Source organism: Methylobacterium sp. J-070, assembly GCF_022829385.1.
Taxonomy (GTDB): domain Bacteria; phylum Pseudomonadota; class Alphaproteobacteria; order Rhizobiales; family Beijerinckiaceae; genus Methylobacterium.
The window spans coordinates 108,685-160,066 of record NZ_JAKSXX010000201.1 but is presented as its reverse complement, the minus strand read 5'-3'; the positions used below and the strand labels follow the sequence as shown (position 1 = coordinate 160,066).

Below are 51,382 nucleotides of genomic sequence, written 5' to 3'. Positions count from 1 at the left end.
CGACGGCGCTCCTCGGCCGCCTCGCGCCGGCGGGCCGCGGCGGCGCGCTCGGCCTTCTGCTCGGCGACCGCGGCAGCCGCCTCCTCGGCCCGGCGACGCTCCGCAGCCGCGGCGGCCGCGGCCTTGCGGCGCTCGGTCTCGGCCACCCGAGCGTCCTCGGTGGCGGACTTGTCCTGCGCGCTCCGCTCAGCCTCCGCCTTCGCTTGGGAGATCTCCGCCGCCCGGCGGCGATCCTCGGCTTCCCGCTGACGCGCCACCGATTCGGCGGCCTTCGCGCGCTCACGCGCCTCGGCGTCGCGGGCGGCCGCCTCCGCGGCGGCGGCCCGCGCCTGCTCGGCGGCTTCGCGCTGCTTGTCCTGGCTCGCCTGGAGTCGCAACCGCTCCTCGGCCTCGTGGGCGGCCCTGGCGGCGGCGGCGGCACGGTTGGCCTCCTCGGCCTCCCGCCTGCGCGCGGCGATCTCCGCCTCCATCCGCACGCGCTCGGCGGCGAGCGCGGCCGCCCGTTCCTCCGCGTCGCGCTTGCGGCGGGCGACCTCGGCCATGCGGGCGGCCTCTTCCTCCTCGCGCCGGCGCGCCAGGGCCTCGGCGGCGCGGGCCCGCGCCTCGGCCTCCTGCTGCTTGGCGGCGGCCAGAGCCTCCGCCTTCAGGCGCGCGGTCTCGGCGGCCTTGGCCTTCTCGGCCTCGTCGCGCTGGCGTGCGGCCTCCCGGTCGAGGCGCTTGCGCTCGTCCTCCGCGGCTCGCTTCTGGCGCGCGTCCTCGTCGCGCTGCCGCGCCGCCTCGCGCTCCTGACGCAGGCGCTCGTCCTTCTCGTTGGCGAGGCGCTCCAGCGTCCCGAGGCGCTCCTGCGCCTCCGGGATCAGCGGGGACGTCTTGTAGGTCTCGATGAACTTGGCGATCGCCGCCGCGTCCGTGGAGGTCTTGAGCCGGCTCCAGGCGCGGGCCTCGGCGGCCGTGGGCCGCGGCATCGGAACGGCCGGCGGCGCGTCGACGGGGGGCGAGACCTGCGGCCGGACCTCGCCGTCGAGGTCCGGCTCGCTGCGCAGGGCGACGCGGGAGACGCCCGCCATCCCCGGCGCGGCCGGGGGCGCGGCGAGCTTGGCGAGCTGCATGCGGGCGAGATCGGCGTAGAGCCCGGACTTGTGGGTGTTGAGATAGATCTCCCACGCCGCCTTCGAGCCGACCCGCTCGACGATCTCGTAATCTGACTTGGCGAGCACCGCCTCGTCCCGGGTGTTGGCCATGAGCGTGGCGTTCGGTGCCACCGTCGCCACCTCGGTCCGCGCGGGAACCAGCGCGACGGTGCCGCCGCCCAGCGAGCCGTAGACGAACGGTTCCTGCTGGCGATTGGTGGCCTTGAGCACGTCGTCGCGGACGCGGCCGAAGGCGAGGCGGACATCGAGGCCCGGGACGGTCAGGTTGGCCAGCAGCGCCGTCGTGAACGGCGAATGGGTGCCCTCGCCGTCATTGGCCACGGCCTGCGCCTTCGCCGCGTAGGCGATCAGCGTGTCGGTCTGCTGCGGCTCGACCTTTCCGAGGCCGGCGCTGATCGCCCGGGTGGCGACCCGGCGCTTGATCTTGCTGGCGAACGGGTTGTCGCGGCAGGCGTCGAGGATGACGAGCCGCAGGCGCTTGGCCCCCTCCAGGGCGTTGAGGATGCGATCCAGCGGGATCGCCTCGTCATCGGCGTCGCGCTCGTTCACCAGCTTGGCGTCCGTGGGGATCAGGTAATTCGCGTCGCGGATCTCGATGCCGTGGCCGGCATAGTAGACGACGGCGATCTCCGAGTCGGTGACCGCATCCTCGAACTCGCGGATTGCGCGCTTGAATTCCAGGTTGCTCGTGTCGTTGCGCGCCGCCACCACGTCGAACCCGGCGCGGCGGAACAGGTCGGCCATCGCGTTGGCGTCGCCCACCGCGTTGGGCAGCTTCGGCACGTTCTCGTATCCGCCGACGCCGACGACGAGCGCGACGCGGCGCCCTTCGGCGTGGGCCGCCTCGGCGAACAGCGTCAGCAGGACGCTGACGAGGAAGGCGACGGCGGACCGTCTCACGGTTTCATCCTCGAGCGCGACCGGCACGGCCGGGCGGCGCGGCCGATCGGCCGAAGCCGGAAAGCTATGCTCGATTTCAATGTTCCGTGCAAGGATTCGAGCGTGCCTAAACGCACTGAGTACAGTCGAGATCCGGTATGGTCTGCCGATATCGGTCCACCGCTTCGGCGAAGACAATCACCGTTCTCACCGGTCCGATCGATCGGCGGACGGTCATGTCCACCGTAGGGCAACGCGGTTCATCGGGAGCCGTTGATGCCGTCGCCGTCAGTTCGAAGCCTGTGTATTCTGCCGCAACGACCGCGCGGTCGAGTAACGCGGTGCCCGATCAGGGTATTGCGGAGAATAACGGGCGCCGCGCGTTCGACGCGCGTGGGGCGACGCGAAGCCGTTGCCGGCGGGGTGCCGCCGCAAAGCGCGTCGGGGGCGGCCGGAACGGGGGCGGAGGGATCGGCAGGGGCATCGTCCGGCGCCGCGCATCCGACCTGGATCGTTGCCCCTCCCCGGGGCACAGACACGGCGCGCGAAGCGCACCGGTGTCGAAGGGCCCTGCGAACGCCCTCGGCTCGCCCGGGCCTCCGGTCACGCTCCGATCGTCAGAGAACCTCGACGCGCGTCCCCACCGGCACGCGCTCGTAGAGGTCGACAACGTCGTCGTTCATCATGCGGATGCAGCCGGAGGATACCGATTGGCCAATCGTGTTCGGCTCGTTGGTACCGTGGATGCGGTAGAGCGACGAGCCGAGGTAGAGGGCGCGCGCGCCGAGCGGGTTCTCCGGACCGCCGGCCATGTGGCGCGGCAGGTCGGGACGCCGGGCGATCATCTCGGCGGGCGGGGTCCAGTCCGGCCACTCGGCCTTGCGGCTGACCGTCTTCAGTCCGCTCCAGGCGAAGCCCGGGCGGCCGACGCCGATCCCGTAGCGGAGCGCGCGCTGGCCGGGCTGCACGAGGTAGAGGTGCTTGCCCGCCGTGTCGATCACGATGGTCCCGGGCCTCTGCGCGCCAGAGAATGCCACCTCCTGGCGCTGATATTCCGGCGCGACCGCCCGGGCGATCCGGGCCGGATCGGCCTGGGACGCACCGTAGCCGGCCGCCGGCGGCACCCCGTAGACCTGCCGCTGCGGCTGGACGGCCGGCATGGGCTCGGGCTCGGCGGGCAGCAGTTCGCCGGAATAGGCGGCCACCCGCAGCGGCGCTTCGGCCCGTTGCGGCGCCGTGGCGCGCTGGGCGGCGACGCCGCGCTGCGGCCAGCCCCGGGTGCCGTTCCCGGCACCGCCGGTGACGAGATACTCGATCAGGCCGCCGCCGTAGCCGCCCTCCGCGTAGCGCGCCTGCTGCGCCTGCGCGGGTGCGCTCCAGACGGCCGCCGCTACGGCTGCCGACAGACCCAGACGGACCGATCCCCGCATCGCACACTCCCGAACCGGACCCGCTGCGCCCGTGGCCGGAACGATCGCGCCGCAAATCCGCGAATCAGGTGTACGAACGTGGTGAATCGGGGCGGGGCTGCCCCTTCCCCGCCGCCCGGCTGGTCCCAGCGTGAATCAGCGGTAAAGCGGGGTGGTCCGTGTGCGACGCAAAAAAGAATCCGCGTCCCCAGGCAGGCTTCCCGCCGGGTCGCAAGCTTGGCAGTCACAGTCCGTCAACCGATGTGTTAGAGAGTCGCGACGACGGAACACGAACGCCTACGCCCGGATGATGACCCAGAAGCGCTATCGCATCGAAGACAGCCTCGGGCTTCCCGGGGCGCCCCAGCCCGCACCGGGCGTGCCTGCCTCGAGTGAGCGGTTGGAGGAGATCTTCAACGCCATCCAGGACCTGCGGCGCATCACGCAGATGAGCGCCAGCGAGACGATCGAAGCGTGCCGGCGGGATCTGCACGACGCGCTCTCGATGCGGTCCGAGCTCGACCTCATGAAGGAAGCGATCACACGGACGAAGTCGGAGCTGGCGACGCTCCACCGGACCGAGAACACCGGCAAGGGCATGCGCCGCGCCGCCGACGAGCTCGACGCTGTCGTCGACTCCACCGAGCGCGCCACGACCCAGCTCCTCGGGGCCGTGGAGGAGATCGAGGCTCACGCCGGCATGCTCAACGCCGCGATGCTGCCGCCGGGCATGAAGCAGCACGTCGACGTCATCCTCGAACGCGTGATCACCGCCTACGAGGCCTGCAACTTCCAGGACCTGACCGGCCAGCGGATCAACAAGATCGTCGGCGTGATGAAGTTCATCGAGGAGCACCTCGACCGGCTCATCGCGACGTGGTCGGAGCTCGACAGCTTCAAGGAGCTGATCACGCTCATGCCGGTCTCGACGGCCCTGGACGACGAGAGCAGCCTGCTCAACGGTCCGAAGCTCGACGACGATCCCGGACACGTCGACCAGAGCGACATCGACTCGCTGTTCGACTGACGGGACCGGGACGGCGCGTTTTTTTGTCGGCTGCCCCGTCCCCTCCGGCGCCGGGAACGCTTAGATCTGCGGTATGAGCCGCAGAGCCCTCTCAGACCTGCCCCCCGACACCTTCGACGACGGCCGCGACGCCGAGCGGGACGATGCCGAACCCGGCCTCCCCGCCGACGAGGCGCCGGAGATCGATTTCGATTTCGAGCCCGGCGACGTCCGGGCCGGCACGGAGGTCATCCGCCGCTTCTGGTCGACGCTGCCGTCCTCGCCCGGCGTCTACCGGATGTTCGATCATCGCGGAGACGTCCTCTACGTCGGCAAGGCCAAGAACCTGAAAGCCCGCGTCGGCTCCTACGCGAGGGGTCAGGCGCACTCGAACCGCATCGCCCGGATGATCTCGCAGACGGCGGCGATGGAGTTCGTCACCACCGCCACCGAGACCGAGGCGCTGCTCCTCGAAGCCAACCTGATCAAGCAGCTGAAGCCTCGCTTCAACGTGCTGATGCGGGACGACAAGTCGTTCCCCTACATCCTGGTGACCGACGACGGGCCCGCCCCGCAGATCGTGAAGCACCGCGGCGCGCGGCGGCGGAAGGGCAACTATTACGGACCCTTCGCAAGCGTCTGGGCGGTGAACCGGACGGTGAACGCCCTGCAGCGCGCCTTCCTGCTGCGCACCTGCACCGACAGCTACTACGAGAACCGGACCCGGCCCTGCCTGCTCTATCAGATCAAGCGCTGCTCCGGCCCCTGCACGGGGGAGATCGCCGAGGCCGACTACGCCGCGATGGCGGATGCGGCCCGGGCGTTCCTGGCGGGCAAGTCCAACGCCGTGAAGGACCGGATGCGCATGGAGATGCAGGCGGCCTCCGAGGCGATGGAGTTCGAGCGCGCCGCGCGCTACCGCGACCGGATCGCCGCGCTCTCGGCGATCCAGGGGGTTCAGGGCGTCAACACCCAGGGCGTCGAGGAGGCCGACGTGTTCGCCCTCGACGAGCAGGCCGGCCAGTTCTGCATCGAGGTGTTCTTCTTCCGGAACTTCCAGAACTGGGGCAACCGGGCCTATTTCCCGAAGGCCGACCGGAGCATGACGCCGGACGAGGTGCTCGGCTCGTTCATCGGGCAGTTCTACGACGACAAGCCCGCGCCGCGGACGATCCTGACCAGCCATCCGGTCGAGGATGCTGAGCTGGTGGCCGCCGCCCTGTCGAGCCGGGTCGACCACCGGGTCGAGATCCATCGTCCGAGCCGTGGCGAGCGCAGGAACCTCGTCGACTACGCCCAGCGCAACGCCAAGGAGGCCCTGGCCCGGCGGCTCGCCGACACCGCCTCGCAGGGCAAGCTGCTGAACGCCCTCGGACAGGCCTTCGGCCTCGATCGTGCCCCCCGGCGGATCGAGGTCTACGACAACTCGCATATCTCGGGGACGAACGCGGTCGGCGGCATGATCGTGGCCGGCCCCACCGGCTTCATGAAAGCGCATTACCGGACGTTCAACATCAAGTCGGAGGAGCTGACCCCCGGCGACGATTACGGGATGATGCGCGAGGTGCTGCAGCGGCGGTTCAAGCGCCTCGTCAAGGAGGCGCCGCGCACCGAGAAGGAGGCCGAAGCCACCGCCGCGGAGGGCGGCACGCGGGAACCCGGGTCGGCTCCGGGCGAGGAGAGCGAGGCTTTCCCGGCCTGGCCGGACCTCGTCCTCATCGACGGCGGCAAGGGCCAGCTCGATGCCGCCCGGGTGGCCCTCGACGCGGTCGGCGTCTCCGGCGTGCCGCTGGTCGGCGTCGCCAAGGGGCGCGACCGGGATGCGGGTCGCGAGACGTTCTTCGTGCCGGGTCGGCCGGCCTTCAAGCTACCGCCCCGCGACCCGACGCTCTACTTCGTGCAGCGGCTCCGCGACGAGGCACACCGCTTCGCCATCGGAAGCCACCGGGCCAAGCGCAAGCGTGAGATGGTGAAGAATCCCTTGGACGAGATCGCCGGCATCGGGCCCAGCCGCAAGCGCGCGCTGCTGCACCATTTCGGAACCGTGAAGGCGATCGAGCGCGCCGCCTTCGAGGATCTGGCCCGGACGCCCGGGGTCAACGCCGCCACGGCGCGGGCCGTCTACGACTTCTTCCATGCCGGCGCCTGAGAATCCGGCCGCCATGGCCGAGCCGGGCGGCGAGGCGTTGACGCCCGCGCCGCGCTCTGATTTCACCACCGCGATGAACGCCGTCCTTCCCCGACGACGGTCCCCGGCCTGGACGCTCGCGAATTGCCTGACCTACGGGCGGCTCGTCGCCGTGCCGGTGATGGTCGCGCTGCTGTTCTGGCCCGAATCCCACACCGCCCGGTGGACGGCGCTGGGCGTGTTCGTGGCGGCCGCGATCACCGACTACCTGGACGGGTACGTTGCCCGCACCTACCACCAGAGCTCCGCGCTCGGGCGCATGCTCGATCCGATCGCCGACAAGCTCCTCGTCTCCGCCTGCCTGCTGATGCTGACGGCGGACCACACGATCATCGGTTCCAACATCTGGGCGGCGATCGTGATCCTGTGCCGGGAGGTGCTGGTGTCCGGCCTGCGCGAGTACCTGGCCGAGTTGAAAGTCGGTGTGCCGGTGAGCAAGATCGCCAAGTGGAAGACCACGGTGCAGCTCCTGTCCCTGGGCTTCCTGGTGGCCGGCCCGGCGGGCGAGACGGTCCTGCCGGGGACGGAGGCGATCGGCCTCACGCTGCTGTGGCTCGCCGCCGCGCTCACGCTCTGGACCGGCTGGGACTACATGCGGGCGGGGATCAAGCACGTCATCGACGACCCGCGCTGACGGGCGGTGTCCGGGGACACGGGATCCAGGCGTCAGATCGGGTACGGTGGTGCGATGAAGCTCGTCTATTTCGCCTGGGTCCGCGAGCGGATCGGCCGCTCCGAGGAGGAGCTGGCCCTCCCACCGGAACTCGCCACCGTCGCCGACCTCGTCGGCTGGCTGCGCGGGCGCGGCGAGGAATACGCCTACGCGTTCGAGGACCCGGGCGTGGTGCGGGCCGCGATCGACCGGACCCACGCCAAGCCGGACGCCGCGATCGCGGGCGCCCGCGAGATCGCCTTCTTCCCGCCAATGACGGGCGGCTGAGCCGCGGGACAGCCGCGCACGTAGTCGGCCACGCTTGAAACGGGTCGGCTTCCGGCGTCTTTGGCATCGTCGCTCCGGCTGAACCTGATGCCGAACGGCGCGCGGACCGAGCCAAGTTCGTTTACGGGTTCGGGCCGCCTTTACGACCGGTCTTTCGGCGGAACGCTCAAGCTCGGATCACGTTACTCGGTACCGAAATCGGTACTGGAGCCGTAGAATGCGCAAGTCGTTGCTCGCCACCGCCGCCCTGCTGAGCCTCTGTGCTGCCGCGCAGGCGCAGACCACCGTCATCGAGCGGGACCGGCCCGCGGTCGTCGTCGATCGCCCCGCCACCGAGTCGAAGTCCGTGACCGTCCACGACCACGGCGACGGCTGCGTCACCAAGACGGTGCGCAAAGAGAACGAGATGGGCGATTCCAAGACCGTGAAGAAGGAGTCGTGCGACTGAGGCACGACCCGGCGCCGGAACGGGTTTCCCGTCCGGGCTTTGGTATCCGGCGGGCCGCCCGGTGACGAGCCGGCGGCCCGAACCGTGAAGGAGACGTCGATGCCGAGCGATGCGCAGATCGCCGAAATCCTCTCCCAGGTCACCACCGCCACGGTGACGACGATCCTCCTCAAAAAGGGCCTTCGCAATGTCTGGCTCCGGGGCACCCGACCGCTGAGCCCGGGGCAGCCGCGGATCGTCGGCCGCGCCTTCACGCTCCGGTTCGTGCCGGCGCGCGAGGACCTCGCGACCCCCGAATCCTGGTCCTCCCCGACCTTGACCCGCGCGGCCATCGAGGCGATGCCGGCCGGGTGCGTCGCGGTGGTCGACGCGATGGGCGTGACCGATGCCGGCATCTTCGGCGACATCCTGTGCGCGCGCATGGCCCAGCGCGGCGTGGCCGCCCTGGTGACCGACGGCGTGGTGCGCGACGTCGCGGGGGTGATCGGAACCGGCCTGCCGGTCTGGTGCCAGGGCGCGGCCGCCCCGCCCTCCGTCGCCGGCCTGACCTTCGTGGCGTGGCAGCAGCCCATCGCCTGCGGCGGCGTCGCGGTGTTTCCCGACGACGTCGTCGTGATCGACGCGGACGGCGCCGTTCTGATTCCCGCGGCCCTGGTGGAAACGGTCCTGGACCTCGCCCCCGAGCAGGAGCGCTTCGAGGGCTGGGTCATGGATGAGGTCGGCAAGGGTGCGGCGCTGCCCGGCCTCTACCCGCCGAACGCCGACACCAAGGCGCGCTACGAGGCTGGCAAGGGCTGACCCGCGACGCGTTCGGCCGTTCGACCGCCGAACCGAACCGTCGGATGCCGCGGGATCGCCGCTGGGAGGCGCGCCCCGATCGCCGCGGATGCGCGCGTCCGGGGACCTCCGCGTCCCAGGCCTTCGGAGACGCGACCGCGCGACCCCGGTCACGCGGGCTACGGCCTCGGATCTGGTCTCTCACCGCCGGCCGCCTGCGGGGTGAACATCTCCCTGTCCGCGCGCGTGACTTCGAACGCCGGGCCGGCACGGCAGGTCGTTCGCGAAACGTTAACGTTTCGGGCACGAAATCGGGGCGTCTTCTAGAACGGAACACGCCATGCCCCTGCGCCTGGAACTCAAGCCCTTCGAGCGGCTGATCATCAACGGCGCGCTGCTGCGCAACGGCGATCGGCGTTCGACCTTCCTGATCGAGACCCAGTGCAAGTTCCTGCGCGAGAGCGAGATCATCACGGAGAGCGAGGCCGACACCGCCTGCAAGCAGCTCCATCTGACGCTGACGGTGATCTATCTCGCCGATGACCCGTCACAGGGCATCGACCTGTTCTTCCGCCAAGCCACGGACCTGATCCGGCGGGTACCCGCGGCCGCGCCGCAGATCGCCGCCATCGCCGCGGCCGTCGAGGCCGGCGAGTTCTACCGGGCGCTCAAGCTGAACCGGAAACTCGTCGAGTGGGAGAATGCGGCCTCGACGGCGCAAGAGGATCGGGCGCCCCAGATCGTCGCGTGAGCGGCGCCCGGGCTCAGCCCGGGTTGCCCTGAAGCCCGGCCGCGACGTGGTTGTTGATCGACACCAGGGTGGCGATCTTCTCTGGCGTCGGCGCGATCATCGTGTCGACGCAGCTGCGCAGGATGAACGCCCCCAGGCGGCCGACGCCCTGCTTGACCTCGGTGGGGAGCGGGTTCTCGTCCGCGGTCGCCTCGGAGCTCAGCAGCGTCCACACACGCTGGTTGTACGAAAGAGCCTCGTTGAGGCGCCCGGTCTCCCCGGCGGCGATCCCCTGGCTTGCGCTGATCAGGCGCTGCGCCGCCTTGATCAGGAGCGCCGATTCCGCTTCGCGCGGCGTCAGGGCGCTGTGGGCGGTTTTGGCATAGGCGTTGGCGGCATTGTTCATCGGTGACCCACCTCCGGCATCCGGCCCGGCTACAACGCAGGCTTGCGTGTAGCTGTCGCAGAGCAGGAGTTAAAACGGCGTGAGCGTCAGATCCGCCATGATGCCGCCGGGTTGGACAACGACCACGCGTTCAGGCTCGTAGGAACCGGCCTCCGGAACGCCGCACCAATGCTGAATTTCTTTCTCGGAACAGTTGCCGGCGGCCTCATCGCCTGCGTGCTGACGATCTCGGCGGCGCGCCAGCCGGAGATCCAGGCGCGGCTGGGCCTGAAGCCGGCCCCGGCACCGACGACCCTGGCTGCGGTCACCAAGCCGGCGGAGCCGGATTGCGGGCGGCGTACGGAGCCCGCGCCCCGAATCGGCACGCAGGACATGCTGTTCAACCGCCAGAGATTCTGGTCGGTTTCTCCCTGACTACATTGCGCCGAGGAGCACGAGCAGCATCGTCGTGGCGACCGTCGTGCTGACGAAGCCGCACAGAGCGGCCGCGAAGGACGGGCCCGTGCGATCGACGGTAGCCGGCGGGATCTCGGGGGCGAGCGTGGCAGGGGACATTGGCGCAAAACCTTCTCGGCGACGTGAGTCGCGCATGGCAGGATGATGTTGCTGAAGGGGGCCGCCCGAGGTGCGGGCGCGCACCTGTTCAGTCGCAGCGATTGATTTTCTTGGCGATCCGCAGGCCCCGCAGCTCGCTGCGGAGGTCGATCGCCACCACGCCCTCGCCACAACGCTCGAAGGCGTCACGGGCGTCGTCGTAGCGGTCGCCCACCTCGTCGAGCGTGTCGCAGACGCGGTCGTGGTCGCCCACCCGCGCCTCTTGGCGGGCCTGGAAGCGGAGGGCACTGGCTTCGTCGATCTTGCGCTGGGCCTCCAGACAGGCCGGCAAGGCCAGCGCCGACGAGGTCAAGACGAGGCCGGCCAGCATGCTGGCCAGGCCGCGGATCAGAGTGGCCGAACTGGCACTCACGGGAACACTCACTGACGCGTTACGGGGGCAGGCCCGGGACAGGACTGCCGGGTTTCTCGGGCTGGCAGATCTCCACCCCGTCTCTCTCCGCTGAAACGGTGAAGCTGTGGTGAAGGTTCCGGGCGAACTCAGCTCTTCCGGCGCAGGCGGGAGGTGAGGATTGCCGAGAGGGCCACGGGTGCCGGACCCATCGGATCGACGCCGACATCGTACTGCTTGGGCAGCGGCTTGAGCTTGCCGTGGCTGTGACCGTGCAGGTTGAGCGCACCCCGGCTCATCCCGTTCCAGGTGCGGAACGCGTAGTGGCAGAGCACCACCATCCGCCCATCGACATCGAGTTCCGCGTAGTGGCGGACCGAGGCCCAGCCGGGCGCCCCCAATGTGTCCGGCCCGTCGTTGTTGCCGGCGATCAGATGCTTCTCGCCGTTGAGCCCGTCGAGGATCTGGCGGATCCGCGCGCCGGTCGGCCCGAGGGCGAAGTCGCCGAGGTGCCAGACGGTGTCGCCCGGTCCCACCGTGGCGTTCCAGGCCGCGATCAGGCCCGCGTCGTGCGCGGCGAGATCCGGATACGGCCTATGGTCGAAGCGCAGGGCCCGCGGATCGCCGAAATGCGTGTCGCCCGTGAAGAAGATGCTCACCCGTCGGCTCCGCTGAGATCCGCCAACCCGGTCCGCCGATCCGTGCGGACAGCCGCCGAAGCCCGTCGCGGGCGGTCGGGTTCCCGCGAAGCCGTGAACGCCGGCCCCGTTGACGGCCCGGCCCGCGGGGATGAAGCCTGCCTGTCACGGGCGGCGTAGCGGGAGCAAGGGACCATGGCGGGGACGGTGGGCTTCGCGTTCCTGGCCGGCATCCTGTCGGTGCTCTCGCCCTGCGTGCTGCCGCTCGTGCCGATCGTGCTCGGAACGGCGGCCTCGGAGCATCGGTTCGGGCCCCTCGCGCTGGCCGCCGGCCTGGCGATCGCGTTCACCGCGATCGGCCTGTTCGTGGCGACCGTCGGCTTCGCCATCGGGCTCGACGGCGACGTGTTCCGGCGGGCCGGGGCGGTCCTGCTGCTGCTGCTGGGCCTCCTGCTGATGCTGCCGCGGCTGCAGGCCCAGGTCGCGACCGCCGCCGGGCCGGTGGGCGCCTGGGCGGAGGAGCGGTTCGGCGGGTTCGGATCGGGGGGGCTTTCGGGCCAGTTCGGCGTCGGCGTGCTCCTCGGGGCGGCCTGGAGCCCCTGCGTCGGGCCGACGCTCGGGGCCGCCTCGCTGATGGCCGCGCGGGGCGAGCATCTCGGAGGCGTGGCCGCGACGATGCTGGCCTTCGGGACCGGGGCGGCCCTGCCGCTGGTGGGGCTCGGCTTCCTCTCCCGCGAGGCGCTGATGCGCTGGCGGGGACGCCTGGCGAGCGCCGGACGGACGATGAAGGCCGGGCTCGGCGCCGTCATGGTGGCCCTCGGCCTCTTGGTGCTTTCCGGCCTCGACAAGCGGGTCGAGGCCGCGTTCGTCACCGCGACGCCGGACTGGCTCAACACGCTGACGACGCGTTACTGACGGGGCGCCGGCGCGGATCGACCGCCGGACCGGGAGGCAATCTTCAACATTCGCGTCCAGACTCCCGCCCCGCGCGATGCCCGACACGGCGACAGACACGTCTTGACCGAAGTCCCCACCCCATCGCCGGCCGCCCACGGCATCGCCGGCTGGCCGATCGGCCCCGTCGCCATCGGACGTTCCCGCCCGGCATCCCTGCCCGACGGGCGGCCCTGGCCGCGGATCCGCATCGTCACCGTGGCCGGTGCCACGGCCGGTCTGGACGGGACCGTGGCGTCAGTCCTGCGCCAGGACTATCGGGAACTCCGGCACGATCTCCTGGCGCCCGGCTCCGCCGGCGCGGCCGCCGAGCGGCTGATGCGCGATCCCGGCATCGATTGTCTGCTCTGGCTGCGCGCCGGCGACCTCCTGGCTCCCGGGGCCCTCGCCGCCCTGGCGCTGGAGGCGGCGCTCACCGGCGCCGCCGCGGTGGCCGGTCTGCGCGTGCTGTTCGACGACGCGGTCCGGGCCCTGGACTGCCCCACGGAGACGGTGGATCCGGCGGCGTTCGACGGCGGCGAGATCCTGTGGACACGGGCGGGGCTGGCGGCGCGGATGCGCCTCGATGGGGGCGGCGTGCCGGACGCGGTCTTCGCCTGGACGGCGATCCCCGAGGTTGAGCGGGCGCGTATCGGCCGTCCGGTGCTCCTCCACAGGCTGGCGAAGGCGGCGGCGGCCCCGGCGGCGGGCCTGTCGATCGTCTCGCTCACCGGAACGGGCACGCAGGGGGGCGCCGGCGTGGCGCAGCGTCGGCTCGCCGAAGCTCTGGCGCTGGCGGGTCATCGCGTCACCGACGTGGTCCTGAGCGGGCGTCCCGAGGCCGCCGAATGGACCGACCGCTTCCCCCGGGCCGAGGCGGCGATCGAGGCGGTCGCGCCCGATCTCGTCCTCGCCGGCAACCTGCACGGGGCCACCCGCAGCCTCGACGTCGTCCGACGCCTCGCCCGGCGCGGACCGGTCGCCCTGGTCCTTCACGACCTGTTCCCGCTCACCGGCCGGTGCTGCCATCCCCGGGATTGCGGACGCGCCCGGTTCGGCTGCGATGCCGCCTGCCCCGGGCCGGACGAATACCCGCAGCTCGCCCCGGACCGGATCGCCGGCATGCATGCCCGCAAGCGCGCAGCGCTCGCCGAGCCCGGGGGCCCGTGGCTCCTGGCCAATTCCGACTGGACGCTGGCACGCGCCCGGGACCTCGCGCCGCCCGACGCCCGGGCGGATCGGATCCGGCTCGCCTTCCCGACGGCCGTGTTCCGGCCCGGCGACCGCGCGGCCCTGCGCCGCCGCCTGGGGCTGCCGGCCGAGGCCGTCCTGATCCTCGTCTCCGCGGTGATCGTCGACGGTCCGGACAAGGGGTTCGCGGATCTGCGGGCGGCGCTCCGGTCCGTGGCGCGGCCGGGCGTCGCCGTGGTGGCGATCGGCCGGCTCGACGATCCGTCGCGGCTCGGCGTCCCGACCCTGTTCGCCCCGGGCCTCATCGCGGACGAGGAGAGCCTGGCGGCCTGGTACGGCGCCTGCGACCTCCACGTCACGGCGAGCCGCCACGAGACCCTGGGGCAGACCCCCATCGAGGCAGGCCTCTGCGGCGTGCCGACCCTGGCCTACCGCACCTCCGGGCTGACCTCGGCGGTGATCGACGGCGTCTCCGGCCGCCTCGTGCCGATGCGGCCGGGCGCCCTCGCCGAGGCGCTGGCGGCGCTCGTCGACGATGCCGCGGCGCGCGACCGGCTCGGCGCCTTCGCGCGGATCGCCCTGGAGAGCCGCTACAGCCCGGCCGCGGCGTCCCTGTCCCTCGACGCGCTGTTCCGGACACGCGGGCTGCGGGACGCAGCCGCGCCCCTCGTGTTCGCCCCGGCGATGCTCGGCCACTTCCCGTTCGCGACCGAGCGGCAGGCCGGCGCCGCCGGCACGGTTCCGGCGGCCTCGCCGCCGCTCGTGCGCCGGCTGCGGCGCGTCAAGCAGGCGGTCCTCGGGCGCCGGATGCCGCTGTTCGTGCGCCGCTGCCTCTACCTCGCGGGACGCCTCCGGCGGAGCGCGCCATGAGGCGGCGGATCTATCTCGACCAGACGCATCTGCGCGGCCACGTCACCGGGATCGAGCGGGTCACCCTCGACCTGTTCGCGCCCGAGGCGCTCAGTCCGCACGAGATCCGGCCCGTGACCAGCCGATCGCTGCCGGGCATGATCGCCGCGCAGCACGTCGCGCTCCCCCTGCGGGCGCTTCGGGACCGGGACGCGCTCTTCCTGTTTCCCGGGTTCCCGCCGGGGCCGCTCTGCGCGCTCGCGGCCACGCGCTGCCTGCTCTACGTGCACGACACGTTCCTGCTCACCCGGCCGGAGGATCTGAGCCTGCGCAGCCGGGCCTACATGACCCCGAGCTTCGCCCTGGCCCTGCGCTGGTGCCCCAACCTGTTCGTCAACAGCCGCGCCACCGGCGAGGCCGTGCGCGCCGTCTGCGCCCGCCGCGCCCGCGTCGCCCTGCTGCGTCCGGCGGTGCGCGACGCGTTCGGCCTCGGCGACCTGCCGGGGCCGGCCCGCTACGAGTCCGGGCCGCCGCTGCGGCTGCTCGCCATCGGGACGATCGAGCCGCGCAAGAACATCCCGGCCGCGCTCGCGCTGACGGCGGCCCTGAACCGCGCCGGCGTGCCGGCCGAGCTGCACCTCGTGGGGCGGGTCGGATGGGGCCGCCACGACTTCCTGGCGGATCCCCCCAGCTTCCTGCACCGGCACGGGTATCTGTCCGACGGCGCGCTGCGGAACCTCGTCGCCTCCTGCCACCTGCTGCTCTCGACCTCGAAGGCGGAGGGGCTCGGCCTGCCGCTGCTGGAGGTGCAGTATGGCGGCCTGCCGGTGGTGGCGCCGGACGATCCCGTGTTCCGGGAGGTGCTGGGCGCCTCGGGGCTGCTGATCCGTCCCGAAGACCCGGATGCCGCCGCCGGGGCGGTGGCGGCCTGGATCGCCGGAGGCGGTCTGGCCCGCGCGTCCGCCGCCAGCCGCAGCAACGTCGCGCGCTGGAATGCGGCGGCGGCCGAGGACGGGGCGCGTTTCCGCCGCTTCCTCGCCGGCGACGGGACGGCCTACGCGGCGGCCGGATCCAGCGTCGCAGCTCACGAGACCGTGTGAGACCAGGTACGTAGTTCCCGGCAGGACCACGCCTGTTCACGCCTTAAAGCTGTGCCAGTTAGAGTCGACACGCGAGTCGATATCTGTGGGTTTCCTGCTGTCGGACCCTGCATCAACATGAGTGTTCTTGTCCGGTATGCCGATTGCTGGACTGTTGGCGAAGACACTGCCGCAATCCAAAACCTGTCCCGGATCGGCACATTACCGATCGGAAGCGGAACAGGCCCGGGTGGCGGTGGTGGGCGGTCTGGTCCGCCCCGACAGGTCAGGGAGCGAGGCGTATGTTCGACTTCTCGACGCGCATGAGCGGTGAGCAACCGGTCCGCATCGTGCTGCCGCCGACGACACCGCGGACGGAGGTCCGCGTGATCCTGCGGCGCCTGTGGCGCGGCAGCGGTTTCATCCTTCTCGGCGCCCTGTTCATGGTCGCCGCCGCGGTCGCGCTGCTGGGCCTCCTCCCGCCGCGCTACACGTCCAGCATCCAGGTCCTCGTGGATCCGAGCGATCTGCGCGTCGTGGAGAACGACGTGAATGCCCGCCAGCCGCAGGCCGACAGCGGCGTCTCCATCGCCGAGAGCCAGGTGCGGGTGATCCAGTCCGACAACGTCCTGCGCCGGGTGATCGCGAAGCTGCATCTGGAGCAGGACGACGAGTTCGTGCTGCCGGACGGCAACAACGCGGCGGTGAACTGGGTCAAGGGCGCGCTGGGCATGATGCCCCCGCCCGTGAGCCGGGACCCGGTCAACATCGCCCTCGACACGCTCCAGAACCGGCTCAGCGTCCGCCGGGCGGAGCGGACCTTCGTGATCGATGTCTCGGTGCAATCCCGCGATCCCGAGAAGGCCGCGCAGATCGCCAACGCCATCGGCGATGCCTACTTCGCCGAGGAGGCCGCGGCCCGGACCGACACGGCGCGGCGCGCCTCCGATGCCCTCGCCGGTCGCCTCAACAGCCTGAAGCGCGATGTCGAGCAGGCCGAGGGCGCCGTCGTCCGCTACCGCGAGGACCACAAGCTCATGGCCTCCAGCGGCCGGCTGCTCACCGATCAGCAGCTCGGCGACCTCAACCAGCAGCTCGTCACCGCCTCCATCAAGACCGCGGAGGCGAAATCGAGGCTCGACCAGGCGCGCCGGATGCGCTCGTCGGATCCCAGCACCGCCCTGCCGGAGATGCTGCAATCCCTCGAGATGCAGGCCCTGCGGCAGCAATACGCCACGCTCTCCCGCAACACCGCCGAACTCGCGACCCGTCTCGGCGAGCGTCATCCGGCGATGGCCGAGCAGTATGCGCAGCAGCGCGACCTTCAGCGCCTGATCCAGCGCGAGAAGGAGCGGATCATCGAGACGACCCAGAAGGATTACGACCGCGCCGCCGCCAGCGAGGCCGCGATCCGGTCGAGTCTCGACCGGGTGAAGACCGAGACCACGACCAGCGACCGGGCCTATGTCGGCCTGCGGGAGCTGGAACGGACGCTCGAATCCCGCCGCGGCGTCTACGAGGCCTATCTGAAGCGGGCCCGCGAGGCGAGCGAGCAGGAGCGGCTGAACACCACCAACGTCCGCATCATCTCGGTGGCCACGCCCGCGCGGCAGAGGACCTTCCCGCCCTCCCCGAAGATCGTCCTACCCGTGGCCCTGCTGCTCGGCCTGCTTCTCGGCGGCGCCATCGCCCTCACGCTCGGCGCCGACAGGGATCGCCGCCGCACCCTGCGCGCCGCCGCCCGTCCCGCCGCCAGCTTTCGGGCCGCCGATGCGTGACCTCGGGAATATCGGCTTCGACCTGGATGCGCGCGAGCCGCTCGGTCGCGAGGTGCGTAACGTGCGGTTGCCCGTACCCCTGGCGTCCGGACCCGCGCTGGCAAGCGCGACCGTCGACTTGTTCGGCCTGCGGTTCCACACCGGAGACGCGGCCGCGGTGGTCGCCGCGGTCGCTGCCGGGCCCCGCGATGGCCCGCGCATGATCGTCACCGCCAACGTCGACCACATCGTCCAGCTCAGCGAGAATGTCGGGTTCCGCCGGGCCTACGCCCGGGCAGCGGCCCGGACACTCGACGGGATGCCGCTGGTCTGGCTGGCGAGGAAGGCGTGTCGCCAGCCGGTTCATCGCGTGACCGGGCACGACCTCCTGGCCTGCGTCCTGGCAGACCCGCCGCCCTTCGCGCAGCGGATCTTCTTCGTCGCCTCCCGGCAGGACGCGGCGGACAGTCTGACCGATCGGCTCCAGGCCGGCGGCATGCCGAGCGGCTCGGTGGCGAGCGCGGTGCCGCCCTTCGGATTCGAAGCCGATCCGCGCTACAGCCGCGCCCTGGCGGAGCGGATCCGGGCCCACGGCACGACGCTCCTGATCATGGCCGTCGGCGCGCCCAAATCCGAGATCTGGGTCGACCGGCACCGCGCAGTCCTGGGCGACCCGATCGTGTTCTGCGTCGGTGACGCGCTCAATGTCGCCGCCGGCTGCATGGCGCGCGCGCCGGGATTGCTGCAGCACCTCGGCCTCGAATGGGTGTTCCGGTTCCTGCAGGCGCCGCGCAGGCTGTTCCGCCGGTACTTCGTCAAGTCCTGGCGGTTCGTCGGCATCGCGGTCCAGGATCGGTTCCCGCGCTGGGGCCGGTAGCCTCAATCGGCGAACAGGTCCGGGCGCTGCAATTGCAGAGCGAACAGCAGCGCCAGCGACTTCATGTCGGTGAGCGCACCCCGGCGGCTCATGGCGACGAGTTCCTGCAGCGGGATCTCGTGCACGGCGACCGCCTCGCCCTCGGCCGCCAGGCCGCCGCCCGCCCCGGTCCGGTCGGCGGCGCCGTAAGGGGCCAGGAACAGATCCATCCGTTCTGTGGAGATGCCGGGCATCGACCACGCGCTGGCGACGAAGTCGAGCCGACTCAGGCGCAGCCCCGTCTCCTCCATCGCCTCGCGCCGCGCCTCGTCTTCGGCCGCACCCTCGTCGAGAAGCCCGGCCGGCACCTCCACGTGGGTCGGCGGACCGCCGGAATAGAGCACGGCGGCGCGGAACTGGGACACCAGGGCGGCGACCCGCCGGTCCGGATCGTAGGGCAGCACCGCGACCGCGCGGCCGTGATCCTCGATTTCCCGCGTGATGCGGCTCCCGTCATCCTGCATCACCTCGGCCACGAGGTAGCGCGCCCAGCCGTCGTGCACGAGGCGCACGCCCCCGATCCGCGGTGCCATGCCGTTCCCATTTCACCCTTGCGAGCCCGACGGATCGTTCAGGAATGCGGCGGCTTCACGGAGGCCGTGATGCGGAAGCGCACGCGATCCCCGAGCCGTTCCGCCGCATCGAGCCGGGCCCCCTCCTCGCGCACGAGGTTGGGGATGTCGATCATCGCCAGGGGATCCGTGCAGGTGACCACGAGTGTCCCGCCCGCGGGAGCGCCGCGCAGGGCCTTGCGCGTGCGCAGCACCGGCAGCGGGCATTTCAGGCCGCTGAGATCAAGGTCGATGCACTCTGGATCGTCGCGCACCTGGGATCCTCCCGGACCGGCTGCGCGCGTGGGCGGCGACCGGGAGCGGCTCAGCCATCAGGGGTCCGCGGGCGGCGGTTCACCACTCGGAATAGCCGAACGCGGGGCCGTAATACCAGTCCGGCGCCGACCAAGCGTAGCGCGGGCCGTAGTAGCCATACTCGAACCCGGGACGGACGACCGGCGCATAGGCGTATCCGTAACCGAACGGCACCGGATATTGGTATTCGCCATAGTAGCTGTAGCGCGGTCTGGCACGCACGGCGCCGGCCAGGGGGCGGGCCTGCTCCAGCGGCCGGGCGACCGGCGGCCCGTAGGACGGCGGATCGGCGGCCAGACCGGAACCGGCGCTCAAGGGAAGGCATACCGCTCCGGTCAGGAGGGCGGCGGTCAAGCGGGCCATGGAACGGTCTCCTCGAATCGCGACGCGAAACGGAACGTTCCAATAGCATGCCGCGGAGCAGTTCGCCCCTCTACGGAAGCCGCGTCTCAGATCGCCGTCAGAACACGCATTCCGAGAAGGCGGGACGCACGCAAGCGCCCCAGCGTCCCTCGTAGTCGGCGAGCAGGTCGTCGGCCCGCGTCCGGCCGGCCGCGACGATCGCTTCGAGCGGCTGGAGGTGCACCGCCTCGTCCCGCCCCTCCCCGTCGCGGCGGGCCCGGGCCCGCAGGCCGGTCCGGGCGATCGCCAGGGCCTCGGCGGCGACCGCGCCCAGCGTCGTGTTCGCCACCGGGGTCGCGAGGCCGAGGCGCGGCGCCGTCGCCCGCGCAGCCTCGCGGCTCGCCGCGCTCCAGCCCTTCACGAGGTCGAGCGCGGCATCCAGGGCCGACTCGTCGTAGAGCAACCCCGTCCAGAAGGCCGCCTGGGCGGCGATCATGCCGGGGTCGCCGACATCCGCGCCGCGCATCTCCAGGAAGCGCTTGAGCCGCACCTCGGGGAAGGCGGTCGAGGCGTGGTTCGCCCAGTCCGACACCGTCGCGTACTCCCCCGGGAGCTGCGGCAGCTTCCCCGCCATGAGGTCGCGGAACGAGGCCCCCGAGACGTCGTGGTAGGTGTCGCCACGCTTGACGAAGTACATCGGCATGTCGAGCAGCCAATCGACATAGGCCTCGTAGCCGAAGCCCGCATCGAACGCGAAGGGGAGCATCCCGGTGCGGTCGGCGTCGGTATCGCGCCAGATCTCCGAGCGGCGCGACAGGAAGCCGTTGGGCCGGCCGTCGGTGAACGGGGAATTGGCGAAGAGCGCGGTGGCCACGGGCTGCAGCGCCAGCGACGCGCGCATCTTCCGGACCATGTCGGCCTCGGAGGCGAAGTCGAGATTCACCTGCACGGTGGCGGTCCGGAGCATCATGTCGAGGCCCAGCGACCCGACCTTCGGCATGTAGCCCGCCATGATCCGATAGCGGCTCTTGGGCATCACCGGTGTCTCGTCCCGGCGCCATTTCGGGCTCATGCCGAGGGTCAGGAACCCGATCCCAAGCGGATCGGCCGCCCGCTTCGTCGCGGCCAGATGCGTGGCGAGTTCGGCCGCCGTCGCGTGGACGTCGGGAAGCGCCGCGCCGGAGAGTTCGAACTGGCCCCCCGGCTCGATCGAGATCGCCCCGCCCTCGTCCGCCGCGAGGCCGATGACGTGGCCGCGGTCGAGGATCGGCTCCCAGCCGGTCTCGCGGGCGAGACCGTCCAGCAAAGCCCGGATGCCGCGCTCGCCCTCGTACGGCACGGGCGACCGGTCGTCCCGGTAGAACGGGATCTTCTCGTGCTCGGTGCCGATCGCGAAGCGGTCGCGCGGCTTCTCGCCCTCGGCGAACCACGCGATCAGTTCGGCGCGCGCGGTGAGCGGCGTGGTGTCGTTGCTGTCGCGCGCCATGCGCTGCCTGCCCGTGCGTTTGAGATAAAGCCCGGAATCGGAGCGCGCCGGATTGCTCCGGCGGATCCGCCCGCTTCACCCGCATCCCGCGAGCGGGGTCCGGACGGACACCCGCCCCCGACCCCGATCAGCGCGCGGCGCAGGCGGCGTCCGTGCCCGGACATAATCGAGGCGTCGGGAACCCACAACGCGGCGCCGGGGACCGCGGCGCCGCTTCACGTCCGATCCGAGGAGACAAACGCCCGGTGGATCACTTCCATGTGCGCGGGCACACATGATCCGGCGCGGCAGAGGGGTTCAGCGCGCGTCGCCGAGGACCGCCTGGACCAGGGCCAGCACCGCGACCGCCGCGGTGTCGGCCCGCAGGATGCGCGGACCGAGCGACAGCGCCAGGGTGTTGGGCCGGTCCCGGATCAGCGCGCGCTCCTCTCCGGAGAAGCCGCCCTCGGGGCCGACCAGCACGGCGAGCGAAGGCGGCGCCTGCGGATCGGCGGCCTCGCGCAGCGCCCGCACGGGGTCGCGCACCGGTGCGTCCTCGTCGCAGAAGACCAGGAGTCGCTCGGGGGCGAGCCCGTCCAGGACCCGGGGCAGCCGCTCGGGCTCAGGGCAATCCGGGATCGCCAGGATGCCGCATTGCTCGGCGGCCTCCACGGCGTTGGCGCGCAGCCGGTTCATGTTGACCCGCTCGCCCTGCGTGAACCGGGTGATCACCGGGCGGATCGTCCCGGCGCCCATTTCCACCGCCTTCTGCGCGAGGTAGTCCAGGCGCGCGCTCTTCAGGGGCGCGAACAGGTAGTGCAGGTCGGCGGCTGGGGTCTGCGGGCGGGTGCGCGCGGCGACATGGAGGTCGGCGTCCTTCCGCCCGGTCTGCACGAGGTGGGCGCGCCATTCGCCGTCGCGGCCGTTGAACAGCAGCACGGGATCGTCCGGCCCCTTCCGCAGGACGTTGAGCAGGTAGTTGGCCTGGGCCCGGTCCAGGGGCAGAATCACCCCCTCGGCGAGGGCGGCCGCGACGAAGAGGCGCGGAGCGGTGAAGTCGTAGGCCGGCATGCGGGGGTGGTTGCGCGGCCGGCTCGGCCTGTCAACGCACCGCAACGGGCCGAATGTGTTGCCAAAAGATTACGACCGCGGCTTTTCCGCCGCGCACGCACAGGCATCACGGCTTGCCGATTTGCCGCTCGATTGACGCCACAATCCTATGGCGAACCCAGGGAACGGAAGAGAGCCGGCCGCATGCGGATCCGGCAGGGGCGTCGAGGGAGTTGCGGGATGGCTAAGGGGAGCGTGGGTCTGGGGGCAGCGGTGCTGGTCGGCACCGTCCTGTTCGGGTCGGCGGCCTTCGCGCAGGGCGCGGCGCCGGAATGCGGCGCCATCCAGAAGACGCTGGCCGACCGCAAGGCGCTGGTCGCCCGGGCCAACGCGGCATCGACCTCCAAGAAGAAGATGACGCCGCAGGAGGCCTGCGGCCTGTTCGGGAAGCTTCAGGCCAACGGCGCCGAGGGCCTCAAGTGGATCACCGCCAACAAGGAATGGTGCTCGATCCCCGATTCGTTCGCGGAGGGCTTCAAGGCCGACCACGTGAAGGTCAGCGGCATCCGCACCAAGATCTGCAGCGCGGCGGCCCAGGCGACCAAGATGGAGGCCCAGGCCCGCGCCCAGGCGCAGAATGGCGCCAGCAGCGGCCTGCTCGGCGGCCCGGGCCTGACCGGCAGCTTCAAGCTGCCGCAGGGCGCGCTGTAGCATCGTCTGAGAGGATCACGGATCCGGCGCGGACTCCGTTTCGGCAGCGGGGCGGCAGGCGCGTATGGGACGACCGGAGATCCGAGCGATGAGCGGCACGGCGATCGACAACGGGCGGCCCGCCGACGCCGTCTCGGGGCACTGGGTCGACCGGCTCGCTCCGCGATCCTGGCGCCCCTACCTGCGGCTCGCGCGCATCGACCGGCCGATCGGCTGGTGGCTGCTGCTCCTGCCCTGCTGGTGGTCGGCCGCGCTGGCGGCGATCCAGGCGGATCAGCCCTTCCCCGACCCTTGGCACTGCCTCCTGTTCCTGATCGGCGCGGTGGCGATGCGCGGCGCCGGCTCGACCTACAACGACATCGCCGACCGCGACCTCGACGCGCAGGTCGAGCGCACGCGCCTGCGCCCCCTCCCCTCGGGGCAGGTGCGGCCGCGCCATGCCGCCCTGTTCCTCGTGGTCCAGGCCCTGGTCGGCCTCGCGGTGCTCCTGCAGTTCAACGAGCAGGCCATCCTGGTCGGGCTGTGCTCGCTGCTGCCGGTGGCGATCTACCCGTTCATGAAGCGCGTCATGCCGCTGCCGCAGGGGGTGCTGGGGCTGGCCTTCGCCTGGGGGGCGCTGATGGGCTGGGTCGCGGTCTTCGCCCGCCTCGACCCGCCGGCCCTGCTGCTCTACGCGGGCACCCTGTGCTGGGTGATCGGATACGACACGATCTACGCGGTGCAGGACATCGAGGACGACGAGATTGCCGGGATCCGCTCCTCGGCGCGTCTGTTCGGCCGGCGCGTGCGGCCGGCGGTCGCCACCTGCTACGCCCTCGCGGCGAGCCTCGTGACGCTGGCGGCCTGGTGGGCGGGGGCACGCGTCGTCGGGTTTCTGGGGGTGGGGGCCTTCGCGGCGCATCTCGCCTGGCAGGTCCTGTCGCTGCGGGACCGCGACGGACGCGGGGCGCTCACCCTGTTCCGGTCGAACCGGGATGCCGGCCTGATCCTGTTCGCCGGCCTGACCGCGGACGCGCTCCTGCGCGGCCTCTCCTGACTCCGTCCGGGTCTCAGCTGCGGGCGATGATCTCGTTCTCGCCGCGGTGGATCTGCGGGCGCGCCGGCAGCCGGCCGGTCTTGCGGCGGGCGAGGAAGCGCGGCCGGCGGCGGCCGAGCCCCGCATGACGGCGCCGGATCCGCACCTGCCCGAGGATCAGGCGGCCGATCTGCTTGGCGACCGGCACCAGGGCGCCGTCCTCGCGCACGATCATCCGAACCAAGCCGGCGCGGGCCGCGATGTCGCGCCACAGGGCCACCACGTCGGCCTCGTCGAAGCTGCCGAGGCGATGGAGTTCCGCGCCCGCGGCATCGACGAGGATCAGGTTGAAGCGGTCCGCCCCGGTGATCTCCGCATCCTCCGCCGCGTAGGCGAGCGCGATGCCGGCGGCCGGGCGGCCGCCGGCGGCCCGGCCGATCACCGGCAGCGGGGAGGCGGTGAACCCGAGCGCGTGTCCGGCACCCTGCATCGGCTGTCCTGGGCGACCTTCGTCTGTGACCGGGGAAGTGTTCATCTGTCCGCGTCCCTGGAGCAAGTGGCGGTCCCTGTCGGGCCGTCCGTTATGCCAAGCAAAATCGCACCCGAACTCCTCCGTGCCGCTTAAGAGCCGTCGTTAAGCGAATCTGGACAGCGTTGTCATTTGCGGAATGCTCAATGCTTCCTTGAATGCTCAACGTTTCCTTGCGCTGATCGATCATTATCGATCCATCAACCAGCATCCTTGTGGCCGTGCGGGCGGCACCGTACAACGGGTCTGCCGCGCGCGATCCTCACGCGCCCGGCCTCCCCCAGCCCGAGCGGGCCCGGACGTCCGAGCGATCGGACGAACGGCGCAACGAGGTCCCCGCGGGCCCGACCGATTCCATGCGGAGCGCGATGCCCGAGCCCCTCACCGACGACGCCGTATCCGCCCTGATGCCGGAGCTGCGCGCCGTGATGCGCGAGGCCGCCGACATCGCGCGGCCCTACTTCAAGCTCGGCGGACAGACCTCGGCCCGAATCTGGTCGAAGGCCGGCGGATCGCCGGTGACCGAGGCCGACGTCGCGGTGGACGCCTTCCTGAAGGTCCGCCTCAGCGCGCTGGTGCCGAAGGCCGCCTGGCTGTCGGAGGAGACTGCGGACGATCCGGCGCGGATCGGTCACGACCTCGTCTGGATCGTGGATCCGATCGACGGGACCCGGGCCTTCCTGTCGGGCCACCCGGACTGGTCGATCGCGGTGGCGTTGCTGGCCGTCGGGCAGCCGCTGATCGGCTTCGTCCACGCGCCCGTGGGCGGCACGGACTACGAGGCCATCCGCGGACGCGGCGCGACCCGGAACGGCGAGCCGATCCGGGTCGATGACAGGCAGGTCCTGGCCGGCTCGCGGATCACCGGCCCCAAGCCGATGCTCGACCGGCTGACCCGGGGCACCGGCCCGGAGGCTGCGTTCGAGGTGATCGGTCGGATCCCGTCCCTCGCCCTGCGGCTCGCCCGGGTGGCGGACGGGAGCGTCGATGTCGGGATGATCTCCGGCAACGCCCGCGACTGGGACCTGGCGGCCGCGGATCTCGTGCTGCGCGAGGCCGGCGGGATCGTGTGCGGCTTCGACGGGGAGGCGACCCGCTACAATTGCGCCGACCCCGTTCACGGCGAGTTGCTCGCCGCGCCGGTGGCCCTGCGCGATCCCGTGCTGACAGCCTGGAGCCGCTGAGACCTGCGAGGTCTCTGGTGAGCGGCGGCCCTCAGGCCGCCACGGCCTCGCGAAGCTTGACCGCGGTGGGCGCGAGCCCGAGCCGCTCGGCGAGATGCCAGTGCAGTTCCCGTGGGGAATGGTAGTTGTAGGACCGGTCGATCAGGTGGCTGATGTCGGCCCCGGTCTGATCCGCGGTCCGGGCCCGTGCCAGCTTTCCGACCCGGAAGGTCGGCGCGTCGGTGACGGGGGAACGGACGCCGCGGCGGCGTGTGAACTCGAATTGCATACGTGTCTTTTCTTTTCTGGACCGAACGGTGGCTCCGTCCGGCGTCGTTTCTGGGATTTTGCCTCCGACGCCACCGCTCCGGTGCGATCTCGCCCGGTGGGAAGCGTCGGAAGGGGGAACCGCATCACGCGGCCGGTTCAGGGATTCTGCCGGATCTCGCGATCCGGCGGGCGCCCTTCAGCCCCGACGACCGGTCAGGCCGCCTGCAGGTTGCCGGCGGCGTCCTTGCCGCTGCGCTTGTCCGTGAGGATCTCGTAAGTGACCCGCTGACCTTCGATCAGGTTGCGCATGCCAGCGCTCTCGACGGCCGAGATGTGGACGAAAACGTCCTTGCCGCCGTCGTCAGGCTGGATGAAGCCGTAGCCCTTGGTCTCGTTGAACCACTTTACAGTGCCGGTATTCACGTAGTGTACCTCATTCGTCCATAGGCCATCCCCGCGGCACGAGGGCCACGTGATGCACCACGGTCTTTCTGGATCTGGCCAGTGCGGCGGGGCGCGAGTCGCTGAACCTTGAAGAGCGTCAGCCTCGGTGGGTAAGCCCTCCGAGGACCTATTTAAGCGCAGGCTGCGGCGGCAACAAGGCGTCGGCGTCATATCATCGGGGTCGCAGGCGTACCGGTGGGCGCATCCGGGGACGCCGCCCCCTGTGATTTCCGGCCTTCCCGATGCATATACGGAATGCGCTCAAGCAGTTAACGCGCGTGGCTCTGGACGATACATGGCAGGCATCTCGGTCTCGCTGGACGGCGCGAACATCCAGCTCTCCTTCCAGAAGGACGATCAGGCGACGGCGGTGGTGATGGATGCCCGCGCCGCCCGCGCCCTCGTGCGCGCCGTCGGGCAGCTCCTCACGGCGATCGACGACACGGACGAGCCGGATCTGGCCGAGGAGATGGGCGACGAGGAGATTGCCATGCTCGACGTGACCTCTTCGGCGATCGAGATCGGCACCGACGACGAGGGACAGGCCGTGGTCGCGCTCCAGGCGGGGGCGCTCCCGCCCTTCCAGCTACGGCTCACCGACGAGGAGGCCCGCCACGTGGTGACGAGCCTCTCCGAGATCCTCAACGCGCCGCGCGACGTGCGCACCTCGCACGGCGGGCACTGATCGCCGCACGCTACATCCGCGTGCCGGGATCGGTCGGGGCGCCCGGAAAGACATCGGGCTCGGAGCCCGGGCCACCCGGCTCGCCGATGCCCGGATCGTTGACCGGATAGGGCGTGCGCGGGCCGGTGGGCCCGATGTCCGGCTCCTCGTCCGGCGTCGGAGGCAAGGGCGGCAGATCGCCGGGCGTAGGCTCGGGAAGGCCGGGGTTGGCCATGCGCGACTCCTGTCGGTTCGGGATGGGGATCAACAGACAGCGCCAGTGCGGGTTCCGCGTCCGGACCCCCGCGTCCCGGGCCGCTCCATCCTCCGGGGAACCGGCCAATCCGCCTCCCGTTGGCCGGGCAGACCCCAGCAAGGAGGCTCGCCATGCCCGATATCCGCCAAGCCAAGATCCTCATCCTCGCCACCGACGGCTTCGAGGAGACCGAACTCACCGTGCCGCAGGCCAAGCTGGCCCAGGCCGGCGCGACGATCACCGTCGCGGCCCCGCAATCGCGCCAGAGCAGAGGCACGATCCGCGGCTGGGACAAGACCGACTGGGGCAAGGACGTCGCGGTCGATGCCGATCTGGAGCAGGTCGATCCGGCCGCCTACGATGCGCTGGTCCTGCCCGGTGGCCAGATCAATCCGGACAAGCTCCGGCTCGAGCCCAGGGCCCTCGCGGTGATCAAGAGCTTCCTGACGGCCGGGAAGGTCGTGGCCGCCATCTGCCACGCGCCCTGGCTGTTGATCGAGACCGGCGCGGCCAAGGGCCGCGACCTGACCTCCTTCGCGTCGATCCGGACCGACGTGATCAACGCCGGCGGCCACTGGCACGACAAGGAGGTGGTCACCGACCACGGCATCGTCACCAGCCGCAGCCCCGACGATCTCGACGCCTTCTGCGCGAAGATCGTCGAGGAGATCCAGGAGGGCGGCCACGGCGCGCGGCAGCTGGCGGCCTGACCGATCGGGAGGCGGGCGTCGCGAGGCGCCCGCCCGTCAGCCTTGGCCACCCGCGACCTCCAGCACGACGCAGCTGCGGATCGGACGGCCGTACTCGTCGGCGCCCTCGACGGTGACGCGGTGGACGCCCGGCGCGAGATCGTCCGGCAACCGACCGGTCCAGATGTGGCTGGAGGGGATCGCCCGCACCCAGCTCTTCCTGGTTTCCGGGTAGCGCTCGAAGAGTTCGGTGACGAACGGATCCAGGCGGCGGGTGCGCGCTAGCGCCTGCGGGGCGCGGTCGCCGACGCGGACCGACAGGTTGGTGCGCGGACCGCCGTCGAACACGTTGACGACCAGGATCGTGTCGGCGAGCGCGTCCTGCGGGACGGGTGGGCGCAGACCCTGCAGCGGCCGGGTCGAGCGGATCACCTCGGGCGCACCGGCCCGGAGTTCGCTCTCGAACAGGATGCGCATCGTCTCGTCCGGCTGGCCCTGTGCCGGGACGTACCGCGTCGCGTAGTCGGTGCCGCGGACCGAGAGGACGTGGAAACCGTTGGGCGTGCCGTCGCGGCTGTCCGCCGAGGGGATGCCGGTGCGGGTGTCCGGCCCGCTCCACCATGCGCCGGAGACGGCCGTGAGGACATGGTGATGGTGTCCCTCGGCCAGATAATGATGCTCGGTGGTGTGCGTGTGGCCCGCGAGGCTCAGCACCCGGCGCCCGGCGAGGAGTTCGAGGAGCGCGGCGCGGTCGGTGGTCGCGCTGCGGGGATCGTCTGACGCCGTGTCGGTCTGCAGCGGGATGTGCATGGCCAGGACGATCAGGTCGTCCCGCGGGATCTCGGCGAGCAGGTTGCGCAGGAAGGCGAGGCCGCGCTCTCCGATCCGGCCGCGATAGGTGTTGGCGCCCACCGGCACCGGCGGCCCCAGCCACTCGACGTTGTCGAGCATCACGAACCACGCGCGCCCATGCCGGAACGCGTAGGTGGGCGAACCGAAGACCCGCTTCCAGGTCTCGCGGCTGTAGCGGGCATCCGGGGCCTGCATGTTGAGGTCGTGATTGCCCGGCAGGCTGTACCAGGCCAGTCCGATCCGGCCGACGATCCGGTTCGACCGCCCGTAGAGCGACAGGTCGTCGAACAGAACGTCCCCCATGGTGAGGCCGAACGCCGCCGGGATCGCCATGGCGCGGGCGACGGCGGTGTCCCGCACGTGATCGAGTTCGAAGCGGCTCTCGGGTTGGGGATCGGTGAACAGCAGGACGTCGAAATCGGCCGGCTCGTCGACTCGGGTCAGGGTGAAGTCGATCGAGGCCGGCAGCGGTCCGGTGGGGTCGACCCCCCGATAGCGGAGGCCGAGCTCGGCCGGCGTGCCGCCGGGCTGGTGGATGTAGGAGTGGCGCGGCACGTTGTCGGCGTCGCGCGGCAGCGCGTAGCCCGGCGGCTTGATCACGAACACCGCGCCGTCGCCCTGCAGCGGCAGGCGATAGCGGCCCCGATCGTCCGTGCGGACGATCTCGCGGCCGTTGGAGACCAGCACGCCCGGCAACGGGGCCCGTTCCACGCCGGTCGCGCCGGTGGCGGAGACGATCCCGACGGCCTCCGCCGGCCCCTGTCCGGCCTCCTGCGCCGTCGCCTGCCCGGCGACGAGCCCGAGCCCGGCGAGGCCCGCCACGGTTTCCCGGCGGGTGAGGCGTCCATCTCCCGAGAGGGGTTCGCGCGACATGGGTGGCTCCTGCACGGCATCCTGATCCGCCGACCGGCCCGTGGCCGGCGCGGCGGCGCTCGTCGTCGGCCAAGCAGACGCGTTTGACCGCCGGATGACAGGGGGGTTCCCAAACGCGCGAGGCCCGCACCTCGCCGGAGGTACGGGCCTCGCGATCTCTACGTCGGCGCGGGGCGCCGGCGCGCGTGACGCCTACTCCTCGTCGCCGGGCTCGAAGGTCTGCGGCGCCGGCTCGGCGCTGGCCACCGGGGTCGGGGCGCCGATCGTCGAGGGCACGTTCACGCCGTCGCGCTTGTAGATGTCGTCGCGGAACTGCACGAGGCCGTCGGGGGTCGACCAGGCGGTGATGTAGGTCCAGTAGACCGGCACCGGCTGGGCGATGTTGGCGTCGACGCGCTTGCCGCTCTCGATCGCCTCCTCGACCTTCTGGCGGTCCCAGCCGGGCGTGTCCTTCAGCAGCCACGTGATGTACTCGCGCACGTTCTGAACGCGCACGCAGCCCGAGGAGATGAAGCGGAAGTCGTCGCCGAACACGCCCTTGGTGTTCGTGTCGTGCATGAACACGCCGTAGGGGTTCGGGATGTTGATGCGGACGATGCCCATCGAGTTGAAGTCGGCGCCCGAATCCTGCCGGTAGGTGTAGCGGGTGCCCTCGTCGGAGAACCAGTTCACCGCCTTCGGCGAGACCTCCTGGCCGTTCGACAGGATGCGGATCTTGTTGTCCGTGAGGTAGTTCGGATCCTTCTGCATCTTCGGGATCAGGTCCTTCTTCACGATGGAAGCCGGGACCGTCCAGGTCGGGTTGAAGTTGATCTGCGTCGCCTTGGTGTTCATGATCGGCGACTGGCGGTCGATCTTGCCGACGCCCGCGGCGTGGAGCGTCACGACCTGACCGTTCTCCACGGTCTCGACCAGGGCGGCCGGGATGTTGGTGATCACGAAGCGCCGGCCGAGGTCGCCCGAATAGGAGCGCAGGCGCACCACGTTGGTCTCGAGCTGGCGCAGGCGCACGTCGGCGGGCACGTTCATGGCCTGCTGCGTAGCGAGGCTCATCGTGCCGGTCTGGCTGAGGCCGTGGCGGGCCTGGAAGCGCTTCACGCCGGCCGCGACGTAGGAATCGTACACGCCCGATCCGCCGGCCGCGGGATCGAGGTCCCCGGTGACGATCAGCCGCTGGCGGACCGAGGCCACGGCCGGGCCGCGCGAGCCGACCCGGAGGTGCTCGGCAGCGGCGACGGGGCGCCAGCCGCCGCGGGCGACGATGTCCTTGTAGCGCTCGACCATCTGCTCGGTCGCCGCCACCGTCTGCGGCGAGAGGATCGGAACCGTCTCGCGCTGCACCTGCATGCCGGCGGGGGACGCGTAATCCTGCGCCCACTCGGCCTGGGCGTAATTGCCCTGGTCGCGGGCTTCTGCGGCGCCGAGGCCGAGCGCGCCGACGGCGGCGACGCTCAGCAGCGCGGTGAACCGGGTTTGTGCCTTGATGCGCATCGGTGGCTGGCTCTGGTCCGGAGTTCGTCAGGACGTGACGGGAGCGGAGTGTCTCGGGCGCCACGGTGTCGGGATGGCCTTAAGACTCCCTATCGAAGGGGCCGGAATGTGGCATCGCGGTGCGCAAGCGCACGCCGCGTCGCGGTGCGGCAGCCCGGCAACAGCCTTCGGCCCGCGCCTGTGGCAGGGATGCCATAGCGCGCCGGATCGGACGGCGGACACGGGCAGCATGGATCAGGCTCCGGCCATATCGAGGCGACGCGACGCCGGTTCGCGGGCGCTCCTGCGCGGCGCGATCGCCGTCCTGGCACTCTATGCCTTCGTCCTGCAGGCCTTCCTCGGCGGTCTCATGCCGATGCCGGCCGCGGCCGACGGCCTCTGCGCGCAGCATGCGGCCTCCGACCCCGCTCCCGGCAAGTCCCTGCCGCAGGGCCACGGCGATTGCTGCACGGCGGCCCAGGTCGTCGGCGCCGCGCTCCCGCCCCGGATCGCGGCCACCGACGTCGCCTGGATTGCCGGCTCCGGTGCCCCGGCCCCCTACGGGAGGGTCGGCCGGCTCTGCGCCCGCGCCCCGCCCGACCGCGCGGCGTCCCCGCGGGGTCCACCATCCGCCTGAGCGATCGTTCTCCCGACGATTCCTCAGGACGGATGCATACCCATGAAGACTCTCATCTCGGCCGTGATCGGCCTCGGCCTCGTCGCATCGGCGGCGCAGGCCCACGCGGTGCTGGAGCGCAAGGAGGCGAGCGCCGGCTCGACCTATCGCGGCGTCGTCCAGATCATGCACGGCTGCGCCGGCAAGCCGACCAACCAAGTACGCGTCACCATTCCCGAGGGCCTGATCGGCGCCAAGCCGATGCCGAAGCCCGGCTGGACGCTGGCGACCACCCGCGGCGCCTACGCCAAGACCTACACCACCCATCACGGCACCGCTTCGGAGGGCGTGACGGCGATCACCTGGAGCGGCGGCTCCCTGCCCGACGATGAGGTCGACGAGTTCACCTTCCTGGCGCAGGTCGCCGACACCTTCGAGCCGGGCGCCACCGTCTACCTGCCCGTCCAGCAGGATTGCTCGGAGGGCAGCCATTCCTGGAGCGAGATCCCCAAGGCCGGCCAGGATCCCCACGACCTGAAGGCGGCCGCCCCCGCGCTCCGCATCGTCCCGGCCGCGCAGGCGGCCGGGACGACGGCCGCGCCGGCGGCGCCGGTGAAGGCCGGCGACCTGACGATCGAGACGCCGTGGCTGCGCGCGACGCCGAACGGCGCCAAGGTCGCGGGCGGCTACGTCCGGATCACCAACCGGGGCAGCGCCCCCGACACGCTCACGGGTGCCACGGTTCCGTTCGCCCAGTCGGGGGACATCCACGCGATGTCGATGGAGGGCGGCGTCATGAAGATGGCCCCGGTCTCGGGCGGCCTCACGATCAAGCCGGGCGAGACCGTGGAACTCAAGCCCGGCGGCTATCACCTGATGTTCGAGGGACTGAGCGGCGCGCCGAAGGCCGGGGAGACCGTCTCGGGCACCCTCACCTTCCGGCGGGCGGGCACCGTGCCGGTGACCTTCTCGGTGGCGCCGATCGGCGCGAGCGCACCGGGCGGCGGCCACCAGCACTAGCGGCGCCCCTCGGGCGAGCCGGCGGGCGGCCGACATGAGCAGAGCGGGTGAACCGGGCGGACCGGTCGAGGCACCGGGCGCGCGCCACCGGCCGGTCGCCCTCGCCCGGATCGTGGCGCTCGTCGCCCTGTACGCCCTCGCGCTGCAGGGTGTCCTCGGCGGCATGGCCGCGGCCGCCCTGGGACCGGACCGCGTCCTCTGCGTGGCCGACCAAGCACCGGACCGGGCCGGACCGGCCGGCAAGCACCTTCCGGCGCCGGACCACGGGGCCTGCTGCGTCGCCTGCCACGTCGCCGGCGTCGCCCTCATCCCCGCGCCGGCGCCCGCCGCGGCCGAGCCGGTCGCGCGTCCGGTCGCGGCCACCGCGATGCGCCCTCGCTGCGCCGCAAGGCCCCGGGCGCCTCCCCGGTCCGGGCTCGGCGCCCGAGCACCCCCCGCCGTCTGACCGATCGCAACCCGTCCCCGATCGCCAGACACGGATCCAGTCCCATGCCCCGCCCCTCCCGGGCCGGCCGTCGCGCCGCCCTCTCCCTCCTCGCCTGCGCGGTGGCACCCGCCGCCGGGGCCCAGACCCCCGCCGCCACCGCGGTGACACTCTCGGAACTCAGCGTGGTCGGGAGCGCGGCGCCCACCGGTCCGCTCGCGGGCGAGGCCCGCGGCTCGCTCTCGGTGCCGAGCGTCGACCGCCAGCGGGCCACCCTCTACGGGACCGTCGGCTCGGTGGCGTTCGTGGATGCCGCGACGCTCCAGGATCGCTACGCCAACACGATCCGGGACGTGCTCAAGGACGTCCCGGGCGTCTTCGTCCAGGAGCGCTACGGTCAGGAACTGCGCCTGTCGGTGCGCGGATCGGGCGTCGCCCGCGGGTTCCACCTGCGCGGGATCGAGGTGCTGCAGGACGGCATCCCGTTCAACCTCGCGGACGGCAGCGGCGACTTCTACCAGATCGATCCGCTCGCCCTGCGATCAGCGGAAGTCTACAAGGGCGGCAACGCCCTCACCTTCGGGGCGACGACCCTGGGCGGCGCGATCAACTTCGTCACGCCCACGGCCTACACGGCGCTCGCGCCCAACATCCTGCGTCTGGACGGCGGCAGCTTCGGCACGATCCGCGAGCAGGCGCAGATGTCCCGCATCGACGGGCCGCTGGACGCTCTGATCAACGTCACGCTGACGAATGCGGACGGCTTCCGGTCCCACGAGGCGCAGGCGACCCGGAACATCAACGCCAATGTCGGCTACCGGATCGCGCCCGACATCGAGACCCGGTTCTATGTCGGCGCCTACCTGACCGACCAGAAGCTGCCGGGTACCCTGACGCTCGGTCAGAGCCTCACCACCCCGACGCTCGCCAACCCCGCCGCCATCGCGGGCAACCAGTCGCGCAAGGTCGAGACGGAGCGGATCGCCAACCGCACCTCGTTCCTGCTCGATGTCGGCACGCTCGACATCGACACCTGGGCGATCCACAAGAATCTCTATCACCCGATCTTCCAGGCGATCGACCAGGACGGCTGGACCTACGGGATCAGCCCGCACTGGGCCGGGACCTTCGATGTCGGCGGCTTCCGTGACGATGTCGTCCTCGGCCTGCGCGCCTACGCGGGTCAGAACACGGCGCTGCAATTCGTCAACATCCGCGGACAGCGCGGGGCCCAGACGCTAAATTCCCTCCAGAGCGCGGCCAACTACGAGGCTTATGGCGAGAACCGGTTCTGGTTCCTGCCGGACGTGGCGCTGATGACAGGCGCCAAGGCGTTCTCGTCGAACCGCACCTTCAGCGACAAGGGCGGCCTGCCCGGGAACCCGCGTCCGCGCTTCGCCGACGTGACCTACGAAGGGCTCAATCCGAAGGTCGGCCTGCTCTGGCAGCCGCTGCCCGACCTGCAGGTCTTCGGCGACATCGTGCGGTCCCGCGACGTGCCGGATTTCACCGACCTCGTGCAGCAGAACCTCCTCAGCACCACCTTCGTGCCGCTCCGGGCACAGCGCGCCTGGACCTACGAGGCCGGCGCCCGCGGCCGGGTCGACCGGCTCGCCTTCGACGTGACGCTGTACCGGTCAGACCTGCGCGACGAGTTCATCAACTTCTCGACCAATCCCGGCCTCAACATCCCGGCCGCGACCTTCAACACCCCGCGCTCGATCCACCAGGGCGTCGAGGCCGCCGTCACCCTCGACATCGCCCGCGACCTCGTCGGGCCCGGCGATACGGTCAGCCTGACCGAGATCTGGACCCACAACGATTTCCGGTTCGTCCGCGACCCGGTCTTCGGCAACAACCGCATCGCCGGCATCCCGACGGACGTGCTGCGCACCGTCGCGACCTACCGGCATCCGAGCGGATTCCACGTGGCGCCGGCGCTGGACTGGGTCCCGCAGGGCGCCTTCGCCGACCATGCCAACACGCTGCGGGTGCCGGGCTACGCGCTGCTGGGTCTCGAGGCGGGCGTCGATTTCGCCAACGGCGTGTCGCTGTTCGTGGACGCGCGTAACATCACGGACGTGCGCTACGTGTCGGACGTGGCGGTGGTCGCCAACGCCGCGGCGACGGCCGGCGGAGCGGGGGCGCTGGCCGCCTTCTATCCCGGATCCGGTCGCAGCGTATTCGGGGGTGTCCGCGCGTCGTTCTGAGTGCTGGCATCCGCCTCCAGCGGCCTTATGTTAGCCCCGGGCGGGTCGTTAAGGTTAAGAAAGGATGAACCCTGCTGTCGCCCCCGATCGGCGCTAGGATTGCTGCGTCGTCGGACAGCCACGGACGCAGTGTCCCAGATTCGGACGGACAGGGCCGTCGGACGGCACAGGAGAGGCGGATGAACGGCTTCGATGTCACGTTCCGGGACGATCGACACTGGGTCGATTTCGGAAAATCCTACGTCAACTCGGATGCCTTCAGGACGCTGTTCCGCGAAGGGATGACCCTCGTCGAGGAGACCGCCGCCTATCTCGACGGCGAGGGCCGCGACGAGTCGCGCCTCATCTCCCGCGACGCCACGCTGAGCTACGCGGCCGAGAGCATGCGGCTCACCACGCTGCTGATGCAGATCGCCTCCTGGCTGCTCGTGCAGCGCGCCGTGGCCGAGGGCGAGATGACCCCGGCGGAGGCGCTGCTGGAGAAGCACCGGGTCAAGCTCGGCACGTCCGAGCCGTCGAAGCCTCAGGATTTCAACCAGTTGCCGGTGCGTCTCCAGCAACTGATCGTGCGGGCGCGGCGTCTGCACACCCGCATCCTGCACCTCGACGCGCTGATCACCGAGGATCGGCCGACGCCGGCGGCCGTCGAGAGCCCGGTGGCGCGGCAGCAGGGCCTGCTGCGGATGGCGTTCCGGATGGGCGAGGGCTGAGCGGCGGCGTTCGCCCGACACGAAAACGGGCGGCCCCGCGGGGGGCCGCCCGTGTCGACCGGGCCGCGCACGCAGCCCGGCACCCGATGATCGGCCGATCAGCGCTTGCCGAGGTTTCCGAACCGCGAGTTGAAGCGCGAGACGCGACCGCCGCGATCGAGCATCTTCTGCTCGCCGCCGGTCCAGGCCGGGTGGGTGAGCGGGTCGATATCGAGGTTGAGGGTGTCGCCTTCCTTGCCGTAGGTCGACCGGGTCCGGTACTCGGTCCCGTCGGTCATCACGACCCGGATGAAGTGGTAATCGGGGTGCTCGGTCCCCTTGGCCTTCGCGGCCGCGTCCTTCGCCATGACCTGTCGTCCCTGATCTGGCACGCCGGCGGGAAGCGCAGGAGGCGCCGCCCGGCCCGGAATGCGGAAGATATCACCGGTTGCACCGAACCGTGGGTTCGTGGCAACGGCACGTCCAAGCCGACCGTGGTGGCGGCCCGCGGCCATTGAACACACGCAATCGGATGAGCGGCGGCGTATACCGCAGGCGCTCTCCGGTCACAAGCGCCGCGGACCGGAAGTTCGACTGACACGTGAGGCGTGATGGCCCGTAAGAACAAGGCCGCCGAGGGTCGGCCCAAAGCCCCCCTGACTGCCCTCCGGCCGCTGCTGCCGTTCGCGCTGCGCTACCGCGGGCGCATCGCCGCCGGCCTCGTCGCCCTCGTCTGCGCCTCGGCCTCGACCCTGGTGGTGCCGATCGCCATGCGCCGGGTCATCGACCACGGCTTCACCGCCGACGGCTCGGGGGTGATCGACGCCTACTTCCTGGCGCTGCTCGGCGTCGTGGCGGCCTTCGCCCTGTCGAGCGCCGCACGGGTCCACACGGTGGTGACGCTGGGCGAGCGCGTGGTGGCGGACCTGCGCAGCGCCGTCTTCGCCCGGCTGACGATCCTCGACCCCGCCTTCTTCGACCGGGCGCAATCGGGCGAGATCGTCTCCCGGCTCACCGCCGACGCGACGCAGATCAAGTCGGCCTTCGGCGTCTCGGTCTCGATCCTGCTGCGCAACCTGTTCCTGTTCGTGGGCGCCACCGCCATGATGGTGATCACGAGCCCGCGCCTGTCCGTGATGGTGCTGGCGGCCATTCCCGTCATCGTCTTCCCGCTGATCCTGTCGGGACGCGGCGTGCGCCGGCGTTCCCGGGCGGCGCAGGATCGGCTGGCCGACGCCTCCGCGTACGCCGCCGAGGCCGTCGGGGCCGTGCGGATCATGCAGGCATTCGGGCGCACGTCCATGACCGCGGCCCGATTTGCCGCCGCCTCCGAGGACGCCTATGCGGCCGCCCGCGATTCGATCCGGGCGCGGGCGCTGCTCACCGGCGTGGCGATCTTCCTGATCTCCGCCTCCGTGGTCGGGGTGATGTGGTACGGGGCGCAGGGCGTCCTCCTGCACACCATGACCGGCGGCGAACTCTCGCAGTTCGTGCTCTACGCGGTCTTCGGCGCGGGGGCGCTGGGCCAGCTCTCGGAGGTCTACGGCGACCTCGCCATGTCGGCCGGCGCGGCCGAGCGGCTCACCGAGATCCTCGTTACCGAGCCCGCCATCCGAGCGCCGTCTCCGGCGATGCCGCTGCCGGAGCCGGCGCGCGGCGCGGTGAGCTTCGAGGCGGTGCGCTTCGTCTACCCGACCCGTCCGGGCCACGCCGCCCTCGACGGCCTGACCTTCGCGGCGGCGCCGGGCGAGCGCATCGCCGTCGTCGGCCCGTCGGGGGCCGGCAAGTCCACAATCTTCCAGCTGCTCCTGCGCTTCTACGATCCCCAGGGCGGCCGGATCCTGGTGGACGGCGTCGACATCGCCCAGGTCGACCCGGACGCCCTGCGCGCCCGCATCGCCCTGGTTCCGCAGGACCCGGTGGTGTTCTCCGGCAGCGTCACCGAGAACATCCGGTACGGGCGGCCCGAGGCCGGAGAGGCCGAGGTCCGGCGCGCGGCCGAGCTCGCCAACGCGCACGCCTTCATCGCGGCCCTGCCGCAGGGCTACGCCACGCAGGTCGGCGAGCGCGGCGTGACGCTGTCCGGGGGCCAGCGCCAGCGCATCGCCATCGCCCGGGCGATCCTCAAGGACGCGCCGATCCTGCTCCTCGACGAGGCGACCTCGGCCCTCGACGCGGAATCCGAGCGCGCCGTCCAGGCCGCCCTCGACACCCTCATGCAGGGCCGCACGACGCTGGTGATCGCCCACAGGCTCGCCACGATCCGGGCGGCGGACCGGATCCTGGTCCTCGACGACGGCCGCATCGTCGAGACCGGCACCCACGAGAGCCTGTTGGCCCAGGGGGCGCTCTACGCGCAGCTCGCGAACCTGCAATTCACCGACGCCCTCGACGAGACGGCCCGCGGCAAGGAGCCCCGGCTCCGAAGCGAGCGGCTGCCCGCCGGGGAGTAGGCCGGGACACGCGGCGCGCGGCGGTGTAGAGACGGCGCGATGGCCATGCTCGACCTCGCCCGCTTCCCGCGCCTGCCGCTCCTGACGCTGCCGACCCCGATCGAGCCGCTCGACGGGCTCGCGCGCCACCTGGGCGAGGCGCTCAACGGCGTGCGGATCTTCGTGAAGCGCGACGACGTGGCGGGGATCGGGCTGGGCGGCAACAAGCTGCGCAAGCTGGAATACCTGCTCGGCGCCGCCCGCGCCGAGGGGGCCGACACGGTCGTGACCGTGGGCGCGATCCAGTCGAACCACGCCCGGCTCACCGCCGCCGCCGCGGCCCGGGCGGGCCTGACCTGCGAGCTGTTCCTGACCCGGAGCGTGCCGCGCCAGGATCCGGACTACACCGCCAACGGCAACCGCCTGCTGGACGACCTCTTCGGAGCGCAGGTCCGCGAATTGCCGGGGGACGCGGATTCCCTGGCGGCGGCGGAGGCCCGGGCGGCCGAACTCCGGGCGCAGGGCCGCAAGGTCTACGTGTTCCCCTCGGGCGGATCGAGCCCCACCGGCTGCCTCGGCTACGCGAACGCCGCGGCCGAGATCCTGACGCAGGCGGAGGCCCTGGGCCAGGACTTCGCGGAGATCGTCACCGCCAACGGCAGCGCCGGCACCCATGCGGGCCTCGTCGCCGGGCTCGCCGCCATGGGCCTCGATCCGCGCCGGGCGAAATCCTTCGCGGTGCTCGCCGAGGAGGGGCGCGCCCGGGCGGAGGTGCTGGAGAAGGCGAACGCCACGCTCGCCCTGATGGGGTCGGACCGCCGCGTCGCGCCGGACGAGATCACCCTCGACGGGCGCCATCGCGGCTCCGGCTACGGGATCCCCACGGCTGGCATGCTGGAGGCGGTCCGCCTGATGGCGCGGACCGAGGGCAAGCTCCTCGATCCGGTCTACAGCGGCAAGGCCTTCGCGGGCCTGCTGCACGATGTCCGGGCCGGCCTCTACCCGGCGGGGGCGGCGGTGCTGTTCCTGATGACCGGCGGCACGCCCGGGATCTTCGCCTACAAGGACGCGCTGGCGGGTTGAGCGCGCCGCCTCGGCAATCCTGCGGCCTGGAGGGGCGCGTGCAGACCTTCAGGGCGGCCGGGCCGCTCGATATCCCGGCGATCATGCGCCTCGAACGCGGCGACGGCTTCGCCGGCCTGGTCGGGCGCTGGTCGGCGGAGGAACATGCGCGCGCGATGGCGTCGACCTCCGAGTATTGGCTGCTGCTCGACGCCGGCGAACCGGTCGGTTTCGCGATGCTGCAGGAGGCCGTCCTGGCGGAGGCCTGCACGCTGCTCCGACGCATCGCCGTGGCGGAACCGGGACGCGGCCTCGGCGGCGCGCTGCTGCGGGAGGTCCTGCGCCACGGCTTCGAGGCGCGGGGCTCGCACCGGATCGAGCTGATGGTCTACACCGACAACGCCCGCGCCCGGGCCGCCTACGCCAAGGCCGGATTTCGCGAGGAGGGCATCCTGCGGGACATCCGCAGGACGGCGACGGGCGGTTTCCGGTCGATGTACCTGATGTCGATCCTCCGCCCCGAATGGGACGCCCGGGCTACCGCTCCGTGAGCTTCAGCTCGATCCGGCGGTTCCGGGCGTAGGCCTCCTCGGTGGTGCCGGAGTCGAGGGGCTGGAACTCGCCGAAGGCGCCCGCCAGCAGATGCTGCGGCGGGATGCCCTTCCCGGCCATGTACTGCACCACCGCGATGGCGCGGGCGGCAGAGAGCGCCCAGTTCGAGGGAAATTGCGGCGTGCTGATCGGCCGCGCGTCGGTGTGGCCGTCGACCCGCAGGACCCAGGGCAGGTCCGCCGGGATCTCTTTGGCGAGATCCGAGATGGCCGCGGCGATCCGGTCGAGTTCGGGACCGGCCTCGGGCTTCAGAGACGCGGAGCCCGCCGGGAACAGGACTTCGGCCTGGAGGACGAACCGGTCCCCGACCACGCGGATATCCGAACGGTTGCCGAGGATCTGGCGGAGGCGGCCGAAGAAGTCGGACCGGTAGCGGGCGAGTTCCTGAACCTTCTGCGCCAGCGCGACGTTCAGGCGGCTTCCGAGCTCGGCGATGCGCGCCTGGGATTCCCGGTCGCGGCTCTCGGAGGCGGCCAGCGCATCCTCCAGGGCGGCGAGCTGGCGGCGCATGGCGCCGATCTGCTCGTTCAGGAGGTCGATCTGGGACAACGCCCGCTTGGTGGCGCCGCGCTCCGCCTCGAGCTGCTTGTCGAGCGGCGCCACCGCGCCCTGGCTGACGGTGGCGGCCTCGGCCTGGGACTTGGCTTGATCGCGCTCGCTCTCGACGCCGGCCAGCGTCGTGCGGAGGTTGCGCGCCTCCTCCTCCTGGTTGCGGCGGTTCGACCGCTCCAGCGCCAGCAGGTCGGTGAGGTCGGCGATCTGGCGGTTGAGCCTGGCCAGGGTCTCGTCGCGCCCGGTCAGTTCCTGGGACAGGAAGAACTGGCCCACCACGAACACCGTGAGCAGGAACACCACCGACAGCAGCAGCGTCGCCAGGGCGTCGACGTAGCCGGGCCAGACGTTGAGGGTGCGCCGGGAGCGCGCCGCCCGGGATGCCACTAGACCCGCTCCCGCCCGAGCCTGTCGAGCACCTGCTTCAGCTCGCGCTCGCGGTTGGCCTGCGCCTCGACCCAGTCGCGAATCATCTGCTGCTCGGCCCGCATGTGCTGGACGAGGCCCTGGATGCCCTCGGCCAGATTGGTCATGGCGAGGGTGGCGGCGCGGCTGCTCCCCCCCTCGGCCACCATCGCGGTCAGGCGATCCACGGCCTCCTTCAGGTCCTGTGCGCCTGCACCCGTCGCCACCGCGGGGCCCGAAGCCTCGGCGGCGGCCGCCCCCGACATCAGCCAGTCCTGAAGTTCGTTGTGGAACCGGGCATGGGCCTGCCCCGCCTGCAGTTCCAGAAAGCCCGTGATCAGCGAGGAGGCGAGGCCGAACAGCGAGGCCGAGAAGGCGAGGCCGATTCCCGACAGGGGCACGGCCAGACCGGATTTCAGCTCGTCGAACATCACGCCGGCATCGCCGCCGCCGCGCATCCCCTTGATCACGCCGCCCACCGCCGAGAGCGTGTCGATCAGGCCCCAGAACGTGCCGAGCAGGCCGAGGAGGATCAGGATGCCGGCGATGTAGCGCAGGATCTCGCGCCCTTCGTCGAGCCGCGCCGCGATGGTGTCGAGGTAGCCCTCGGTGCCCGGCAGGGTCGACCCGGCCGCGCGGGCGGCGATCATCGGCGCCAGGGGTGCCAGCAGGGCCGGCGGCCGTTTGGCCTGGGCACCGCTCGCCACGGCGTTGACGTAGGTGGTCTCGCGGAACAGCCGCACGACCTGCCCGAACGCGATCACGACCGCGATCAGCAGCACGCCGAGGATGAGACCGTTGAGCCCGGGATTGGCCAGGAACGCCGGCGTGATCTGCTTGAACAGGATGAAGGCCAGGAAGCCGACCAGGATCAAGAAGACCAGCATGCGCCCGAGATAGATCCCGGGCCGCGCCAGCGGTTCTCTCCTGCCTTCGCCGGTCTCGCGGGCAGCCATCGATCGCTCTAACCTGATCTCGAGTTGCGGTCGCCGGCGGCGCCCGTCGCGGTCACTGTGGGGTGGGCCCGGCACGCGATCAAGTCACGCGCAGGCCGCGCCGGAGCCGTCCCCGATCGCGCCGCGATCGTCAACGGCCCCCGGCCGTTAATGGGACGCGCACGGGTTGAGGCGGCGGCGCCGGCGCACGCTAATCCCAGAACTGCGGCCGGCTCTCCTCGAGGTGCGGTCCGAGGCGGATCGCGGCGACGCGGGTGGCAAGGCCGCGCGCGTCCAGCTCCACGGCGATGCCGCTCAAGGTCGCCTCTCCGCCGGCGACCTCCCAGCGGGAGCCCGGCGTCTTCTGGATCATCCGGCGGATCGGCTCGTCCTTCTGCATGCCGATGACCGAATCGTAGTCGCCGCACATGCCGGCATCCGACATGTAGGCCGTCCCGCCCGGAAGGATCCGGTGGTCGGCGGTCGGAGTATGGGTGTGGGTGCCGACGACGAGGCTGGCGCGGCCGTCGAGGTAGTGGCCGAAGGCCTGCTTCTCGCTGGTCGCCTCCGCGTGGACGTCGACCACAACGGCGTCGGCCGCCGCACCGAGCGGGCAGACGGAGATCTCGCGCTCCACGGCGGTGAACGGATCGTCCATCGGGTCGAGGAAGACGCGGCCCATCACGTTGACCACCAGCACGCGGGCGCCCCCTTGCGTCTCGACCACCGTCGCGCCGCGGCCCGGCGTGCCGGGGGGATAATTCGCCGGCCGCACCAGCCGCGGCTGGCGGGCGATAAACACCAGCGCCTCCCGCTGGTCGAAGCTGTGATTGCCGAGCGTCACCGCGTCGGCGCCCGCCTGGAGCAACTCGTCGCAGATCGCCTCGGAGATGCCGAAGCCGCCGGCGGCGTTCTCGCCGTTGACCACTACGCAGTCGAGGCGCCAGCGCTCGCGCAGGCGGGGCAGGGTCTCGCAGACCACGGTGCGGCCCGAACGCCCCACGACATCGCCGAGGAAGAGCAGCCGCATGGGTCAGGCGGTCCCGGCGCAGCGGATCACGCCGGCCTCGGTGATGACGAATCGGAGGGGCCGGTCATGCGGCTCGGCCGGAACCCGATCCACCTCCTGGGCGGCGAAGCCGACGCCGACGGTGAGGACCGGGCCGGTGCGGGACAGGCGCGCGATCGCGCCGTCGTAGTAGCCGCGGCCGTAGCCGATGCGCTGGCCGGTCCGGTCGAAGGCGGCCAGGGGCACGATCAGGGCGTCCGGTTCGACCGGCGGCAGCGACGGGTCCGGCTCGCTGAGGCCGAAGCGGCCGGCGACGAGCGCGTCGCCCGGGCGCCAGGCCCGGAAGACGAGGCCGTCCGGCGTGACCTGCGGCAGCGCCACGGCCTGTCCGCGGGCGCGCAGACCCTCGGCGGCGGGGCGCGGATCGACCTCGCTGCGGATCGGCCAGAAGGCGCCGACCAGACGGGCATCTGCGAGTTCGGGCAGGGCGAGGAGCGCCCGCGCGATGGCGGCGGACGCGGCCTGGCGCGCGGCCGGATCCAGGGCGTCGCGGGCGGCGAGGGCGGCCCGGCGGAGATCCCCCTTGCGCGTCAGGTCCGTCGAGCCGGCGTCGGAAATAGGCGAGTGCGGAGCCACGTGAGCCGTTGGAGGATCGATCCCGGGAAACCTACAGCGTAGGTGGGCGCCGTGTTGGCCAGGTCCAGGGACGAGGCCAGGGACAGCTCCCGAGGGAGTCGATAAGGCCCCGGGGATAGTGCTCCTGACGAACTCTGCAGCCCCGCCACCGACATGTAGCGGTACGGGCCCGCTCCCGCCAGGGCCGCGCGGTCGAAAATGTCGCCGCCTCACGGCCGCGCGCGCGACACGGCGCGCCCGGCTCGGAAGCCGGCGGCCGCCGGAACGCGCTACCGGGAGGCGCCGCAGGCCAGGCCGGGCTCGCTCCGGCTCATCCGCGGGCGGCCGAAGAGCGCAAAGCGCGGTGCGCGCCCGGACCCGTCGATGCATTCGATCCCGCCGCCGGCGTTCACGGTATGCAGGCGGCTCCCGGGCCAGGCCGGGCCGGCCCCGATCCGGGCGATCACGGTCTGGGCGAAACCGTCCAGGTCGAGGCGGTCGATCCGTGCCAGCGCCAGGGCGCGGCCGTATCCCGTTGCGCAGTCCTGGACCGGCCGGATCAGATGTCCCCCGCGCACGACGATCCGTCCGGCGGGGCGCGCCACCGCGGGATCGATCAGGACGGGATTGGCCGGATGCGGCGTGTAGGGGCCGCGGAAATCCGGAGCGGACCAGAGATGGAGCGCATCATGGAAGGAGCCCGATCCGGCGGGCGCGTCGGGCGCGGCATCCCGCACGGTTGCGAAGATCCACCAGCGTCCCGCGTGCGCGACGAGGGTCGCGTCGCTCGCCACCACGTTGGACAGGAGCGTCGCCTCCTTGATCCAGCCGCCGGGGAAGCGCGTGGCGCGATAGAGATCGACCGTCCCGGCTGCCGAACTCTCCGGCACCATCCAGACGCTGCCCTCGCGCTCGAACACGAACGGGTAGGAGAGGTGATGGGCCTCCTCGAGGACCGGAACCGGCGTCCCCTCGGGCCCGTTCGGGCCGAACCGGACCGCCGAGATGATCGCCTTGCCGGTCGCGTGGGGAAAATCCTCGACGAAGACGTGCGTCGTGCCGCCGAAGGCAATCGGAAAGGGATCGGCGTAGAACCGGCTGCCGTCATCCGGCAGCACGGTCCAGCCCGAATCGGGGTGGCGCCCCAGGTCGATCAGGTCGGGTCCGGTCAGCCAGCGCCAGCCGCAGCGCCAATGCGGGGCGTTGTAGCAGAGCCGGTACAGCCGGTGGACGAGGGCGGCGGCGAGCATCCGCCCGGCCCGCGCGCCCAGAGCCGGCACCGTGAGGTCGACGCCGCGGATCGTGGGCGCGGCCGCGTCGGAGGGGTGCCCGGCAATCCGGCGACGCAGGGCCGTGGCGATCAGCGTCACCGTGCGGGCGAGCGCGTCGTCGAAGCTGGCGAGCACGATCCCGGGGCGATCGGCGCCGAGCCGGCCCTCGACGAGGAGGATCCCATCCGCGATCAGCGCGAGGTGCGGTACCGCGTTGGCGAGCAGGCTCGCGAGCAGAGCCTGCTCGCCGAGATGGCCGTCGAAGGCCACCCGCCACGTCGCGGAACCGGCCGGCACATCGCCGCAGAGGTCGAGCACCAGATCGGGCGCCGCGGCGGCCCGGCGCCACGGGTCGAGTTCGGCGGCCGACAGCGGAGCCGAGCCGAGCTGCTGCAGGCCGTGGACCAGCGCCTCCAGCCGGAACAGCAGGTCGGCCGTCGCCGGCCAGGACACGGATGCGGGCGTATCGTCGATGTCGACGGAACTGATCCCGGGCGTATCGGAGAGGCGCCGCAGCAGCGCCGCGTGCCAACGCCGCCTCCGTGCGCCGTCGAGGCGAACTCTCACATGCATCGGCGCGCGGGCTCCCGCTCAGCGCAGGGGATCGGTCGATGAACGAACCGGGCACCCACCTACTCCCCAAACCGTAACAGGAATGATAATCTTCGAGACATCGGTCAGGATTGCCGAGATTGTTCACCATCACTTCAGTAAAGGGCGACCTTTTATGGAGCGTTGGCAGTCTTGACGCCTTGCCAGCTGCCTGCGCGACTCTTGCAGTGAGGACGAGTGCCCGCCCGGGGCTGAACCAGATCGAGACGCCGGTGACCGATCGTGACACAGATCGACCATAACATTGCTGTCGCGACCTGGCTGGCACCCGTGCAGGCGGTGCCGCCCGAGCGGCCGGGCCCGGGCCGGCCGGACACCACGGCCGAGTTCGGCGACCTCTGGCGCATCCTGTGGCGGCGCAAGGCGCTCGTGCTCGGGACGGCCCTGCTCCTCGGCCTCGCCGTCCTGGCCTATGCGCTGCTCACGCCGGCCCTCTACACGGCGACGGCCCAGATCCTGATCGATCCACGGGACCGGCAGGTCGTCTCCAACGACGTCAACCCGGGCGCGCTCTCGCCGGACGGCGGCATCGCCCAGGTCGAGAGCCAGGTGAAGGTGATCGAGTCGGACGCGGTCCTGGGACGCGCCGTGTCCCAGACGGGGCTCGAGACCGTGCCGGGCTTCGGAATCCCCGAGGACAGCCCCCTGGCGCAGGCGCTGGCGTCCCTGCGGGAGCGGATCACCGGCCCGAAGCCGCAGCGGACCGTCGACCCGCGCGGCCGGGCGCTCGACCAGCTGCGCCGCAAGCTCGCGGTGAAGCGGGCCGACAAGGTCTTCGTGATCGACGTGGTGGTCACCACGAAGGACGCCGATCTCTCGGCCGGCATCGTCAACGCCATCGCGAACGCCTACTTGGCCGACCAGACCGAGGCCCGCTCCGACGCCGCCAAGCGCGCCGCCGGGGACCTGCGGGGACGCCTCGACGAATTGCGCACGGCGGTCAGCCGCGCCGACAAGAAGCTGGAGGACTACAAGGCGCAGAACGGCCTGATCACGTCCAGCGGCCGCCTCGTGAACGAGCAGCAGCTCACGGACCTGAACACAAGGCTGGTGGCGGCCCGGGCGCGGACCGCCGAGGCCAAGGCCCGGCTGCAGGGCGTCCGCGACGCGCGGGGTCAGGCGATCGGATCCGGCGCGATGCCGGAGGCGGTCCAGTCCGCGGCGATCGACCGCCTGCGCGGCCAGTATGCCGAGCTGGCCGCCAAGGAGGCGGACCTGCGCACCAATCTCGGCGAGCGCCACCCGTTCATCGCCGCCGCCCGCACGCAGATGCAGGACGTGCGCCGGCTGATCGACGCCGAGTTGAACCGCATCGCCGGCGCCGCCGAGACCGAGTCCCAGCGGGCCCAGGCCAACGAGCGGACGCTCTCGGCCGAGCTGGAGCGGCTCCAGCGGCAATCCGCGGCGACCGCCAAGTCGTCCGTGCAGCTCCGGGAGCTGGAACGCGAGGTCGAGGCGTCGCGCTCGGTCTACAACAGCTTCCTGGTGCGCGCCCGCGAGATCAAGGAGCAGAGCAGCATCGACAGCTCGAACGCCCGGATCATCACGGCGGCCCGGCCCCCGGAGGATCCGAGCTGGCCGCCCCGGCTCATCCTGGTCGCGGCCGCGCTGGCGGGCGGCCTCGGCCTCGGCGCCGGCCTCGCGCTGATGCGGGAATACATGGCCCCGACGGTGCTGTCGCAGCGCCAGCTGGAGCAGCTCTCGAACGCGCCGGTCGTCGGGGTGCTGCCGGGGCTGCGGCCGCGGGGTGCCAATGCCGCGGCGGCGAGCTTCACCCTCGATCACCTCGCGGCGACGACGAGCGACGGCGGCGCGTCCCTGGCGCTGCTGGTGACGTCGGGGGAAGCGGACGAGGCCGCGCGCCGCGCCGTCATCCGCCTGCTGGCCGCCGTGGCGGTCGGGCGCGGCGACCGGGTGCTCCTGGTCGAGGCCGACCTGCGCTCCGACGGCGCCGCCACGGGCGGACTCCTCGACGTCCTGCGCGGCGAGCAGAGCCTGAACGCCGTGATCCAGACCGACCCCAAGAGCGGCGCCCGTTGGATCGGACTGGGCGACACCGAAAAGCCGCTCCGCGACGCCCTGACGCCCGCCAACGTCGCCCGCTTCATCGCCGGCGTGAAGGGCCGCTTCGAGCTGATCATCGTGGACGGCGGCGTGCTCACCGAGAACCTGCGGCTCGGCCCCCTGGCGGCCGCCGCGGACAGGCTGCTGCTGGTCGCCTGCAACGGGGCGACGCGCCAGCGTGACCTCATCGAGCTGGTCGACACCTCGGAAGCGCTCGGGCGGCCGATCTCGGGCTCCCTGCTGCTGAAGCGGCGCAGGGCGTGAGAGCGGTCCGGCAGCCGGCGCGGGGGCGCCCCTACGGCACGCTGCCGCGGACCGGCACGGCGCCGCGCGGGATCGCGCGGGCGGAGTCCCTCGCCCTTGCGCTCTGGACGCTGATCCTCGTCGGGGTCTCGGGGGGCCTGCTCTGGGCGCTGGGGATCAACTACGACGGCATCAGCGGTTCGGCGGCCGCCAAGATCCATCCGGCGACCTACCTGGCTGTCGCCCTGACCGGCTGGACCCTGCTCCGCGCCGGCAATCCGGCGATCCCGGTGGCGCAGGCTCTCACGCGCCGCCCCGCCTCCGTGCTGCTGGCCGTCAGCGGGGTGCTGCTGCTGATCCTGATCGGCGCCCGCGGCGGGACCGGCCTCGCCGGCTCGATCGACACGTTCGTGCTGGCCGGCCTCGTGCCGATCCTGCTCATGGACCGCGACGCCGCGACGCTGGGGCGACTGGAGTCGGTATTCCACGCTGTGATGCTCGCCAACGCCCTGCTCGGGCTGATCGAGCTGGCCAGCGGCCAGCGCTTCTTCCCGTTCCGGTTCGACGGCATGGCGTTCGAGACCGACACCCGGTCGGCGGCGCTTCAGGGCCATCCGCTCGTCAACGCGACCATGACCGCCTGCTACATCCTGGCGCTGGCCCAGGGCGGCGGCCGGCTGGGTCCCGCCGCCCGCGCCGCAATGATCGGCCTGCAACTCGTCGCCCTGGTGGCGTTCGGCGGCCGCTCGGCCACGGTGACGACATGGGTCTTCGGCACCGCCGTCGGTCTCTACGCGCTCAACCGCACGCTGCGCGGCGGTCGCATCCCGCTCGCGGCGGCGGCGTGCGCGTGCTTCGCCCTGACGTTGCTGCCGGTGGCCGTGGCGATCCTGGCCGCGGTCGGATTCTTCGACACGCTGCTCGACCGGTTCGTGTCCGACGGCGGCAGCGCTCAGGCGCGGGTCGACATGCTGGCGATCTTCGGCGCGATCCCGTTCCGCGAACTTCTGCTCGGTCCGGACATCCTTCAGGTGAGCACCCTGCGCCGGATCTACGGCCTCGAATGGGGGATCGAGAATTCGATCATCTCGGACGTGTTCTACCACGGGATCCTGGTGACGGCGGCCCTCGTGCTGGCGGTGGGCTTCTACCTCGCCGAGGTTGCGCGCTCCTGCCGCAGCGGCGTCTGGCTGCCGATCCTGACCTTCGTGATCCTCGTCAATACCTTCGAGGGGCTGGCGGGCAAGACCACGATGCTGGCCAAGTTCGCCCTGATGCTCATCGTGCTGTTCCCGCGGCGCGGCGCGGCCGGCATGCGCCCCTGAGAGCGGTTCAGGGCGCGCTCCGCAGCCCGAGGGCGGCCACCAGCGCGGGTTCGGCGACATGGGCCTCGTCCATCAGGCCGAGGCCGTCGAACAGGTTCCAGAACGACCATGCGAAGCCCGCCCGCTCCGCCGCCACCCGCACGTCCCGGACGTAGGCGGCGCGGTCGGCCGCGCGCGATGCCGTATAGCGGGCGTCGGTGCGCAGGGCCCCGAACTCGCCCATGAGCACGTGCCGGGGCGGGATCCCGTAGAGATCGGCCCAGGTCGAGACCGGAGCCATCGCGTCGGCGAGGTAAGCGGGCCCCGGCCGCCCGTCGAAATAATCGCGCAGCTTGGCTTCGATCACAGCGCGGTCGCGGTCCTTCTCAGCCTGCGGGACCGTCCGGTCGGCCGCCATCCGGGCCTGGACGGCGGCGAGCGTCTCCCGCAGGCTGCCGTGCGAACCCGGCCAGGGCACCGCATTGAGCCAGCGATAGAAGGGTTCCTCGGTGAGCCACGGGGCGCCCTGGTGGGAGAACAGGTACGGCTCGTAGAAGTGGAAGGTGTAGAGAACCGGCGCGTAACGCGCGACCGAGGCCGGATCTAGGGCCGTCAGACCCGCGACGAGGCTGCCGCAGCTCCCGGTCGCCACCAGGGTGAGCGCGGGGGCGGCACTCCGGGCTGCGGCGAGGAGATCGGCCCGGACCCGGTTCCACGCGCCGGCGCCGCAGGCCTGCGGCGGCTCGTTGACCGGCTCGAGCGCCACCCGGTCGCTGCCCTTGCGGGCGCACAGGCGGGCGAGCTCGGCCACGAGATCCCGATAGGCGGGGAAGAGCGGCGCCCGATCGGAGCCGTAGAACGCGTCCGGCGTGTAGTGGTGGGTCGCCGCGTTCGCCTGGACGTTGACCACGACGCGCATCCCGGCGTCCACCACCGCGTCGATGGCGGCCGACAGGCTGCCCAGCAGTTCGGCCCGCCGGCGGCCCGTGAAGGCCACGAAGGGGCCGGGATCGAGCGGCAGCCGCGCGAAGTCGAAGCCGAGAGCGCCGAGGCGGCGCAGGTCGGCCGGGGTCGGCAACGGCCGATCGGCCTGGAACGGCGGCCAGGCGTAATCGGTGCGCGGCGCCGGGAATTCGGTCGTGAGCGAGAACCAGGGCCAGAGGGCGATGCCCCGGCGCAGCGACAGCGGCTCGGGGGCGGCGCGAACCGGGAGCGACCCGGCGCCCGCGGCGGCCAGGCCGCCCAGCAGCAGCGCCCGGCGGCTGGCCGACATCACCCCGTCCAGGCCGTCGCGCCGGCGGGCGTCATGTCGGGCGGGGCGGACCTGTCCGCGTGCGCCGGCGCCGCGGGATAGCCGCCGACGTGCCGGACCTCCTCCTCGTACGCGGCCAAGACGTCGTCCCAACGGAAGCGTTCGGCGCGCTGCCGGGCCGCGAGGCGGGCGGCGGCGACCGCCTGCGTGTCGGCGAGCACCCGGTCGATGGCGGCCGCGCAGGTCTCATCGTCCGAGAAGTAGAATTGCCCGTCACCGGCCGTGCCGCGATTGAAGGGGTTGTCGTGGGCGATCACGGCGGTGCCGGCCCACAGGGCCTCGACCAGCGACGGGTTCGTGCCGCCCACCGTGTGGCCGTGGAGGTATGCCCGCGCGTGCGCCCGCAGGGCCTGCACGCAGTCGGCCTCGTAGATCGCGCCGGGGAACAGCACCTCGTCGGAAGCGGCCGCCTCGATGGCCCGGTGATAGGGGTTGTCGACGTTCATCGTGCCGAGCACGACGAGCCGTAGGCCCCGGGGCCGGCGCGAGAACGCCGCCACGAGCGTCAGAATGCTGTTGTCGGGCTCGATGCGGGCGATCGACACCAGGTAGCGGTCGGCCTCCAGACCCAGCGGCGGCGGCCCGATCCGCCCGGACGGAGGGTCTCCACCGTAGGGTATGGTGGCGATCGCGCGGCGCGCGCGGCGCCGGGCGAGGTGATCGGCGATGGCCGGATGGTCGGCCACCAGCCGGTGCGAGGACCACGCGGCGATCCACTCGCTCGCGTAGAAGAACGCGCGGATGGGCAGCGACCACTTCGGACGCAGCCACTCGATGCCGTCCATGTTGGTCAGGATGCGGGCGCCGCGGGCCCGCAGATAGGGGAGGAACACCGCGCCGTTGTAGCCGAGCACGAGGCAGACCCCGCGGCGCGCCGCCGCATCGTGGGCGCAGAACGCGTCGAACGCGAGCGTCGCGACCGGACCGCGCAGGGCGACTTCCACGGTGATCAGTTCGATGCCGTTCCAGTCCCGGGACGCGACGCGCGTTTCAACCCGCTCGACCTCGTGCTGGCAATAGACGCTGACCCGCCAGCCGCGGCGGACCAGGTAGAGCGCCAGCCGCTCCGCGAAAGTCTCGAAGCCTCCATGGG

53 protein-coding genes and 1 other RNA gene (1 of these 54 cut by a window edge) are annotated in these 51,382 nt (G+C 71.7%); 28 read left to right on the top strand and 26 right to left on the bottom strand.

Annotation, left to right across the window (positions count from 1 at the left end):
* The coding region (locus MKL01_RS21840; RefSeq protein WP_243907277.1) for a caspase domain-containing protein at positions 1–2,051 on the bottom strand (2,051 nt) is incomplete at its 3' end.
* Between the two features lie 596 nt (positions 2,052–2,647).
* Positions 2,648–3,460 carry a L,D-transpeptidase gene (locus tag MKL01_RS21835; protein ID WP_243907276.1) on the bottom strand — a complete coding sequence of 271 codons (813 nt, stop codon included), beginning with the start codon at positions 3,458–3,460 and terminating at the stop codon, positions 2,648–2,650.
* Between the two features lie 289 nt (positions 3,461–3,749).
* On the opposite strand from MKL01_RS21835, the gene MKL01_RS21830 reads away from it, so the two are divergent.
* The 7 genes from MKL01_RS21830 (at position 3,750) to MKL01_RS21800 (ending at position 9,549) form a co-directional block, all read left to right on the top strand.
* Complete coding sequence (locus MKL01_RS21830; RefSeq protein WP_243907285.1) at positions 3,750–4,466, top strand: protein phosphatase CheZ; 717 nt, start codon at positions 3,750–3,752, stop codon at positions 4,464–4,466.
* Positions 4,467–4,539: 73 nt separating this feature from the next.
* On the top strand, positions 4,540–6,594 hold the full coding sequence (gene uvrC / locus MKL01_RS21825; RefSeq protein ID WP_243907275.1) for an excinuclease ABC subunit UvrC: 2,055 nt from the start codon (positions 4,540–4,542) through the stop codon (positions 6,592–6,594).
* A 73-nt stretch (positions 6,595–6,667) separates the two neighbouring features.
* On the top strand, positions 6,668–7,267 hold the full coding sequence (pgsA, locus tag MKL01_RS21820) for a CDP-diacylglycerol--glycerol-3-phosphate 3-phosphatidyltransferase (protein WP_243907284.1): 600 nt from the start codon (positions 6,668–6,670) through the stop codon (positions 7,265–7,267).
* 54 nt (positions 7,268–7,321) lie between these two features.
* Positions 7,322–7,573 (top strand): molybdopterin converting factor subunit 1, encoded by a 252-nt coding sequence (gene moaD, locus MKL01_RS21815; RefSeq protein WP_243907274.1) that lies wholly within the window; start codon positions 7,322–7,324, stop codon positions 7,571–7,573.
* A 217-nt stretch (positions 7,574–7,790) separates the two neighbouring features.
* Positions 7,791–8,021, top strand: coding sequence for a hypothetical protein (locus tag MKL01_RS21810; RefSeq protein ID WP_243907273.1), 231 nt, complete (start codon positions 7,791–7,793; stop codon positions 8,019–8,021).
* Between the two features lie 99 nt (positions 8,022–8,120).
* Positions 8,121–8,819 (top strand): ribonuclease activity regulator RraA, encoded by a 699-nt coding sequence (locus MKL01_RS21805; protein WP_243907272.1) that lies wholly within the window; start codon positions 8,121–8,123, stop codon positions 8,817–8,819.
* Positions 8,820–9,138: 319 nt separating this feature from the next.
* A complete protein-coding gene (locus MKL01_RS21800) occupies positions 9,139–9,549 on the top strand; it encodes a flagellar biosynthesis repressor FlbT (RefSeq protein ID WP_243907271.1) in 411 nt (136 codons plus the stop codon).
* A 13-nt stretch (positions 9,550–9,562) separates the two neighbouring features.
* On the opposite strand, the gene flaF is transcribed toward MKL01_RS21800, so the two are convergent.
* The gene (gene flaF / locus MKL01_RS21795; protein ID WP_243907270.1) at positions 9,563–9,934 is read right to left on the bottom strand and encodes a flagellar biosynthesis regulator FlaF; all 372 of its coding nucleotides are present in this window, start codon (positions 9,932–9,934) and stop codon (positions 9,563–9,565) included.
* A 168-nt stretch (positions 9,935–10,102) separates the two neighbouring features.
* On the opposite strand from flaF, the gene MKL01_RS21790 reads away from it, so the two are divergent.
* On the top strand, positions 10,103–10,348 hold the full coding sequence (locus tag MKL01_RS21790; protein WP_243907269.1) for a hypothetical protein: 246 nt from the start codon (positions 10,103–10,105) through the stop codon (positions 10,346–10,348).
* Here MKL01_RS21790 and MKL01_RS21785 read toward each other — a convergent pair whose 3' ends face one another.
* The 3 genes from MKL01_RS21785 to MKL01_RS21775 all read right to left on the bottom strand — a co-directional run bounded on the left by MKL01_RS21785 (position 10,349) and on the right by MKL01_RS21775 (position 11,539).
* Entirely contained in the window at positions 10,349–10,489 is a 141-nt protein-coding gene (locus MKL01_RS21785; RefSeq protein WP_243907268.1) for a hypothetical protein, read from the bottom strand. It lies immediately after the preceding gene.
* Between the two features lie 88 nt (positions 10,490–10,577).
* Positions 10,578–10,901, bottom strand: a complete 324-nt coding sequence (locus MKL01_RS21780; RefSeq protein ID WP_243907267.1) for a hypothetical protein — start codon at positions 10,899–10,901, stop codon at positions 10,578–10,580.
* A 128-nt stretch (positions 10,902–11,029) separates the two neighbouring features.
* Positions 11,030–11,539, bottom strand: a complete 510-nt coding sequence (locus tag MKL01_RS21775) for a metallophosphoesterase (RefSeq protein ID WP_243907266.1) — start codon at positions 11,537–11,539, stop codon at positions 11,030–11,032.
* A gap of 174 nt (positions 11,540–11,713) precedes the next feature.
* Here MKL01_RS21775 and MKL01_RS21770 point away from each other — a divergent pair, with 174 nt between their 5' ends.
* The 5 genes from MKL01_RS21770 to MKL01_RS21750 all read left to right on the top strand — a co-directional run bounded on the left by MKL01_RS21770 (position 11,714) and on the right by MKL01_RS21750 (position 18,204).
* On the top strand, positions 11,714–12,433 hold the full coding sequence (locus tag MKL01_RS21770; protein ID WP_243907265.1) for a cytochrome c biogenesis CcdA family protein: 720 nt from the start codon (positions 11,714–11,716) through the stop codon (positions 12,431–12,433).
* Positions 12,434–12,535: 102 nt separating this feature from the next.
* The gene (locus MKL01_RS21765) at positions 12,536–14,512 is read left to right on the top strand and encodes a glycosyltransferase (RefSeq protein ID WP_243907264.1); all 1,977 of its coding nucleotides are present in this window, start codon (positions 12,536–12,538) and stop codon (positions 14,510–14,512) included.
* Positions 14,509–15,591 (top strand): glycosyltransferase, encoded by a 1,083-nt coding sequence (locus tag MKL01_RS21760; RefSeq protein ID WP_243907263.1) that lies wholly within the window; start codon positions 14,509–14,511, stop codon positions 15,589–15,591. Before MKL01_RS21765 ends, MKL01_RS21760 begins: the two co-directional genes overlap by 4 nt.
* Before the next feature lie 281 nt (positions 15,592–15,872).
* Positions 15,873–17,348 (top strand): GumC family protein, encoded by a 1,476-nt coding sequence (locus MKL01_RS21755; protein WP_243907262.1) that lies wholly within the window; start codon positions 15,873–15,875, stop codon positions 17,346–17,348.
* Positions 17,341–18,204, top strand: a complete 864-nt coding sequence (locus MKL01_RS21750) for a WecB/TagA/CpsF family glycosyltransferase (RefSeq protein WP_243907261.1) — start codon at positions 17,341–17,343, stop codon at positions 18,202–18,204. Before MKL01_RS21755 ends, MKL01_RS21750 begins: the two co-directional genes overlap by 8 nt.
* 2 nt (positions 18,205–18,206) lie before the next feature.
* Here the strand turns inward: MKL01_RS21750 and MKL01_RS21745 are convergent, their stop codons facing one another.
* The 5 genes from MKL01_RS21745 to MKL01_RS21725 all read right to left on the bottom strand — a co-directional run bounded on the left by MKL01_RS21745 (position 18,207) and on the right by MKL01_RS21725 (position 21,987).
* A complete protein-coding gene (locus tag MKL01_RS21745; RefSeq protein ID WP_243907260.1) occupies positions 18,207–18,776 on the bottom strand; it encodes an NUDIX domain-containing protein in 570 nt (189 codons plus the stop codon).
* 38 nt (positions 18,777–18,814) lie between these two features.
* The gene (locus MKL01_RS21740) at positions 18,815–19,069 is read right to left on the bottom strand and encodes a sulfurtransferase TusA family protein (RefSeq protein ID WP_243907259.1); all 255 of its coding nucleotides are present in this window, start codon (positions 19,067–19,069) and stop codon (positions 18,815–18,817) included.
* Positions 19,070–19,148: 79 nt separating this feature from the next.
* The gene (locus MKL01_RS21735) at positions 19,149–19,424 is read right to left on the bottom strand and encodes a hypothetical protein (protein WP_243907258.1); all 276 of its coding nucleotides are present in this window, start codon (positions 19,422–19,424) and stop codon (positions 19,149–19,151) included.
* Positions 19,425–19,569: 145 nt separating this feature from the next.
* The gene (locus MKL01_RS21730; RefSeq protein WP_243907257.1) at positions 19,570–20,937 is read right to left on the bottom strand and encodes a glutamate--cysteine ligase; all 1,368 of its coding nucleotides are present in this window, start codon (positions 20,935–20,937) and stop codon (positions 19,570–19,572) included.
* Positions 20,938–21,234: 297 nt separating this feature from the next.
* Positions 21,235–21,987, bottom strand: coding sequence for a 16S rRNA (uracil(1498)-N(3))-methyltransferase (locus MKL01_RS21725; RefSeq protein ID WP_243907256.1), 753 nt, complete (start codon positions 21,985–21,987; stop codon positions 21,235–21,237).
* Between the two features lie 219 nt (positions 21,988–22,206).
* On the opposite strand from MKL01_RS21725, the gene MKL01_RS21720 reads away from it, so the two are divergent.
* Complete coding sequence (locus MKL01_RS21720) at positions 22,207–22,677, top strand: hypothetical protein (RefSeq protein ID WP_243907255.1); 471 nt, start codon at positions 22,207–22,209, stop codon at positions 22,675–22,677.
* Positions 22,678–22,765: 88 nt separating this feature from the next.
* Positions 22,766–23,713 (top strand): 4-hydroxybenzoate octaprenyltransferase, encoded by a 948-nt coding sequence (gene ubiA / locus MKL01_RS21715; protein WP_243907254.1) that lies wholly within the window; start codon positions 22,766–22,768, stop codon positions 23,711–23,713.
* Positions 23,714–23,726: 13 nt separating this feature from the next.
* Here ubiA and MKL01_RS21710 read toward each other — a convergent pair whose 3' ends face one another.
* On the bottom strand, positions 23,727–24,182 hold the full coding sequence (locus tag MKL01_RS21710; RefSeq protein ID WP_243907253.1) for a DUF6101 family protein: 456 nt from the start codon (positions 24,180–24,182) through the stop codon (positions 23,727–23,729).
* A gap of 407 nt (positions 24,183–24,589) precedes the next feature.
* On the opposite strand from MKL01_RS21710, the gene MKL01_RS21705 reads away from it, so the two are divergent.
* Positions 24,590–25,405 (top strand): inositol monophosphatase family protein, encoded by an 816-nt coding sequence (locus MKL01_RS21705; protein WP_243907252.1) that lies wholly within the window; start codon positions 24,590–24,592, stop codon positions 25,403–25,405.
* A gap of 31 nt (positions 25,406–25,436) precedes the next feature.
* On the opposite strand, the gene MKL01_RS21700 is transcribed toward MKL01_RS21705, so the two are convergent.
* On the bottom strand, positions 25,437–25,673 hold the full coding sequence (locus MKL01_RS21700) for an AsnC family transcriptional regulator (RefSeq protein ID WP_243907251.1): 237 nt from the start codon (positions 25,671–25,673) through the stop codon (positions 25,437–25,439).
* A gap of 194 nt (positions 25,674–25,867) precedes the next feature.
* On the bottom strand, positions 25,868–26,077 hold the full coding sequence (locus tag MKL01_RS21695; RefSeq protein WP_238289003.1) for a cold-shock protein: 210 nt from the start codon (positions 26,075–26,077) through the stop codon (positions 25,868–25,870).
* 316 nt (positions 26,078–26,393) lie between these two features.
* On the opposite strand from MKL01_RS21695, the gene MKL01_RS21690 reads away from it, so the two are divergent.
* Entirely contained in the window at positions 26,394–26,783 is a 390-nt protein-coding gene (locus tag MKL01_RS21690; protein ID WP_243907250.1) for a hypothetical protein, read from the top strand.
* Positions 26,784–26,793: 10 nt separating this feature from the next.
* Here the strand turns inward: MKL01_RS21690 and MKL01_RS21685 are convergent, their stop codons facing one another.
* Positions 26,794–26,997 (bottom strand): hypothetical protein, encoded by a 204-nt coding sequence (locus tag MKL01_RS21685; RefSeq protein WP_243907249.1) that lies wholly within the window; start codon positions 26,995–26,997, stop codon positions 26,794–26,796.
* A 152-nt stretch (positions 26,998–27,149) separates the two neighbouring features.
* On the opposite strand from MKL01_RS21685, the gene MKL01_RS21680 reads away from it, so the two are divergent.
* Positions 27,150–27,728 (top strand): type 1 glutamine amidotransferase domain-containing protein, encoded by a 579-nt coding sequence (locus MKL01_RS21680; RefSeq protein ID WP_243907248.1) that lies wholly within the window; start codon positions 27,150–27,152, stop codon positions 27,726–27,728.
* 36 nt (positions 27,729–27,764) lie between these two features.
* On the opposite strand, the gene MKL01_RS21675 is transcribed toward MKL01_RS21680, so the two are convergent.
* Both MKL01_RS21675 and MKL01_RS21670 read right to left on the bottom strand, forming a co-directional pair.
* Positions 27,765–29,432 (bottom strand): calcineurin-like phosphoesterase C-terminal domain-containing protein, encoded by a 1,668-nt coding sequence (locus MKL01_RS21675; protein WP_243907247.1) that lies wholly within the window; start codon positions 29,430–29,432, stop codon positions 27,765–27,767.
* A gap of 192 nt (positions 29,433–29,624) precedes the next feature.
* The gene (locus tag MKL01_RS21670; protein WP_243907246.1) at positions 29,625–30,923 is read right to left on the bottom strand and encodes a murein L,D-transpeptidase; all 1,299 of its coding nucleotides are present in this window, start codon (positions 30,921–30,923) and stop codon (positions 29,625–29,627) included.
* Between the two features lie 229 nt (positions 30,924–31,152).
* Between MKL01_RS21670 and MKL01_RS21665 the strand changes: the two genes are divergently transcribed.
* The 5 genes from MKL01_RS21665 (at position 31,153) to MKL01_RS21645 (ending at position 35,882) form a co-directional block, all read left to right on the top strand.
* Positions 31,153–31,539 carry a hypothetical protein gene (locus MKL01_RS21665; protein WP_243907245.1) on the top strand — a complete coding sequence of 129 codons (387 nt, stop codon included), beginning with the start codon at positions 31,153–31,155 and terminating at the stop codon, positions 31,537–31,539.
* Positions 31,540–31,581: 42 nt separating this feature from the next.
* Positions 31,582–32,538: a DUF1775 domain-containing protein gene (locus tag MKL01_RS21660; protein ID WP_243907244.1), complete on the top strand. Its 957-nt coding sequence runs from the start codon at positions 31,582–31,584 to the stop codon at positions 32,536–32,538.
* Positions 32,539–32,572: 34 nt separating this feature from the next.
* Positions 32,573–32,983: a hypothetical protein gene (locus tag MKL01_RS21655; RefSeq protein WP_243907243.1), complete on the top strand. Its 411-nt coding sequence runs from the start codon at positions 32,573–32,575 to the stop codon at positions 32,981–32,983.
* A gap of 44 nt (positions 32,984–33,027) precedes the next feature.
* Positions 33,028–35,172, top strand: coding sequence for a TonB-dependent receptor family protein (locus MKL01_RS21650; protein WP_243907242.1), 2,145 nt, complete (start codon positions 33,028–33,030; stop codon positions 35,170–35,172).
* Positions 35,173–35,351: 179 nt separating this feature from the next.
* Entirely contained in the window at positions 35,352–35,882 is a 531-nt protein-coding gene (locus MKL01_RS21645) for a DUF1465 family protein (protein WP_243907241.1), read from the top strand.
* Positions 35,883–35,980: 98 nt separating this feature from the next.
* On the opposite strand, the gene rpmE is transcribed toward MKL01_RS21645, so the two are convergent.
* Entirely contained in the window at positions 35,981–36,229 is a 249-nt protein-coding gene (gene rpmE, locus MKL01_RS21640; RefSeq protein WP_243907240.1) for a 50S ribosomal protein L31, read from the bottom strand.
* A gap of 243 nt (positions 36,230–36,472) precedes the next feature.
* Between rpmE and MKL01_RS21635 the strand changes: the two genes are divergently transcribed.
* Genes MKL01_RS21635 through MKL01_RS21625 form a run of 3 tightly spaced genes read left to right on the top strand, consistent with a single transcriptional unit; the run spans position 36,473 to position 39,906 of the window.
* Positions 36,473–38,314: an ABC transporter transmembrane domain-containing protein gene (locus tag MKL01_RS21635; protein WP_243907239.1), complete on the top strand. Its 1,842-nt coding sequence runs from the start codon at positions 36,473–36,475 to the stop codon at positions 38,312–38,314.
* Between the two features lie 39 nt (positions 38,315–38,353).
* Positions 38,354–39,376 carry a D-cysteine desulfhydrase family protein gene (locus MKL01_RS21630; protein WP_243907238.1) on the top strand — a complete coding sequence of 341 codons (1,023 nt, stop codon included), beginning with the start codon at positions 38,354–38,356 and terminating at the stop codon, positions 39,374–39,376.
* 38 nt (positions 39,377–39,414) lie between these two features.
* On the top strand, positions 39,415–39,906 hold the full coding sequence (locus MKL01_RS21625) for a GNAT family N-acetyltransferase (protein ID WP_243907237.1): 492 nt from the start codon (positions 39,415–39,417) through the stop codon (positions 39,904–39,906).
* On the opposite strand, the gene MKL01_RS21620 is transcribed toward MKL01_RS21625, so the two are convergent.
* From MKL01_RS21620 to MKL01_RS21595, 6 genes are all read right to left on the bottom strand, one after another.
* A complete protein-coding gene (locus MKL01_RS21620) occupies positions 39,893–40,906 on the bottom strand; it encodes a peptidoglycan -binding protein (RefSeq protein WP_243907236.1) in 1,014 nt (337 codons plus the stop codon). The genes MKL01_RS21625 and MKL01_RS21620 overlap by 14 nt on opposite strands.
* Positions 40,906–41,880, bottom strand: a complete 975-nt coding sequence (locus tag MKL01_RS21615; RefSeq protein WP_243907235.1) for a MotA/TolQ/ExbB proton channel family protein — start codon at positions 41,878–41,880, stop codon at positions 40,906–40,908. Before MKL01_RS21615 ends, MKL01_RS21620 begins: the two co-directional genes overlap by 1 nt.
* A 190-nt stretch (positions 41,881–42,070) precedes the next feature.
* Complete coding sequence (locus MKL01_RS21610; protein WP_243907234.1) at positions 42,071–42,889, bottom strand: TIGR00282 family metallophosphoesterase; 819 nt, start codon at positions 42,887–42,889, stop codon at positions 42,071–42,073.
* Positions 42,890–42,892: 3 nt separating this feature from the next.
* Positions 42,893–43,504, bottom strand: coding sequence for a 5-formyltetrahydrofolate cyclo-ligase (locus tag MKL01_RS21605; protein WP_243907233.1), 612 nt, complete (start codon positions 43,502–43,504; stop codon positions 42,893–42,895).
* Positions 43,494–43,650, bottom strand: a non-coding RNA gene (ssrS, locus tag MKL01_RS21600) — 6S RNA. The genes MKL01_RS21605 and ssrS overlap by 11 nt, the downstream gene beginning before the upstream one ends.
* A gap of 123 nt (positions 43,651–43,773) precedes the next feature.
* Complete coding sequence (locus MKL01_RS21595; RefSeq protein WP_243907232.1) at positions 43,774–45,327, bottom strand: formyl transferase; 1,554 nt, start codon at positions 45,325–45,327, stop codon at positions 43,774–43,776.
* A gap of 261 nt (positions 45,328–45,588) precedes the next feature.
* Between MKL01_RS21595 and MKL01_RS21590 the strand changes: the two genes are divergently transcribed.
* On the top strand, positions 45,589–47,694 hold the full coding sequence (locus MKL01_RS21590; RefSeq protein WP_243907231.1) for a GumC family protein: 2,106 nt from the start codon (positions 45,589–45,591) through the stop codon (positions 47,692–47,694).
* Positions 47,691–48,998, top strand: a complete 1,308-nt coding sequence (locus MKL01_RS21585) for a VpsF family polysaccharide biosynthesis protein (RefSeq protein WP_409566300.1) — start codon at positions 47,691–47,693, stop codon at positions 48,996–48,998. The genes MKL01_RS21590 and MKL01_RS21585 overlap by 4 nt, the downstream gene beginning before the upstream one ends.
* Positions 48,999–49,005: 7 nt before the next feature.
* Here MKL01_RS21585 and MKL01_RS21580 read toward each other — a convergent pair whose 3' ends face one another.
* Both MKL01_RS21580 and MKL01_RS21575 read right to left on the bottom strand, forming a co-directional pair.
* Complete coding sequence (locus MKL01_RS21580; protein WP_243907230.1) at positions 49,006–50,250, bottom strand: glycoside hydrolase family 5 protein; 1,245 nt, start codon at positions 50,248–50,250, stop codon at positions 49,006–49,008.
* Positions 50,250–51,382: the 3' portion of a DUF1972 domain-containing protein gene (locus MKL01_RS21575; RefSeq protein WP_243907229.1), read on the bottom strand. 55 nt of this gene lie beyond the right edge of the window; 1,133 of the gene's 1,188 nt are visible here — the last part of the coding sequence; the start codon falls outside the window, past its right edge — the gene reads right to left on this strand; it ends in the stop codon at positions 50,250–50,252. The genes MKL01_RS21580 and MKL01_RS21575 overlap by 1 nt, the downstream gene beginning before the upstream one ends.

Bases quoted from the DNA above. Each gene is read 5' to 3' on its own strand.
- MKL01_RS21670 (WP_243907246.1), bottom strand. From the start codon at position 30,923: ATGCGCATCAAGGCACAAACCCGGTTCACCGCGCTGCTGAGCGTCGCC.
- MKL01_RS21610 (WP_243907234.1), bottom strand. From the start codon at position 42,889: ATGCGGCTGCTCTTCCTCGGCGATGTCGTGGGGCGTTCGGGCCGCACC.
- MKL01_RS21790 (WP_243907269.1), top strand. From the start codon at position 10,103: ATGCTGAATTTCTTTCTCGGAACAGTTGCCGGCGGCCTCATCGCCTGC.
- MKL01_RS21685 (WP_243907249.1), bottom strand. From the start codon at position 26,997: ATGGCCAACCCCGGCCTTCCCGAGCCTACGCCCGGCGATCTGCCGCCC.
- MKL01_RS21830 (WP_243907285.1), top strand. From the start codon at position 3,750: ATGACCCAGAAGCGCTATCGCATCGAAGACAGCCTCGGGCTTCCCGGG.
- moaD (WP_243907274.1), top strand. From the start codon at position 7,322: ATGAAGCTCGTCTATTTCGCCTGGGTCCGCGAGCGGATCGGCCGCTCC.
- MKL01_RS21660 (WP_243907244.1), top strand. From the start codon at position 31,582: ATGAAGACTCTCATCTCGGCCGTGATCGGCCTCGGCCTCGTCGCATCG.
- MKL01_RS21580 (WP_243907230.1), bottom strand. From the start codon at position 50,250: ATGTCGGCCAGCCGCCGGGCGCTGCTGCTGGGCGGCCTGGCCGCCGCG.
- MKL01_RS21745 (WP_243907260.1), bottom strand. From the start codon at position 18,776: ATGGCACCGCGGATCGGGGGCGTGCGCCTCGTGCACGACGGCTGGGCG.
- flaF (WP_243907270.1), bottom strand. From the start codon at position 9,934: ATGAACAATGCCGCCAACGCCTATGCCAAAACCGCCCACAGCGCCCTG.
- pgsA (WP_243907284.1), top strand. From the start codon at position 6,668: ATGAACGCCGTCCTTCCCCGACGACGGTCCCCGGCCTGGACGCTCGCG.
- MKL01_RS21655 (WP_243907243.1), top strand. From the start codon at position 32,573: ATGAGCAGAGCGGGTGAACCGGGCGGACCGGTCGAGGCACCGGGCGCG.
- MKL01_RS21680 (WP_243907248.1), top strand. From the start codon at position 27,150: ATGCCCGATATCCGCCAAGCCAAGATCCTCATCCTCGCCACCGACGGC.
- MKL01_RS21690 (WP_243907250.1), top strand. From the start codon at position 26,394: ATGGCAGGCATCTCGGTCTCGCTGGACGGCGCGAACATCCAGCTCTCC.
- MKL01_RS21665 (WP_243907245.1), top strand. From the start codon at position 31,153: ATGGATCAGGCTCCGGCCATATCGAGGCGACGCGACGCCGGTTCGCGG.
- MKL01_RS21810 (WP_243907273.1), top strand. From the start codon at position 7,791: ATGCGCAAGTCGTTGCTCGCCACCGCCGCCCTGCTGAGCCTCTGTGCT.
- MKL01_RS21710 (WP_243907253.1), bottom strand. From the start codon at position 24,182: ATGCAGGGTGCCGGACACGCGCTCGGGTTCACCGCCTCCCCGCTGCCG.
- MKL01_RS21675 (WP_243907247.1), bottom strand. From the start codon at position 29,432: ATGTCGCGCGAACCCCTCTCGGGAGATGGACGCCTCACCCGCCGGGAA.
- MKL01_RS21635 (WP_243907239.1), top strand. From the start codon at position 36,473: ATGGCCCGTAAGAACAAGGCCGCCGAGGGTCGGCCCAAAGCCCCCCTG.
- MKL01_RS21760 (WP_243907263.1), top strand. From the start codon at position 14,509: ATGAGGCGGCGGATCTATCTCGACCAGACGCATCTGCGCGGCCACGTC.
- MKL01_RS21720 (WP_243907255.1), top strand. From the start codon at position 22,207: ATGGCTAAGGGGAGCGTGGGTCTGGGGGCAGCGGTGCTGGTCGGCACC.
- MKL01_RS21755 (WP_243907262.1), top strand. From the start codon at position 15,873: ATGTTCGACTTCTCGACGCGCATGAGCGGTGAGCAACCGGTCCGCATC.
- MKL01_RS21615 (WP_243907235.1), bottom strand. From the start codon at position 41,880: ATGGCTGCCCGCGAGACCGGCGAAGGCAGGAGAGAACCGCTGGCGCGG.
- MKL01_RS21630 (WP_243907238.1), top strand. From the start codon at position 38,354: ATGGCCATGCTCGACCTCGCCCGCTTCCCGCGCCTGCCGCTCCTGACG.
- rpmE (WP_243907240.1), bottom strand. From the start codon at position 36,229: ATGGCGAAGGACGCGGCCGCGAAGGCCAAGGGGACCGAGCACCCCGAT.
- MKL01_RS21725 (WP_243907256.1), bottom strand. From the start codon at position 21,987: ATGCCGGCCTACGACTTCACCGCTCCGCGCCTCTTCGTCGCGGCCGCC.
- MKL01_RS21750 (WP_243907261.1), top strand. From the start codon at position 17,341: ATGCGTGACCTCGGGAATATCGGCTTCGACCTGGATGCGCGCGAGCCG.
- MKL01_RS21770 (WP_243907265.1), top strand. From the start codon at position 11,714: ATGGCGGGGACGGTGGGCTTCGCGTTCCTGGCCGGCATCCTGTCGGTG.
- MKL01_RS21835 (WP_243907276.1), bottom strand. From the start codon at position 3,460: ATGCGGGGATCGGTCCGTCTGGGTCTGTCGGCAGCCGTAGCGGCGGCC.
- MKL01_RS21730 (WP_243907257.1), bottom strand. From the start codon at position 20,937: ATGGCGCGCGACAGCAACGACACCACGCCGCTCACCGCGCGCGCCGAA.
- MKL01_RS21700 (WP_243907251.1), bottom strand. From the start codon at position 25,673: ATGCAATTCGAGTTCACACGCCGCCGCGGCGTCCGTTCCCCCGTCACC.
- ubiA (WP_243907254.1), top strand. From the start codon at position 22,766: ATGAGCGGCACGGCGATCGACAACGGGCGGCCCGCCGACGCCGTCTCG.
- MKL01_RS21595 (WP_243907232.1), bottom strand. From the start codon at position 45,327: ATGCATGTGAGAGTTCGCCTCGACGGCGCACGGAGGCGGCGTTGGCAC.
- MKL01_RS21800 (WP_243907271.1), top strand. From the start codon at position 9,139: ATGCCCCTGCGCCTGGAACTCAAGCCCTTCGAGCGGCTGATCATCAAC.
- MKL01_RS21805 (WP_243907272.1), top strand. From the start codon at position 8,121: ATGCCGAGCGATGCGCAGATCGCCGAAATCCTCTCCCAGGTCACCACC.
- MKL01_RS21785 (WP_243907268.1), bottom strand. From the start codon at position 10,489: ATGTCCCCTGCCACGCTCGCCCCCGAGATCCCGCCGGCTACCGTCGAT.
- MKL01_RS21650 (WP_243907242.1), top strand. From the start codon at position 33,028: ATGCCCCGCCCCTCCCGGGCCGGCCGTCGCGCCGCCCTCTCCCTCCTC.
- MKL01_RS21705 (WP_243907252.1), top strand. From the start codon at position 24,590: ATGCCCGAGCCCCTCACCGACGACGCCGTATCCGCCCTGATGCCGGAG.
- uvrC (WP_243907275.1), top strand. From the start codon at position 4,540: ATGAGCCGCAGAGCCCTCTCAGACCTGCCCCCCGACACCTTCGACGAC.
- MKL01_RS21645 (WP_243907241.1), top strand. From the start codon at position 35,352: ATGAACGGCTTCGATGTCACGTTCCGGGACGATCGACACTGGGTCGAT.